The organism is Pseudomonas sp. SA195 (genome assembly GCF_054131565.1).
In genome coordinates this window covers 2921751-2977624 of the sequence record NZ_CP096392.1, presented here as the reverse complement: position 1 = coordinate 2977624, position 55874 = coordinate 2921751, and the positions used below count along the sequence as shown (strand labels likewise).

Genomic DNA, 55874 nt, shown 5'->3' with positions numbered 1-55874 from the left:
GCGTCGCGAATGGCGAAGGAGGTGTGGGTCCAGGCGGCCGGGTTGATCAGAATGCCGGCGTACTGGCCGCGAGCGGCGTGGATACGCTCGATCAGCGCGCCTTCGTGGGTGGTCTGGAAGAAGTCGATGGCCAGGCCGTTGGCTTCACCGGTACGGCGGCACAGCTCGGCGATATCGGTCAGGGTTTCGTGGCCATAGGTGGCCGGCTCGCGGGTGCCCAACAGGTTCAGGTTAGGGCCGTTGAGTACGAGGATCGTCTGGGGCATCTGTTGTTATGCTCAAAATGTACCATCTGGTTAATACACACCTTACCAAAGACGCTTGGAGTGTGAGATGCATACATTTTGAAGCTGGGCGGTAATCGAACGCTTCGATCAAATTTTGTCGACCTGCCAACCCGCGGCCAGGTGGTGCGCTTTTCGCAAATAGGCCCCTATCTGTTCTGCCGGGGCGAGTGATGTCACCGCCTGCAAATCGCGGTAGCGATGCTCGATGACGTGTTTCAGCCAGCCAATACGCGCCAGGGTCGATGGGGTGCAGGTCTGACCGTGAAGGTCGTCCTTCAAATCTAGCCAATGCGAACGCCAGGCCTCCTTCAGGTACAGCGCTTCGAGACCGGCTCCTAGGGCGCTGCGCCATTCACGGATGATCGCATCGAGCCAGTGCAGCACCTCGCTGCTGGCACCGCGACGACGGAGCGCTTCACGCAGTCCCCGGTAGGCCGCGACGGCGATGCGCTTTTCCTGCTCGAAATCGGCCAGGGCGAGGGTTTCGCTCCGGTGCTCCAATGTCATGAGGTGCGCAAAAAACTGGCGGGTTTCGAAACGCTCGATGGCATGAAATTCGGGCGTTGCGGTTCCGTTGCTGTTGAAATCACGCAGTGGATCGAAGCGGTACATATAGCCAAGGTCGAACAGCCGTACCCGTCCGTCATCGAGGGTATTGCCGGGGGACAGGTCCCATTCGAACAGGCCCGCCAGCAGCAAGGCGACCAAGGTGTCGAACAGCTGCGTGAGCTGACGCTCGCCCCAGCATTCGATTGGCGTTCCGTCGACCCACGGCGACAGCAACACACCTTGGCGATAGCTGGCGTATCGGGTCTGCACGACCGCCTGAATGGGGTCGGTGTCTGGGCGGTCGCGCTGCACTTCACGCAGTTCTGAACGCCGCTGCAGCTCGTTGAGGAAGCTGGTCTGCCCATCCACGTTTTCGACCCTGCACCGGCTGCGAGCGCGTTTGAGTGCCCATTGCCGGCCATCGGCATTGAGTCGGTAGACGACCCCCGTGAGCCCTGCCTCGTGGCGCTCCTGCACGCAGGGTTCGTCACCGCGGATAGCGAGCAGTTGTTCAAGCGGCAAGGGGCAGTCGGCCGGGGTCCCGATCTGTAGCTCGGCGCCGCTGGCAATGAAGGCCCGCTGGTGGGCGTGGCGTTGCTGTTCGGATGTCATGACCATGCGGATCAGCGTCCCTGGACCACGATGACCTTGTCCTCGCCGTGCTCACGCGCAAACGCGTAGGGCGCTTCGGACAGTTGCCGGTGGCTTCCGGCGCCGATTGCCGGGTGTCGCGCGCGGAACTGACCAAGACGCTGCCAATGGCTGATCAGGGAGCTGATTTCGGGACGCGCGTGGTCAGCCCAGTTCATGTCCGAACGGGTGCCCTGGAACGGGTCCGAGCCGGTCGGGCCGAACGGCCGTGCGCTTTCGTCACCATAGAACAGCTGCACGGCGCCGGGGCTTAGCAGTAGGGCATTGGCGAGGCCGCGCTGGCGCTGCAGGTCGCCATCGTGCCGGGCGCTGAACAGGCGAGTGTCGTGCGACGAGGCGTAGCTCATCAGGTTGTGGCCGGGGTGGTCTGCAAGGAGGCCGGCGTATTGCCGATACCCCGGTTCGGCCAGGCGCAGGCAGTCGCTGGCGAGGTCGGCAATTTCGTCCTGGAAGGCGAAGTTGATCAGCGCGTCGAAGCCGTTGGCCTGATAGTCGCTGGGTTGCGGGCCGTGTCCGAAGACTTCGCCGACCATCCAGAACGGCTGGCCCGCCATCGGGTCGTGCGGGTTGGCGGCGGCCCAGTCGCGGCGGGCCTGGTCGGCCTGCTGACGCAGGTAGGCCCAGCTCGAAGGTTCGACATGCTTGACCGTATCGGCACGAAACCCATCGACGCCGAATTCGCGCACCCAGCGCGTCAGCCACTCGGCCAGGTAGTCGCGCACCCGATAGCCGTCTCGCTCGATGGCGCCCGTCGGCTGTTTGTGCGTGAGGAAGCCTGGCAGACCAACCGTTTCGTCGCGTTCGGTGCGAAAGTCTGGAAGGAAGGCCAGCGAGCCCTTTAGTGGATCGACCAGGGCGCTGGGTGGTGTCGGGTAGTTGGCGATGCCGGCGCGAACCCAATCCTTGCCCCACCAGTGCGACCAGGCCGGGTGCTCGTAGTCGACCAGGTTGTGGTACGCGTGCAGGTTCTCGTGTGGCTCGGGTCGCCAGTTGCTCCAACGTGCGGGCAGGTACTGCGCCATGCCGTCTCGCAGGCCACCAAAGCCGAAGGTTTGCATGTCGGCCAGGGTGGAATAACCGGCATGGTTGAGCACAACGTCGAACAGCACACGGATGCCGCGTGCGTGCGCCTGGCGGATCAGCTCGTGCAGGTCGCCCTCCTCGCCCATGTTGGCGTCCAGTTCGGTGTAATCCAGCACGTAATAGCCGTGGTAGGCGTAATGGCGGAAGTCGCCCCTGTCGCCGCCGCCGACCCAACCGTGGATCTGTTCGTATGGCGCACTGATCCAGAGTGCGTCGATGCCCAGTTCGGCAAGGTAGTCGAGCTTGCCGGTCAGCCCCTTGAGGTCACCGCCGTGGAAGGTGCCGATCTCCTCCTCGCCATCGGGCGCGCGGCCGTAGCTGTGATCGTTGCCCGGCTCGCCATTGGCGAAGCGGTCGGTGAGCACGAAATAGACAGTCGCGTTGCGCCAGTCATGCGGGTGGCTGATAGGCGCATCCACCGCCTCGATCAGCAGCAAGCCATCACTGTCCGCGGCAGGCGCGAGCCTGACCTGGCCGTCGCGTACCGGTGCGCTGTCGCCGCCGTAAGCGTCACGCAGCAGTTGGCCCTCGGCGAATACACCGTTGACCTCTACCGTCATCGGCTCGCCGTTCCATGGCTTGCAGCTCGGCTGCGCCGGCGTTTTAGCCTCCTTTCGGACCGGCAGCAGGCGCAGGTGCGGGTCGTCACCGGTCTGCACCAAGAGGCGATAGTGCCCGGGCTGCGTCACGACGAAATCAAACCGGCTGCGGGCGTCCAGGTCATGCCGCTGGTAGGGCTTGAGCGGCTGCGCATCGCCTGAGTCGTCCCCCAGGCGCAGGTGCCCCTTGGGCAGTTCCAGTTCGGCCGCGAAACGGCCGTCCGTCAATGTTTGCCATGCCGGTTGCAGCCGCTGACCATCGAGTCGTATCGGGACTTCCGGCGCTCCGTACGTGATGGGTGCGAGCCCACCGAAACAAAGGGCTAGGATTAAGGGACTAAGGGGCGTCAGGTGGCGCATGTCCGGCTCCGGCTTGGCGGGTTCATGGCTCATTCAAGCCTGTTTTGACCGGCAAGTGCAGGCGCAGACGGGCGGCGCGCGGCGGTGAACTACGCCCCGCTTCTACGCCCCTCATCCGCTGTGCGGGGAGGATGCCGCGTGGTGCGAACGGGGCGACTATGACGGAACTGCGGGACCGCCCTGGCGGCCGGCAGCAGATGTGGATCAACAATAAGAAGCCACGAGGGAATACCCAATGAACAAAACGCTGTTTGCAGCGGCCGTCGTCGGCCTCTCTGCAACCCTGAGCCTGCCCCTGTCTGTTCAGGCGGCCATCGAGGAAGGCAAGCTCGTCGTCTGGATCAATGGCGACAAGGGCTACAAAGGGCTGGCCAAGGTGGGCGAGCGCTTCACCGAGGAAACCGGCATTCCCGTGGAGGTGGCGCATCCCGACGGTGCCACGGACAAATTTCAGCAGGCCGCCGCTACCGGTAACGGCCCCGACATCTTCATCTGGGCTCACGACCGCCTCGGTGAGTGGGCGCAAAGTGGCCTGCTCACCCCGGTAACGCCCAGCAGCGAGGCGAAGGATGCCATTGCCGATTTCGCCTGGGACGCCGTCCGCTATGACGGCAAGCTGTGGGGCTATCCCATGGCGGTCGAGGCGCCCGCGCTGATCTACAACAAAGCCCTTGTGCCGACGCCGCCGAAGACCTTCGAGGAGGTTCTGGCGATGCATAAGGACCTCGCTGCGGACGGCAAGCGCGCCATTCTCTGGGACTACAACAACACCTACTTCACCTGGGCGCTGCTGGCCGCGAATGGCGGCTATGCGTTCAAGGACACCGAAACCGGTTATGACGTCAGCCAGACCGGTGTCAACAACGCTGGCGCCAAGCAGGGTGCGGCGATGCTCAAGCGGCTGGTAGACGAAGGCGTCATGCCCAAGGGCGCCGACTACAGCGCGGCCGAAGCGGCTTTCAACAAAGGCGAGTCGGCAATGTTCATCAGCGGCCCCTGGGCCTGGTCGAACATTCGCAAGAGCGGCATCGACTTCGGTGTCGCGCCGATTCCTGCCGTAGGCGAGGGCGCCAGCAAACCCTTCTCCGGCGTGATGGCCGCGACCCTGAACGCCGCCAGCCCCAACCAGGCGCTCGCCGTCGAGTTCCTGGAGAACTACCTGCTGCAACCCGAGGGCCTGAAGACGGTTAACGCGGACGTGCCGCTCGGTGCGGTCGTCAACGAGGCGTACATGGCTGAGTTGGCGGATGACCCGCTGATCAAGGCCACGTTCGACAGCGCCGAGCAGGGTCGCCCGATGCCGAATATTCCGCAGATGGGTGTGTTCTGGTCGGCCATGGAAGCGGCGCTGACCAACATCACCTCCGGTCGTCAAACCGTGGATGCCGCCCTGGATGACGCCGCCAAACGCATCGTCAAATAACTCGTCCCGCAACGAACCGCAGCCGTCGACGCCTGCGTCCGCGGCTGCGCGCCCTGAGGCTCAGATTCCGATGTCCGTCGTGAATGTTTCCGCCGAGGTGCCCGGCCGCGCCGTGCCCAGGCTTTCCCTACCACGCTTGCCTGCCATGATGCGCTGGGGCCTGTGGCTGCTCTGCAACGCCTTTGCGCTGTACCTGATCGTCGCGCTCTATGCGCAAGGCCAGACGGTATTCGCGCTGCTCGGGCTGGTGGTCGCGGGGATTGCCAGTTTCGTCTTCATCAGCCGCCGGGCCTATGCCCATCGCTACATTTTTCCCTCCGTGGCGGGGATGCTGATCTTCGTGATCTTTCCGCTGCTCTACACCGTGGGCATCGGCTTTACTAACTACAGCGGCACCAACTTGCTGAGCTTCGAGCAGGCGCAGCGTTATCACCTCGGCCAGACCTACGTAGCCGGCGAGCGCCACGCCTTCAGCCTGCACCAGAACGACGGCGGCGAGATGCGCCTGCGCGTGGATCGCGGCGAGCGGGGGCTGTGGGTGTCCGCACCGCTGGCCGGCGAGCCGGTGGAGGGCGAACCGCTGCCGATGAGCCCGGAAACGGAGGTCGCCGATTTGGGCGAGGCCTTGCCACTGCGCGACGTTATTCGCCAGCGCAAGGCACTCGAACAGTGGGTGATGCGTGCTGATGACGGCCAATTACTGCGCCTGTATGGCCTGCGCGAAGTCGCTGCGGTCGAACCGCTGTACCGCCTGCAGGACGACGGTTCGCTGATCAATAACCAGACCGGCGAACGCCTGACCGCGAACGACGAGATCGGCTTCTACATCGACGCGGACGGCCAGCCGGTCGCACCGGGTTACACCGTCTACGCTGGCTGGAGCAATTTCGCCAAGGTACTGACCGATCCGAAGATCCGCGGTCCGTTTCTGCAGATCTTTGTCTGGACGGTCTGCTTCGCCGGGTTGACGGTGGTTTTCACGCTGGCCGTCGGGCTGGTGCTTGCCAGTCTGCTGCAGTGGGAGATGGTGCGCGGCAAAGCCTTCTACCGGCTGATGCTGATCCTGCCGTACGCCGTGCCGGCGTTTATCTCGATCCTGGTGTTCAAGGGGCTGTTCAACCAGAGCTTCGGCGAGATAAACCTGATGCTCGACAGCCTGTTCGGTGTACGGCCCGACTGGTTCAGTGACCCGACGCTGGCACGCACCATGGTGCTCATCGTCAATACCTGGCTGGGTTACCCCTACATGCTGCTGCTGTGCATGGGCTTGCTGCAGGCGATCCCGCGTGATCTTTACGAAGCCTCGGCCATGGACGGCGCGACGCCGCTGGACAACCTGCTGCAGATCACGCTGCCGTTGCTGATCAAACCCCTGGCGCCGCTGCTGATCGCAAGCTTCGCCTTCAACTTCAATAACTTTGTACTGATCACGCTGCTGACCCGCGGTGGCCCGGACATCCTTGGCACCACCACGCCAGCGGGCACCACCGACCTGTTGGTAAGCTACACCTACCGCATCGCGTTCCAGGATTCGGGGCAGAACTTCGCCCTGGCCGCCGCCATCGCCACGCTGATTTTCATCGTCGTCGGTGCCATGGCCTGGCTGAACCTGAAACTCTCGAAAGTGAACGTGTGAGGACGCCTGCATGGCCATGGTCCAACCAAAATCCGTCAAGTACCGCATCTGGCTGACCCATGCCGGGCTGCTGACGTTCGTTGCGCTGATCCTGTTCCCGTTGCTGATGGTGGTCTCGATCTCGTTCCGCGAAGGCAATTTCGCCACCGGCAGCTTGCTGCCGGACAACCCCACGCTGGAGCACTGGTCGCTGGCGCTGGGCATTCCCTATGAGCAGGAAAACGGGACGGTCAGCAATCCGCCGTTCCCGGTCCTCACCTGGCTGTGGAATTCGATCAAGATCGCGCTCATCAGCTCGCTGCTGATCCTGATGCTTTCAACCACCAGCGCCTATGCCTTCGCGCGGCTGCGCTTCGGCGGGAAGGCGCCGATCCTAAAAGGCATGCTGATCTTTCAGATGTTTCCGCCGGTGCTCACACTGGTGGCGATCTATGCGCTGTTCGACCAGCTCGGCAAACATGTCGGCTGGCTGGGCATCAATACCCACGGCGCGGTCATCGTCGCCTCGCTGGGCGGCATGGCGCTGCACATCTGGACGATCAAGGGTTACTTCGAAAGCATCGACCGGTCGCTGGAGGAAGCCGCCATCGTCGATGGCGCAACCACGTGGCAGGCCTTCGTGCATATCCTCCTGCCGATGAGTGTGCCGATTCTCGCCGTAGTGTTCATCCTCGCGTTCATCGCCAGCATCACCGAGTACCCGATTGCCTCCGTCCTGCTGATGGATGTAGACAAGCTCACGCTGTCGGTCGGCGCGCAGCAATACCTGTACGACCAGAACTACCTCTGGGGCGACTTTGCCGCGGCGGCGGTGCTGTCCGGCTTGCCGATCACGCTGGTGTTTCTCTACTGCCAGCGTTGGATCGTCGGTGGGCTGACCGCAGGCGGCGTCAAGGGCTGAGGAGCCTCGAACGATCAAGGAAGAGGAGACAGGATCATGAACGCCATACGGCCCGCCCCCTTGCCGTTGATACCGGCCAGGTTGAAAGCCCCTTCGCTGCCGCGCGGTCTGCTGGCGCGCCCGCGGCTGGACGAGTGGTTTTTGCTCCTGGGCGAGGTACGCCTGGCGGTGTTGCAGGCGCCCAGTGGCTTCGGCAAGACCACCCTGGCCTGCCAGTGGGCGCAGGCGTTCGACGGGCGCGTCGCCTGGTTGCAGTTGCACCCGGCGGATAACGATCCGCAGCAGCTGGGCCGTTATCTGCTGCACGCGCTGGACGCGCGACTCGAGCACGGTTGCCCGCGCAGCCTTTTGCTCGCGGGGCAGGGCAGCCTGCCTTTCGAAACGCTGCTGACGCACCTACTGGCCGAGTTGCCGACCGAGCACGAACCGCTGCTGCTGGTGCTGGATGATTTCGAGGCGCTGCACGATGCATCGGTGATTGGCGCGTTGCGTTTCTTTCTTCGCCACATGCCCGGCTGGCTAACGCTGTTGGTATGCAGCCGCGGCCAGCCGGGCCTGGGTCTCGCAGACTTGCGCGTCAAGCACCAGTTGCTGGTGGTCGATGCTCAACAGATGGCGTTCGAGACGGATGAAGTGCAGGCGCTGCTCGACCTCGGCCTGCCGGTACCGATCAACCGTGAGCAGGTCGAACGCCTCAACCGGCGCATCGGTGGCTGGCCCTGTGCGCTGCAGCTGGCCTTGCAGGAAGTGCAGACCGGCCGCGGTATGGACCTGTTTCTCGAACACCTGCAATTGGGTCATCCCCATGTGCGCGACTACATGCGAGAACAGGTCGTCGCCGAGTTGGCGCCCGAAACGTTGGAGTTCCTTCAGGCGACCTGCCTGCTGGAGCGCTTCAACGCGCCGCTGGCCGATCGCCTGACCCAGGGTTGCAATGCCCGCGAGATGCTCGAGCAACTGGAGCGTGACGGGTTGTTCGTCCAGCCGCAGGACGGCCTGCACCAGTGGTATGCCTACCACCCATTGTTCGCGACGTTTTTGCAGGGCGAGCTGCGCATGCGTCAGCCGCAGCGGTTGTCCGAACTGCATCAGCGCGCCGCCGAGGCGCTGATGGCCGAGAACCTGCCGGAGGAGGCCGCACGCCATGCGGTGCTGGCGGGCTGCCCGAGCCGCGTCGGCGAGGTGCTCGAGCGGCACGGTCGGCAGTTCTACCGTCAAGGTCGCCTGGGGTTGCTGCAGCAATGCCTGGAAACACTCCCCGAGGCGGTCATCGCCGGTTCGCCGCTGCTGACCTTGCTGCAAGCCTGGGTTTCTCAGAATTCCTACCAGTACGATCAGGTCGAGCGTTGGTTCGAGGCCAGCGAGCGAACCCTCCAGCACAGCTGTTCAGACGAGGATTGGGCGCGCATCGTTGGCGAATTCAATGCCGTGCGTGCGCAAGTGGCGATGAACCGGGGCGACGAGCAGCAAGCCATCGCCCTGGCCCGCGAGGCGCTGGCGCGCGAGCCGTTGATCATGCGGACCTCGAAGGTCGCGGCACTGTCCGGGATGGCCGAGGCGCATTTCGTCCAGGGCCTGTTGCCGCAGGCGCAGAAGCAATACGAGGAAGCTGAACGGCGCGCGCGCGAGATACGCGCCTCGCACCTGGTGGTCTGGAACCTCGGCCAGCTGTCCGAGATCGCCATCGCGCAAGGCTATCTGCAGAAGGCTTACTCGCTGCAGGAACGTGCGATCCAGTATGTCGAGCAGGCTGAGCTGCGGGCCACGCCAATCATGGAATTCATCTACCGCGTGCGCGGGCAGGTGCTGCTCGAATGGCATCATCTGGACGCTGCCGAACAGTGCGCGCTGCAGGGTATCCAGATTCTCGAGGACGTCGGCGAGCGCTGGCGCCTGCAGTGCTACGCGCTACTCGCTGGCATCGCCCACGCCCGCGGCCAGCAGAGCGCCTGTGCCGACTACATTGGCAAGCTTCAGAGCATGCTCGCTGATGACCGCTACCACGTCGACTGGCTCGCCAACGCCCATGCCGCCATGCTCAGCTACTGGGATTCGACGCAGGACAAAGCGGCCATTCAGCAGTGGCTGCTCACTGCACCTGCGCTGGAGCGGGGCCGCAACCATTTCGCCCAGTACAACGCGCGTAACCATGCGCGGGCCTATCTGTCGCTGAAACAGCCGGACAAGGCGCTGCCAATCCTGCGTCAGCTGCAGGTCGATGCCGAGCAGCATGGCCTGGTGATGGACCTCAACCGCAACCACATTCTGCTGGCTCATCTGCACTGGCTGCGCGAAGAGCGTCAGCAGGCGCTCGATCACCTGCAATTGGCGCTCACCCTGGCCAGCAGCACGGGGGCGATCGGCAGTTTCCTGCGCGTCGGCAAACTGCTCATCGCCATGCTCAAGGCATTGCAGCACGAACGCAGGCTCGACGAGCTCGAGGCGCAGCGGGCCGACCGCCTGATCCAACTGGCGCAGCAGCAGCGCGATTTCAGCCGGGCGATCCGTATCACACTCGACGAAGCCGTGATCCAGGACATCATCAACCGCCCGGACGTGCCTGAACTGATCCGCCATTCACCCCTCACGCGGCGTGAGTGGCAGGTGCTGAGCCTGATCCACGCGGGGCAGTCCAACGAGCAGATCGCCGAGCACCTCAACGTGGCGCCGACCACCATCAAGACGCACATCCGCAGCCTTTATCAAAAGCTCAACATCACTCACCGCAACGAGGCCGTGCAATTGGCGCGTAGCCTGTTGAGCAAGATTCAGGGTGAATGAGCGGGCCCGAGCGATATCGCCGCTAGGGTCAAAACCTGAACCATCCGCCCACCGGAGTCCGCGATGACCTTGACCGAGAAACAAAAGATGCTGGCCGGCGAGCTGTACCGCCCGGGTGACCCCGAGCTGCAGGCCGACCAGGCCCATGCGAAGGCCTGGATGGTGCGCTACAACGCGGCGCTCGCGGAAACGCCTGCGGTTCGCCGGGGACTGCTGGCCGAGCTGTTCGGCAGCGTGGGGCAGGGCGCCGTGATCCGCCCGCCGTTTCACTGCGACTACGGCTACAACATTCATCTGGGCGACGAGGTGTTCCTCAACTTCAACTGCGTCATCCTCGACGTGGCCGAGGTTCGCATTGGGGCTGGCACTCAGATTGGGCCAGCCGTGCAGATATACGCCGCGGATCATCCACGCGATGCCGAGGGGCGGCGCAGCGGGCTGGAATTTGGTCGCCCGGTGCTGATCGGCGAGCACGTGTGGATTGGCGGCGGCGCGATCATCCTGCCGGGTGTGACCGTCGGCGATGGCGCCGTGATCGGGGCGGGTAGTGTGGTAACGCGAGACGTCGCGGCAGGCGCGACCGTGATGGGCAACCCGGCACGTAGCCGCTAGCTGGCGTGCGAGTCGTGCGTTAGAGAGGGAAGCGGCAGCCGGCGCAGGGCCGGCTGCCGGTGCTGCTTACTGCTGAGTCACGGTGGCGAGGTTGCCCGAGCCCATCTGCGAAACGATGGCCGAGTTGCCCATGCCGCTCTGGTCGAGCACGGCCCGGTTGGCGTCGCCGCCCTGGAGCACCTGTGCTAGCTGGCCTTCGCCGCTTTGCATCAGGCTGACTTCGTTGTTCGACCCATAGATCTGCTGGATGTCGGCAACGTTGAGATCGCCGTTCTGCACGACGTCGACCAGGTTGTTGTCGCCGTAGCTCGAACCGCTGAGCTCGTTGCCGTTGCCGGTCTGCTGGGCGGTGAGCAGGTTGTCGCTTCCATCCTGCAGGAAGTCGACGCTTTGCCTGGTGCCTTCCTGTGTTACGTAGGCTTCGTTGTACTGTCCGGCCTGCTCCAGCGTAGCGCTGTTCTGGCTACCTGCGAGTTGGTCGACAACGACGTAGTTGTTGTCGCCGGCTTGGTTGATGGAGGCGCTGTTGCTATCCCCTGCCTGGAACACGTCGGCGCTGTTGGAGGTGCCGTCCTGGTAAATCGAGGCGGTCTGCAGCGAGCCGCTCTGGTCGATATAGGCCTCGTTGGACAGGCCGTTCGACTCGATGGTGGCGGTGTGTTCGGAGCCTTCCTGGCTGATCGAAGCGACCTGCGAATCGCCCTGCTGGGTGATATTGGCGCTCGAATCGAAGGCGCCCACCTGGTAGATGGTCGCGTCGTTGAAGTTGCCCTGCTGGTCGACCAATGCGTCGTTGCGGGCGCCACCGTCCTGCCAGACCAGCGAGACGTTCTCGTCACCCGTTTGGCGCTGCTCGGATACGCTGGATTCGGTGTTCTCCTGGATGGATTCGGCGAAGTTGCCGTTGCCAGCCTGGTCGATGACCGTGCTGCTGAGGTCCGCCGCGGTCTGCTCGGTCAGCGCCAGGTTGTTATTGCCATCCTGGTACTGGGCTGCGCTGGCGCCGAACGAGTCGTTCTGCACGATGCTCGCGTCGTTTTCGTCGCCGTACTGTTCCTGGATTGCCTCGCTCTGCTGCGTGCCGGTCTGGACGAGATCGGCCAGGTTCCCGGTGCCCGCCTGGGTCTGGAGCGCGTCGGACAGGTTCGCGTTGGTCTGGGTGACCATACCGTCATTGTTGGCACCGATCTGCGACTGGTAGGACAGGTTGTCCTGGCCGCCGGTTTGGGTCACTTCGGCCACGTTGTCGGCGCCCGACTGGTTCTGTTCTGCGCTGTTGTCGTCGGCGTACGCCTGGGTAGCCATGATCGCGATGATGGCGGCTGCGAGGGGCTTGCACTTGAACATGTCGTCTCTCCATGGAAGGTGGGTGCGGTGTCGCTCCTGACTGGCTGCACCGGGTCGAGCAGGGCGGCAGCTACTTCGGGGATCAGTCTTGGAACGCAACCGATCCTATAACCGCTGCGTGACAGATAAGTGTCGGTGCGCTTGCGGGGTGACGTTTCCATGGCGTATCGCCTGCCGTTCATCGGCGGTCTCCGCTGAGTAGCGAGCACGATCGCTGCTACGCCTTACTGGATGAGCAGGTTCTGCGTGCAATCACTCCAGCGACCACACCGCCACGGCGTGCAGCCAGCCGTACTACGCCCCGGCCAAGTGGCTCGGCTACGCCCGCCAGATACGCCTCGGCTAAGTCGGGTCGGGAGGATGTTGCGACCGGCTGCCACGCCTAGAGTGGCGGCCTGTTGTTCCCACGAACCCAAGGGGTGGTCTATGAATCGCAACGACTGGTGGCGCGGTGGCGTCATCTACCAGGTCTATCCGCGCAGCTTTTACGACAGCAACGGCGACGGCGTTGGTGACCTGCGCGGCGTGGTCGAGAAGATCGACTACATCGCCAGCCTTAATGTCGATGCCATCTGGCTATCCCCGTTCTTCACCTCGCCGATGAAGGACTTCGGTTACGACGTGGCGGACTACCGCGGCGTCGACCCGCTGTTCGGCACGCTCGATGACTTCAAGCACCTGATCGAGACTGCTCACGCGCGTGGCATGCGCATCCTCATCGACCAGGTGCTCAACCATTCCTCCGACCAACACGCCTGGTTCAAGGAAAGCCGGTCGAGCCGCGACAACCCGAAGGCGGATTGGTATGTCTGGGCCGACCCAAAGGAGGACGGCACGGTGCCGAACAACTGGCTGTCGGTGTTCGGCGGCCCGGCGTGGACCTGGGACAGCCGGCGCAAGCAGTATTACCTGCACAATTTCCTCTCCAGCCAACCGGACCTGAATTTCCACTGCGAAGCCGTGCAGCAACAGCTACTCGACGACATGGAGTTCTGGTTGCAGCTCGGTGTAGACGGCTTTCGGCTGGATGCCGCGAATTTCTACTTCCATGACCAGGCGCTGCGTGACAACCCGCCCAACCATGACATTCGCGAAGGCAGCATCGGGGTGCGTGCCGACAACCCCTATGCGTTCCAGAAGCATCTCTACGACAAGACGCAACCGGAGAACCTGGGCTTCTTGCGGCGAATCCGGCAGTTGCTGGAGCGCTACCCCGGCAGCGCCACGGTGGCGGAAATCGGCTGCGATCACTCGTTGCGCACCATGGCCGCCTATACCGGAGGCAGCGAGGCGCTGCACATGGCTTATTCGTTCGACCTGCTCACCGAGCAATGCAGCCCGGCGTTCCTGCGCCACACCATCGATTGCGTCGAGCGTGAGCTGGCCGAGGGCTGGCCGTGCTGGTCGATTGGCAATCACGACGTCGTCCGGGTGATGAGTCGGTGGGCGCTGGGCAACCAGCCCGATCACGCCCGTGGTCGCATGTTCATGGCGATGCTGCTGAGCATGCGCGGCAGCGTGTGCCTTTATCAGGGCGAGGAGCTGGGGCTGGACGAGGCCGAGCTGCAATTCGAGCAATTGGTCGATCCCTACGGCATTCGCTTCTGGCCCGAATTCAAGGGCCGTGACGGCTGCCGCACGCCCATGCCGTGGCACGACGCGGACCCGCACGGCGGCTTCAGCCGCGAGCAGCCCTGGTTGCCGCTGGCGGACCGGCACCTCGCGCTGTCGGTCGCGGCCCAGGATCCGGTTCCAGATTCAATGCTGAACATCTATCGACGTTTTCTCGCATGGCGTCAGGATCAGCCCTTGCTGATCGAGGGCAGCATGCGCACCCTGTACCACGATGAAACCTTGCTCATGTACGAGCGGCGGCTGGGTGACGAGGCCTGGATCTGCTTGTTCAACATGGGCGACAGCGTGCGGCACTTTGATCTGTCGGCGCCGGTCGAAGGCCTCGATGTGCCCTCGTCCTCAGCCGTGTTCGAGGGGCAGGCCGTGCAGCTCCCGGCGCACGGCTTCGGCTTCGCCCGCCGACTTGGGTGAGCTGCCCGATTTTTTCGAGGCCAGCCTGGCCACCGCGCTCGCCGCGGTGGCCATTTGAAGGAGAACAACAAGAATGGCCAGCGTTACCCTGCGAAACATCTGCAAGAGCTACGACGGTGTACCCATCACCCGGGGCATCGATCTGGATATCGCCGACGGTGAGTTCGTCGTTTTCGTCGGCCCTTCAGGGTGCGGCAAGTCGACCTTGCTGCGGTTGATCGCCGGCCTGGAGGACATCACCGACGGCGAGCTGAAGATCGATGGCGAGCGCGTCAACGAGCGCCCGCCGATGGAGCGCTCGGTGGGGATGGTGTTTCAGTCCTACGCCCTGTACCCGCATATGAATGTCGCCGAGAACATGGCCTTTGGCCTGAAGTTGGCGAAGATCGACAAGGCGGAGATACGCCGGCGGGTCGACGCGGCGGCGAAGATCCTGCAACTCGACCAGATGCTCGAACGCAAGCCGAAGGACCTGTCTGGCGGCCAGCGCCAGCGTGTCGCCATCGGCCGCACCATGGTCCGCGAGCCGAAAGTGTTTCTGTTCGACGAGCCGCTATCCAATCTCGACGCCTTTCTCCGTGTGCAGATGCGCATCGAAATCTCGCGGCTGCACCAGCGTCTCAAGGCAACGATGATTTATGTTACGCACGACCAGGTCGAAGCCATGACCCTGGCCGACAAGATCGTCGTGCTCAACGCTGGCCGCATCGCTCAGGTCGGCCCACCGCTGGAGCTGTATCACTATCCGGACAACCAATTCGTGGCGGGCTTCATCGGGTCGCCGCAGATGAACTTCCTGACGGTGACGGTGGCAACGGCCAGTGCCGAATCGGTCGAAGTGAACCTGCCAGGTGGTAGCCGCCTGCAGGTGCCTGTCGATGGCGCGGGGCTGGATGCGTGCGAGACGCTTACGCTGGGCATTCGCCCGGAACACTTCGTCGATCCGGAGCAGGCGGATTTTATCTTCAACGGTGAAGTGGCCGTTGCCGAGCGGCTGGGCGATCACAACCTCTTGCACCTGAACCTCGAAGGCGTCGATGGCATGGTCGCCGTCGCGAGCGATGGCAACCGGCGCGTCGCCGAAGGCCAGGCGTATGCAACTGGCCTTCAGGCGAACAAGTGCCATCTGTTCCGGGCTGATGGCCAAGCCTGCGCCAGGCACTACCGGGAGCCAGCGCTATTCGGCTGACCGCCAGAGCGACGTGCCGGTTAGTGGCTGAGCTTCAGGCCAAGCATTCCGATGCACACAAGCAGCACGCTGCCCAGGCGCAACAGGCTCGCCGATTCGCCGAACAGGACGATGCCGGCAATCACCGTGCCTACCGCGCCGACCCCCGTCCAGATGGCGTAGGCGGTGCCGAGCGGCAGTTCCTTCATCGCCATGCCAAGCAGGCCCAGGCTTGCCAGCATGGCAGTGATCGTGAGCGCGGACGCGAGTGGGCGAGTGAACCCATCGGTGTACTTCAGACCGACGGCCCAGCCTATTTCAAACAGGCCGGCAAGTAGGAGGATGAGCCACGACATTCTTGTCTCCAGGGACGACGGGTGGGGTCGTCCCCGTGATTGGGTGCAAGCCTGGGGTCGTCCCCAGCGCCGCTATTTTGCATGCGCGGCAGCTGGGAGCAAACCCGGGCGTTGCGCGGATCAGCCGGTGTGGCTTTCGTCTTTCATGCGGCGGTAGATCGTTGCCAACAGCGCGCCGGAAAGGTTGTGCCAGACGCTGAACAATGCGCTGGGTACCGCCGCTAGCGGTGAGAAATGCGCGCTGGCCAGGGCGGCGCCCAGCCCCGAGTTCTGCATACCGACCTCGATCGACAGGGTCTTGCGTTGCGCCAGCGGCAGGCCGAACAGCCGCCCCGCCAGGTAACCAATGCCGAGCCCGAGACCGTTATGCAGGATCACCACCGCCATGATCAGCAAGCCGGATTCGGCGATTTTCGCCTGGCTGGCCGCCACCACGGCAGCGACGATGATCACGATGCTGACCACTGACACCAGCGGCAGCACGTCGACAACATGGTGTACCCGGTTGCCCAGCAGGCGACGCACGATCAAGCCGAGGCCGATCGGCAGCAACACGATCTGCACTATTGAAGTAAACAGCGCTGCAAAATTCACCGGCAGCCACTCCGAAGCCAGCAGCCAGATCAGCGCGGGCGTTGCCAGCGGGGCGAGCAGGGTAGTCACCGCCGTGATCGCGACGGACAGCGCGACATCGCCGCGCGAGAACCAGGCAATGACGTTGGACGCCGTGCCGCCAGGGCAGCAGCCGACCAGGATCACGCCGACGGCGATCTCCGCAGGCAGGCCGAGCACCTGGCACAGTAGCCAGGCAAGCGCAGGCATGATCAGGAACTGCGCACCCACGCCCAGCGCCACCCACAGCGGCCGGCGTGCTACTTCGGCAAAATCCGCCGCTTTCAGCGTCAGGCCCATGCCGAACATGATCAGCCCCAGCAACGGAACGATCCAGGCGGTGGCAGGCAGGAACCAGGCGGGTTGGTAGAAGGCCAGAACGGCAAACAGCAGGACCCAGAGGGCGAAGGTGTTGCCGACGAAGCGGCTGAAGGCGGCGAGGGCACGCATCGGATTTACCTTGTCATTATGAAAGGGCGCGGCGGCCGGCCCTAGGTTGACCCGGCCGCCATCGCATCAGTGAAGACCATTGTGCCGGGCCGGGCTTCGCTAAGTGCCGTCCGGCGCCTCAGAGCCCCTGCGGGACGTCCTCGCCGCCGAGCGCCTCGAACAAGGCCGGCAGGAAGTCCTTGAAGGTCAACATCATCAGCACGAAGCTGGCGTCCTGCTGGCTAAGGTCGTCTTCGCCGCCGTCTTGCTCGGCCTGCTCTTGCAGCAATTCTTCGAAGCGCAGGCGCTTGATCACCATTTTGTCGTCCAGCACGAACGACAGTTTGTCCTGCCAGCCCAGCGACAACTGGGTGACCTGTTTGCCGACCTCCAGATGCTGCTGGATCTCGTCGCTGGTCAGATCTTGGCGCTTGCAGCGCACCACGCCGCCATCTTCGTGGGTGTCGCGCAATTCGCATTCATCGAGCACGAAGAAGTCGTCCGCGGCTTTCTGCGTCTTGACCCAGTCGGTCATGGTTGCGGTTGGCGCGATCTTCACCGTCAGCGGACGCACCGGCAGCGAGCCGATCACTTCGCGCAAGGTGGACAGCAGGTCTTCGGCGCGCTTGGGGCTGGCCGAGTTCACGAGGATCAGGCCCTGCTCAGGCGCAATGGCGGCAAAGGTGCCCGACTTGCGAATGAAGGCGCGCGGCAGGAAGGACTGGATGATGTCGTCCTTGATCTGGTCTCGCTCCTTCTTATAGACCTTGCGCATCTGCTCGTTTTCGATCTCCTCGACCTTTTCCTTGACCGCGTCTTTCACCACGCTGCCGGGCAGGATGCGCTCTTCCTTGCGCGTGGAAATGAGCAGGAAGCCCTGGCTCGAATGAACCAGTGGCGCATCTTCGCCCTTGCCGAACGGTGCGACGAAGCCGTAGGTACTGAGCTCCTGGCTGGCGCAAGGACGGGCGGGCTTGGCGGCCAATGCAGCTTCAAGTGTCTCGACATCGAAGGGGACGTTCTGGGTGAGACGGTAGACGAGCAGGTTGCGAAACCACATGGCGATCTGAAACTCCGGTAGAAGCAAAGCGCGCATTATTCCTGCCGCGCCAACGCAGGCCAACCCTGGCCGTCCGCATTGCCGATCGAAACCACGTTTTTGCCAATAAACCGAGGGCTTTCCTAAGTCTTTGTAAGTTCTTCAATTTTTTTTTCAAAAGGGGGTTGCCAAGGTGGGGAACCCTCTCTAGAATGCGCCCCACTTCGAGAGCAAACGGGTGATTAGCTCAGCTGGGAGAGCATCTGCCTTACAAGCAGAGGGTCGGCGGTTCGATCCCGTCATCACCCACCACTCGAGGTTAAGCGCAGCGGTAGTTCAGTCGGTTAGAATACCGGCCTGTCACGCCGGGGGTCGCGGGTTCGAGTCCCGTCCGCTGCGCCATATTGGCTAGCAAGGAATACTGAACGCCTTGCCAGCACGAAAAAGCGACCTAAAGGTCGCTTTTTTTTCGCCTCCAGAAAAGTCGCTCTGTTCTGCCTGTTTCGTGCGGGCGTCCTCTCTTTGCATTCTATTTACATGTTGGCCGGGTAGGTCCGGTAGCCTACGGGCGAGGGTGGCTGCTAAGCTCCGGCAACTGTTTTGCTACACAACCCAAGTGCGTAATTAAGGATACAGAATGAGACATCATCGTTTGGCGTCTGCGATTGCCCTGGTCGGCCTGGTTCTGGCGGGCTGTGATTCGGAGACCAGCGCCAAGCTGGAAACCCCGGCGCAAAAGGCCTCCTATGGCATCGGCCTGAACATGGGCAAAAGCCTGGCGCAGGAAGGCATGGAGGACCTCGATTCAGCGGCCGTCGCTCAGGGCATCGACGATGCCATTGGCAAGAAAGAGCAGAAGCTGACCGACGAAGAGCTGATGGAAGCTTTCTCCTATCTGCAGACTCGCGCCGAAGAGCGCCTGACCGAGATGAACAAGAAGGCTGTCGAGGACGGCAAGAAGTTTCTCGAGGAAAATGCCAAGCGTGACGGTGTGAAGACCACCGAGTCCGGCCTGCAGTATGAAGTTATCAAGGAAGCCGATGGCGCTCAGCCGGGCCCGGACGATGTCGTTACCGTCCACTACGAAGGCAGCTTGACCGATGGCACCGTCTTCGACAGCTCGATCAAGCGTGGCACCCCGATCGACCTGCCGGTGGGCGGCGTGATCCCGGGCTGGGTCGAAGGCCTGCAACTGATGCACGTTGGCGAGAAGTACAAGCTCTACATCCCGAGCGAACTGGCCTACGGCGAGCAGAGCCCGAGCCCGTTGATCCCGGCCAATTCTGTCCTGGTCTTCGATCTTGAACTGCTGGGCATCAAGGGCGACGAGAACGAAGCCGCTCCGGCTGCTGAAGCCGAGCCTGAGGCTGCCGCTGAAGAAGCCGAGCAGCAGTAATAGATAAAAGCGGTCCGAACGCCCTGCCAATGCAGGGCGTTTTCGTTTCTGCTGGCGTATGGTTCCGCCTTCGTTGACTTCCGGAGGTGAGGGCTGACGCGACCGGGGAGCGGGCGGGGCAACTGCACGCAGCGTCGGCGCTGCATGAATCGCATCGAGTGGTTGTGTAGCGTCAGCTTGCTGCCGAATTGGGGGTGCGTAGGCCTTCGGTGCTTACGGGGCGCTTGAGCGATTGGTCGCAAAAAGCAGAGCCTACAAGGGCTTGTATAAACTCGGGGCTCCGCGACCTGGGCTCGATTGCGCAGCAGAACACGCTTTAGCGCGGCCGCGAAGGGGTGAGAAGCGAATCACCTGGGACAAAGTCCTGGGGCCACAAAAAAGCCCCAGGTTTTCACCTGAGGCTTTCAAATTTGGCTCCGCGACCTAGACTCGACTGCGCAGCAGAACGCGCTTCAGCGCGGCCCCGAAGGGGTGAGCGAAGCGAATAACCTGGGACAGAGTCCCTGGTGAGAGTCTCGGGGCCACAAAAAAGCCCCAGGTTTTCACCTGAGGCTTTCAATTGGCTCCGCGACCTGGACTCGACTGCGCAGCAGAACGCGCTTTAGCGCGGCCCCGAAGGGGTGAGCGAAGCGAATAACCTGGGACAGAGTCCCTGGTAGAGTCTTGGGGCCACAAAAAAGCCCCGGACTAACCGAGGCTTTCAAATTTGGCTCCGCGACCTGGACTCGAACCAGGGACCCAATGATTAACAGTCATTTGCTCTACCGACTGAGCTATCGCGGAACAGCGGTGCGTATCCTACTGTTTGATAAGGAGAAGTCAACCCCTTACCCGATCAGAGCACCTGCACGATAGCGTCAGTGACGTGGTCCAGGTTGCGGGTGTTCAGCGCGGCGGCGCAGATGCGGCCAGTGCTGATCGCGTAGACGCCGAACTCGACGCGCAGGCGTTCGACCTGTGCCGCGGTCAGGCCTGAGTAGGAGAACATCCCACGCTGCTGGGCGACGAAGCTGAAGTCCTGCTTGGCGCCTTTCTCAGCGAGTTGGCGAACCATCGCCAGGCGCATGTCGCGGATGCGGGTGCGCATCTCGGCCAGTTCGGTTTCCCACATGGCGCGCAACTCCTGGCTGTTGAGTACAGCCGAGACGACCGTTGCGCCGTGGGTCGGCGGGTTGGAGTAGTTGGTGCGGATGACGCGCTTGACCTGCGAGAGAACGCGTGCCGATTCATCTCGGCTCTGGGTGACGATCGACAGGGCGCCGACGCGCTCGCCGTACAGCGAGAATGACTTGGAGAAGGAGCTGGAAACGAAGAAGCTCATGCCCGACTCGGCGAACAGGCGCACGGCGGCGGCGTCTTCCTTGATGCTGTCACCGAAGCCCTGGTAGGCGATGTCGATGAACGGGACGTGATCGTTCGCGCGCAGGACTTCGAGAATCTGTTTCCAGTCCTCGGGTTGCAGGTCAACGCCGGTCGGGTTGTGGCAGCAGGCGTGCAGTACGACGATGGAGCGGGGCGGCAGGTTCTTCAGGTCCTCGAGCATGCCGGCGCGGTCGATGCCGTGGCTGGCGGCGTCGTAGTAACGATAGTTTTGCACCGGGAAATCGGCGGATTCGAACAGCGCGCGGTGGTTTTCCCAGCTCGGATCGGTGATGGCGACCACGGCGTCGGGAAGCATGCGCTTGAGGAAGTCGGCGCCGACCTTCAGGGCGCCAGTACCGCCGAGCGCCTGGCTGGTGACTACCCGGCCATCGGCGACCAGTGCCGAGTCGGCACCGAACAGCAGGCCCTGCACGGCCATGTCATAGCTGGCGATGCCGTCGATCGGCAGGTAGCCGCGTGGGGCATTCAACTCGAGCCGTGCCATCTCGGCTGCAGCAACGGCGCGCAGCAGCGGAATTCGACCTTCTTCGTTGTAGTAGACGCCCACGCCCAGATTGACCTTGTTCTGCCGCGTGTCGGCATTGAAGGCTTCGTTGAGGCCAAGGATTGGATCGCGCGGCGCCAGTTCGACAGCGGAGAACAAACTCATGATGGGGAGGCTCGAAAGAGAAGGGAGTGACAGGTGCAACACCCCTCGCTTCGCGCGCGGGGCGGTGCGCAAACGGGGCAAGAGTATAGCGGGCCCAGCCCCTCGTCGCGATATGCTAGGCCGGTTTTTCTGCCTGTAATGGGCCTGTTCGGGGACCGATCGTCCAGAAGCTGCGCGGCGCTCTTGAGATCGAGAAGGTCGGGCCGCATCAAGGGTCTGCGCGCGTCGGTCCGTTGCCCTGGTCAAGTCTGACGGGCTGGTCCGGCTGACGCACGCCGCCGTCGGGCGCATCGCAATCAAGAGAGGTCGATATGTCGCAGTTCGAATTGGTCACGCGTTTCAAGCCTGCCGGCGACCAGCCCGAGGCCATTCGCCAGATGATTGAAGGCATCGAGGCCGGGCTGTCGCACCAGACGCTGCTCGGCGTGACCGGTTCGGGCAAGACCTTCAGCATCGCCAACGTCATCGCCCACGTGCAGCGCCCGACCCTGGTGCTGGCACCGAACAAGACGCTGGCCGCGCAGCTCTACGGCGAATTCAAAGCGTTCTTTCCGAACAATGCGGTGGAGTATTTCGTTTCCTATTACGACTACTACCAGCCGGAAGCCTACGTGCCGTCGTCCGACACCTTCATCGAGAAGGATGCTTCGATCAACGACCACATCGAGCAGATGCGCCTGTCGGCGACCAAGGCGCTGCTGGAGCGATCGGACGCCATCATCGTGACCACGGTTTCCTGTATCTACGGTCTCGGCGACCCGCAGTCTTACCTCAAGATGGTGCTACACCTCGACCGCGGCGACCGGATCGGCCAGCGCGAGCTGTTGCGCCGGCTGACGGGGCTGCAGTACACCCGCAACGACATGGATTTTGCCCGTGCGACCTTCCGCGTGCGTGGCGATGTGATCGACGTGTTCCCGGCCGAATCGGACCTCGAGGCGGTGCGCATCGAATTGTTCGACGACGAGGTCGAGAGCCTGTCGGCCTTCGATCCGCTGACCGGCGAGGTGATTCGCAAGCTGCCGCGCTTCACCTTTTACCCCAAGAGCCATTACGTGACCCCGCGCGAGACGCTGCTCGACGCTATCGAGAACATCAAGGTCGAGCTCAAGGACCGTCTCGATTATCTGCGCAGCAACAACAAGCTGGTCGAGGCCCAGCGCCTGGAACAACGCACCCGGTTCGATCTCGAGATGATCATGGAGCTCGGCTACTGCAACGGCATCGAGAACTACTCGCGCTACCTCTCGGGCCGTGCATCCGGCGAGGCGCCGCCGACCCTCTATGACTATTTGCCGGCCAACGCGCTGCTGGTTATCGACGAATCGCACGTCAGCGTTCCGCAGGTGGGCGCGATGTACAAAGGCGACCGGTCGCGCAAGGAGACGCTGGTCGAGTACGGCTTCCGCCTGCCGTCCGCACTGGACAACCGCCCCATGCGGTTCGACGAATGGGAGGCCGTCAGCCCCCAGACCATTTTCGTCTCGGCGACACCCGGCCCCTACGAGGCCGAGCATGCCGGGCGGGTGATCGAGCAGGTGGTGCGCCCGACCGGCCTGGTGGACCCGCTGCTCGAGGTTCGTCCGGCGCTGACGCAGGTCGACGACCTGCTGTCGGAAATCAACAAGTGCGTGGCCAAGGAGGAGCGTGTGCTGGTGACCACGCTGACCAAGCGCATGGCCGAGGATCTGACCGACTACCTGGGTGATCACAACGTGCGCGTGCGCTACCTGCACTCGGACATCGACACGGTGGAGCGCGTCGAGATCATTCGCGACCTCCGCCTGGGCGTGTTCGACGTGCTGGTGGGCATCAACTTGCTGCGCGAGGGATTGGACATGCCGGAGGTGTCCCTGGTGGCGATTCTCGATGCCGACAAGGAGGGCTTCCTGCGCTCGGAACGCTCGCTCATCCAGACCATCGGCCGCGCGGCGCGCAACCTCAACGGGCGAGCGATTCTCTATGCCGACAACATGACCGGCTCCATGGAGCGGGCCATCGGCGAGACCGAACGCCGCCGTACCAAGCAGATCGCGTTCAACGAGGCCAATGGCATCGTTCCACAGGGGGTGTTCAAGGACGTCAAGGATATCCTCGAAGGCGCCACGGTCCCCGGCTCGCGCAGCAAGAAGCGCCGCGGCGAAGCCAAGGCAGCGGAAGAGGCGGCGCGCTACGAAAACGAGCTCCGCTCGCCGAGCGAAATCACCAAGCGCATTCGCCAACTCGAGGAAAAAATGCTCGCCTACGCACGCGACCTCGAGTTCGAGGCCGCCGCCCAGACACGGGACGAAATCCAGAAACTGCGTGAGCGACTGCTGCAGGTGTAGCGGCCGGAAGGGGTGGCTTGCACACCTTTGTCGGAGCAGGCTCTGCCTGCGACCCATGTGACCGGGGTGGAGGTCTCGGTCGCAGGTAGAACCTGCTCCTACATGGAGCGGTGCGTGCGGGCGTCTGGTGTTGGCCTGCTTGCTGCTGTAGGAGCAGGCTCTGCCTGCGACCAACGTAACGCAAGACTGACAGGCGCGCGGTTGCGGGTAGCTGTATTTATAGGCGGAGCCAGGAAGGCAAAAAGGAGCAATGGATATGCAAAATGCCCGGCCGGGCGCCAGCAGCCTGCGGCGTGGACGATTTTCGGAGCCAGGGCGGATCTACCTCGTCACGGCGGTGACCCAGGCGCGTGAACCACGCTTCGCGGATTGGCGTCTCGGTCGCCTGGTGGTTGAGCAAATGCGCGCAGCGGACGCCACTTGCGGACTCCGTTCGCTCGCCTTCGTCGTGATGCCCGATCATTTTCATTGGCTGTTCGAACTCAGTGACCAACCACTCCACGCGGCTGTAATGCGCATGAAGTCACTCAGCGCCAAGGCCGTCAACGCGGCGTTGGGCCGGAGCGGGCAGGTCTGGCAGCGAGGCTTTCACGATCGGGCTATCCGCCGAGAAGACGATATTCGCGCCGTTGCGCGTTATGTCATTGCCAACCCATTGCGCGCGGGCTTGGTCCAGCGGGTGGGTGAATACCCGCTATGGGATGCGGTCTGGCTCTGATGCGCTCGTCGTTTCGGTTGATCCTGTAGGAGCAGGCTCTGCCTGCGGCCAGGGTGCCGAGCTGTGGCTTGGTCGCAGGTAGAACCTGCTCCTACATGGAGCCGGGCGCAGTGACTAGCTGGAGGCTGCACGAATCTGTAGGAGCAGGCTCTGCCTGCGATGAGTGTTCCGGGCCGCGGCTTGTCGCAGGTAGAACCTGCTCCTACATGAAGCGAGGCGTGCGGGCGCCTGGCAGGTGCGCGGCGCTCAGTGTCCCCCCGCGCCGGCCTGGACGTCCTGCGGCAGGGGGCGGGTGAGCAGTACGGCGACCATGCTCACGGCGAGGGCGATGCCGACGAAGTGAAAGGCGTCGTTATAGGCCATGATTATCGCCTGCTGATGGGTGATCTCACTGAGCCGGCCCAGCGCGGCCTGTTCGCTGCCCAGTTGCGCTGTCAAGGTGGCGAGCCGCTCGGCGACCGCTGGGTTACCCGGCACAACCGATTCGCGCAGATAGTCGAAATACACTTTGCCTCGGCTGTCGAGCAGGGTCGCGAGTAACGCGATACCGATGGCGCCGCCAAGGTTGCGCAGAATGTTGAACAGGCTGGAGGCGGAGCCGGCGTCCTGTGGCTGCACGTAGGCCGTGGCGATCAACGAGATGGTAACCATGATCATCGGCTGGCCCAGTGCGCGGACGATCTGGAGGGGGTGGAACTGCTCACCGGCGAAGTCCGGATTGAGCGCGCCCGAGGCGAAGCTGGAAAGTCCGAACAACAGAAATCCCGCCGCGCAGAGCAGCTTCGGCGCGATCACCTTCATCAACTTGGGCACCAGCGGGATCAAGAATAGCTGCGGGATGCCCATCCACATGATTACCTGGCCGATCTGCAGCGCGTTGTAGTTCTGAATCTGCGCCAGGTAGAGCGGCAGCAGGTAGATCGAGCCATAGAGGCCCAGCCCCATACCCAGGCTGGCGATGCTGGTGAGGCCAAAGTTGCGTTCGCGCAGGATGCCGAGGTTGATCAGTGGGTTAGGTCGCGAAAACTGCAAGATCACGAACAGGATCAAGCTGACGAGTGCCACCGACCCGAGCTGGACGATCAGCGAGGACTCAAGCCAATCCTCGCGATGCCCCTCCTCGAGAAATACCTGCAGACAGCCGAGCCCGAGGGCCAGGGTGACGATCCCTGCATAGTCGGTGCGCTTGAGCAGCTCCCAGTGCGGCGGCTTTCGCTCCAGGCCATAGAGCAGGCCGGCGATCATCAGCAGGCCGGGTGGAATGTTGATGTAGAAGATGTATTCCCAGCCCCAGTTTTCGGTCAGCCAGCCGCCGAGGGTCGGGCCAATCGAGGGCGCGAAGGTCGCCGTGATAGCGAACAGCGCCATGCCTTTGGCGCGATGATGCTCCGGGAGTTTGATCAGCGTCAGGGTGAAGGCCAGGGGGATCAGCGCGCCGCCCGTGAAGCCCTGCAGAGCGCGGAAAACGATCATGCTCTCCAGGTTCCAGGCGAAGGAGCAGAGTAATGACGAGGCGAGAAATCCGACCGATACCCAGACCGCTAATCGCCGCGCGGACAGCAGCTGAACGAGCCAGGCGGTCAGCGGAATCATGATGATCTCGGCGACCAGGTAGGACGTTGAAATCCAGGAGCCTTCCTCCAGCGTCGCGGATAGCGCGCCTTGGATGTCTTTCAGGGAGGAATTGGTGATCTGAATATCCAGCACCGCCATGAACGCGCCCAGCATGGCGCTCATGACGGCAATCCAGTCGCGTCGGCTGGGTTCACCGACCGGCCGGACGAGTGCGTCAGCGGTCACGGAGATCGACCTCGACGTCCACCGACATCCCCGGACGAATGCGGCCCGCAAGCGGCGAGTCGGACGCGAAGGTCAGCTTGATTGGAATGCGCTGCACCACCTTGGTGAAGTTGCCGGTGGCGTTGTCCGGCGGCAGTAGGCTGAACTGAGCACCCGAGGCAGGGAAGAGGCTCTCGATACGGCCCTCGATCGGCGTGTCTGGATAGCTGTCGAACGTCAGTTCGGCGCGCTGGCCAACCCGCATGCGACCGATCTGGGTTTCCTTGAAGTTGGCCTGCACCCAGATCGCCTCGTCCGGCACAACGGACATCAGGTAGGCGCCCACGGCGACATACTGGCCGGTACGGGCCGAGCGCTGGCCAACGACGCCACTGATCGGCGAGCGGATCTCCGTACGACCCAGATTCAATCGAGCTTGCTCGACCTCGGCGCGGGCGGCGTCGATCTGCGCTTCGAGACGCTTGACGTCTGCCTCCAGGGCATCGACCTGCTGGCGCTGCGCAGAGAGGTCGGCCTCGGCCTTCTGCCGCTGCGACCGGGCGACACGAGCGTCCGCTGAGAGCGTAGTAACACGCTCTTCGGACACGAACCCGGGTTTGCGCAGCGCTTCGACACGCGACAGGTCCAATTGGCTACGCGCGAGGTTCGCCTGGGCGGCGCTGACGGCTGCCTGGCTGGCAGCGATCAGGCTTGACTGCTGTGCTAGCCGGCTGCGCGCCTGGGCGAGCTCGGCTTCGCGGATCGCCAGGTTGGCGTGGGCCTGTTGCTCGGCGAGGCGGAAGTCGCCCGGCTCTAGGGTGACCAACAGGTCGCCTGGCGATACGTGCTGATTATCCTGAATGTGCACCTGCTCGATACGGGCTGCGAGCTGGCTGGACACGCGAGTGATCTCGCCTTGCACGTAGGCGTTGTCGGTATGCTCGACGTAACGCCCTGTGAAGTACCACTGCGCGAGAAAAGCCGCGGCAACCAGCAGCACCAATGCGATGAAAATGGAAAGTCGGCGTTGCAGCGTGGCAGGCATGGCGTCGCTCACAGGCATCAATCGAGCCGGACAATCTAGCAGCGTTCCCTTCGAGTAATAAGTCGTTACACTTGCGAAACTTTGTTGCGCACAGGGAACAATGTATGGGCCTGGACGACGCGTTGATCTTCACTCGGGTAGTGGAATGTCACAGTTTCACCGGCGCGGCGACGAGCCTTAGTATGCAGAAGTCGACCGTCAGTCGACGCATCGTTCAGCTGGAAGAGCGGCTCGGTGTGCGCCTGCTCAACCGAACCACACGGCGGCTGCGTATGACCGAGGTCGGCCAGGCCTACTACGAGCGGTGCCGGCAGATCATGCTCGATTTCGCCGAGGCCGAGCAGGCCGTGATGCAGTTGCAACAAGCGCCGGCTGGCCTGTTGCGCATAGCCGCACCGATCGAGTTCGGGCAGTGGGTGCTGGGTCGGGTCATCGGCGAGTTCGTACGCCTGCATCCGGATATCGTCGTGGAGGTAGAGTTGGCTTCGCGTGCTGTCGACCCGCTGGAGGAGGGCGTCGACATCGCGATCGTCGTCGGTCAGCCGGAAGATTCGTCGCTGGTCGCTCGCAAGCTGTTCGAAGCCCGTCGCCGCCTGTGCGCCAGCCCCGCCTATCTGGCCAGACATGGGACCCCCGGCTGTGCGCTCGATCTTTCCGAACACCGCGCTATCGGCCTGTCGCACGACTCGGTGCGCCACTGGCCGCTCACTGAACTGCACGTTGCAAGCCGCCGGGTGCTGACCTGCAACAACATCACGCTGGCGCGCGAGGCTGCGCTTGCTGGTGCCGGCATCGCCGCCTTGCCCTGCATGATTACCGACGCTGAAGTCCGCAGCGGCCGCCTGGTCGAGCTGTTGCCGGACGTAGAATTGCCGACCGGCGAACTCTATGCGGTTTATCCGTCACGGCGCTTCCAGGCGATGAAGGTCAAGGCCTTCCTCGACTTCCTGGTGGCTGCGCTGCCCGTAGAAGGCGGGCAGTTGGTGGAGCCGGTCGATGCACGCCTGTTAACATCGCCACTTTATCCGCGCTGAGCCGGCTAAGCCGGTCACCAGCCCCTTTGCAGTCTTCCCTGTACCTTGAATTCCGAGTACACCATGACCACCGTTCGCACCCGCATCGCCCCGTCTCCCACCGGTGATCCACACGTCGGCACCGCCTACATCGCGCTGTTCAACCTATGCTTCGCTCGCCAGCACGGCGGCCAGTTCATCCTGCGCATCGAGGACACCGACCAATTGCGGTCTACGCGCGAGTCCGAACAACAGATCTACGATGCACTTCGTTGGCTGGGGATCGAGTGGGACGAAGGCCCGGACGTAGGCGGTCCGCATGGCCCTTACCGTCAAAGTGAGCGCGGTGAGATCTACAAGAAATACGCCGACGAGCTGGTCGCCAATGGGCACGCCTTCCCGTGCTTCTGCAGCGCTGAGCGGCTCGACCAGGTGCGGGCCGAGCAGATGGCCAACAAGGAAACGCCGCGCTACGACGGCCACTGCATGCACATCCCCGCCGAGACCGCGCAACAGCGCATCGTTGCCGGTGAATCGCACGTAATCCGCATGAAGGTGCCGAGCGAAGGCGTCTGTCAGGTCGAAGACATGCTGCGGGGTACTGTCGAGATCGGCTGGGACCGCATGGACATGCAGGTACTGATGAAGGCCGATGGGCTGCCGACCTATTTCCTGGCTAATGTCGTCGACGACCATCTGATGGGCATCACCCACGTGCTGCGTGGCGAGGAGTGGCTGCCATCAGCGCCTAAGTTGATCAAACTCTACGAATATTTCGGCTGGGAGCAGCCCAAGCTCTGCTACATGCCGCTGCTGCGCAATCCGGACAAGAGCAAACTGTCCAAGCGCAAGAATCCGACGTCCGTGACCTTCTACGAGCGCATGGGATACCTGCCGGAGGCGATGCTCAATTACCTCGGGCGCATGGGCTGGTCGATGCCTGACGAGCGCGAGAAATTCACGCTGGCGGAGATGATCGAGCATTTCGACATTAACCGCGTCTCGCTGGGCGGGCCGATTTTTGACGTCGAGAAGCTGTCCTGGCTCAACGGGCAATGGTTGCGCGAGCTTCCGGTTGAGCAGTTTGCGGCTGAGGTGCAGAAGTGGGCGTTTAATCCTGAGTACATGATGAAGATTGCGCCGCACGTACAGCAGCGGGTCGAGACCTTCAGCCAGATCGCGCCGTTGGCCGGCTTCTTCTTCGCTGGCGCCCTGAACCTGGACCCTGCTCTGTTTGAGCACAAGAAGCTCGACGCTACTCAGGTGCGTCAGGTTCTGCAGCTGACCCTATGGAAGCTCGAAGCCCTGCGCCAATGGGAGAAGGAGCGAATCACCGATGGTATCCAGGCCGTTGCGACTCATCTTGAGTTAAAACTGCGTGACGTGATGCCGTTGATGTTCGCCTCGATCACCGGCCACGCGAGCTCCGTCTCGGTGCTTGACGCAATGGAAATCCTCGGCCCGGACCTGACACGCTTCCGCCTGCGCCAGGCGCTCGAACTGCTCGGCGGTGCGTCGAAGAAAGAAACGAAGGATTGGGAAAAGCTGTTCGCCGCGATGGGCTGATGACCTGCCACCACTCGTCGGCGATAAGTATTTGTTCCTGCTGCTGAAAATCTTCGCTCAGGGACGAAAATTTCGTTGACACTGCGCAGGGCCGCACCTAATATGCGCCCCGTCCTCGAGACGGGGCTATAGCTCAGCTGGGAGAGCGCTTGCATGGCATGCAAGAGGTCGACGGTTCGATCCCGTCTAGCTCCACCAATCTCGATTGCCACACCGGTTAACGCCGGTTGCCTTTGAAGGGCTTGCGTCCCCTTCGTCTAGTGGCCTAGGACACCGCCCTTTCACGGCGGTAACAGGGGTTCGAGTCCCCTAGGGGACGCCATTATTCAGATTGCGCTGCTCAGGCATCGCAAGTCGGGAGACGTTAAATCCGGGGCTATAGCTCAGCTGGGAGAGCGCTTGCATGGCATGCAAGAGGTCGACGGTTCGATCCCGTCTAGCTCCACCATCCACGATGGACCGCAGCGGTTTTGCGATCTGTTTCGCGAAGGTTTCGTCCCCTTCGTCTAGTGGCCTAGGACACCGCCCTTTCACGGCGGTAACAGGGGTTCGAGTCCCCTAGGGGACGCCATTTTATTGCCCGGTTTGGGCACCAAAGGGTCATTTCTCACGGAATGGCCCTTTTTGTTTTGCGCGTCGTTCAGCTATCAAGCTTTCGTCATGGTGCAGTTGCACGCTGCTGAATGTTCCGTCATAGACCTATTGCGCAACCGTGGCAGGTAGGATGGGTCGGCAAGCGCAATCACAGCCAAACATGAGGGGTGTCCATGATCTGGGATCAGGTCGAGGGGTACGTCATCGACATCGAGGTCGATGCGTCACATATCGATGAGCTGGGGCATGCGAACAATGCGGTCTACGTGACCTGGCTGGAAAGCTGCGCCTGGCGCCATTCGCAGAGCCTGGGGCTTGGTCTTGATGACTATCGGCGCCTCGACCGGGCGATGGCGGTGCTGCGGCACGAGATCGACTATCTGGCGGCGGCGTATGAGGGGGATCGTCTGCAATTGGCGACCTGGATCGTCGAATCGGACCAGCGCCTCAAGATGAAGCGAAACTTCCAGTTGGTTCGGCCGGCGGACAATACGACGCTGCTGCGCGCGCAGACTACGTTCGTGTGCATCCAGTTATCCAATGGCAAGCCCAAACGGATGCCGGTGGAGTTTGTGGAAGGGTACGGTCAGGCCCTGATTGAACCCTATCCGCTGGAACTCTGACTGACACCCGGAGCCGCCATCCGACGTTGAATGGGCGGCTCCGGCCCGAGTCAACGCTGTTCAGGCTTGCTGACGTCCGCGTCGCGGCGCTCCTTGGCGTCCTCTCGCCAATCGTCCTGTACTTCATTCTTCATCTTCTCGTCCATGGTCTTGCCGCTGGTATTGACGTTGGCAGTGTTGTCGCGCTGGTGGTTTTCGTTCATGGCGCTGCCCTGGGTGTGCGCAGCGCCATGGGTGTCGTGCTTCATGTCGTCCTGGTTGGCCAGCGCGCCGCCGGCGAACAAGAGCGAGGTGAATGCGAGTGCGAGGGTTGAATGTGTCATCGGGACCTCCCGTAGCATTGAAAAAACTTCGATTCTCCTGACGTCCGACCTGATGGCTTGGTCAGTGTTCGGTTTCTGGTCAGGTCGGAACCGTCCACAGAGCGGCTTCATTGTCCGCAGCCGCTCTGGCTGGGTGCGGAAAGGGGAGTGGTGGCTAAGGCCGTTCGTCGGACAGCCCTTTAAGCCAGTCGATGCGCAACCAGGCATTGCATGGCCTGGCTGAGGGGCTTCGGCGATAATGCGCGCGGCTTGGCTCCAGCTGGCCTTAGGTTGAACACGAGGCGATCACCGTTAACGCAACCCGAAAAATCATCCATGTCGACTGCGATTGCTTCTATGCCGCGATCGAAATGCGAGACGACCCCAGCCTCGCCAATCGTCCGATCGCAGTAGGTGGGCTGGCAGATCGTCGCGGCGTGATCGCGACCTGTAACTACGAGGCGCGTGCGTACGGTGTCCGATCGGCCATGGCGTCCGGCCATGCGCTCAAGCTGTGCCCCGACCTCCTGATCCTTCACCCACGGATGGACGCCTACAAGGAAGCATCCCGTGAGATCCACGGGATATTTCGCACCTACACGGACCTAATCGAGCCGCTGTCGCTCGATGAAGCCTACCTGGATGTGACCCGCACCGAGCATTTCGCCGGCAGCGCCACGCGCATTGCGCAGGACATTCGGCGGCGCGTCTGGCAGCAGCTGCGAATCACGGTATCGGCGGGTGTCGCGCCCAATAAATTCCTCGCCAAGATTGCCAGTGACTGGAACAAGCCCGATGGGCTCTTCGTGATCACGCCGGATCAGGTTGACGATTTCGTACTGGCGTTACCGGTGACCAAGCTGCACGGGGTCGGGCGCGTGACTGCCGAGAAGCTCAAGCGTATGGGCATCCAGACCTGTGCCGACCTGCGGACATGGAAACGACTGGAGCTGGTCCGCGAATTTGGCTCGTTTGGCGAGCGGCTGTGGGGGCTGGCTCATGGCGTCGATGAGCGCGAGGTACAGGTCGAAAGCCGCCGGCAATCGGTGAGTGTCGAAAACACCTACGATCGGGACTTGCCTGATCTTGCCGCTTGCCTGGAACAGTTGCCCGAGCTGTTGGAGCAGTTGACCAAGCGGATGGCGCGGCTCGATGACGGTTACCGGCCGAGCAAGCCCTTCGTGAAGCTCAAGTTTCATGATTTCACCCAGACTACCCTTGAGCAGGCCGGCGCTGGCTTAGAACTGGACGACTACGCCGATCTCCTCGCCGGAGCCTTCGCACGGGGGAAGCGCCCGGTGCGGTTGATTGGGGTCGGCGTGAGGTTGGTCGATCTTCGGGGTGGTTTCGAGCAACTGCGCCTGTTCTAGCGGTTGCCGAACACCAAGGCCGCGCTATGAGCGGCCTTGGCGGTTTTGCGGATAAAAGAGGGGAATTCCCGGCCTGCCTGTACCGAGGTCCCCGAAACTGGCTTCAGAGCTATTGCATCTGGCGTGCCAGTTTCCAACGTTGCAGAACGAATGCCTTTCCGACTGCGCTGTAGCCCGCGATTTCCGTGGTCCCAATGCGGCTAGGTGAGGTCGGCGTCTGCGAGCCGTCGTCGCTGGTGGATTCTACGGGAGGACGTAAACGATACGGGCGGTGCCTGTCGCCAGTGCATGGGGCCCGCTCGTTGCTCAGGTTTGGCGCAGATCAGTTCTGCTCGGGCCAAGCACGGATCGCGGCGCCATCGACAGGCCAAAGGCGCAGCTGGTCGATGTTGGATACGTCCCAGCGTTCGACCTGCGAGAGCCGTTCTAGGAAGTGCCGCTCCTGCCGCATGAGGTGCTCGGCACAGGCCTTACGGGTACTGCCGATGCTGTCGAAGTGCAATTGCTGGCCTTCGAGCTGATAACCAGCAAACCAGTGGTTGCAGCCTGCGTTGCCGTAGGCGCGGTCATCGCTGAAGGTAATGGAGATGGGGTTGCGCCCAACCACTGGTTCTTCGCCAACCCATTCGACGATGTACGTCACCTCACGCTCGAGTGACAACGGCTCGACGGCGCACCCGGCCAGCGCAGCGCCGGCCACGGCAATAAGCAGGGACGTCCTCATGGCTGGGTACCTCCGCAGGCAGGACACAGGTGGCGCCCTGCATCGTTGCGCCAGCCCAGTTCGGTGATTCGCGCCTCGGCGGCGGGCGCGCGTGCCGGCTCGCCTTTCGCTGCATCGACTGCAAACTCGAAGTCGAGCTGCTTGCCGCAGCCGTCGCAGCTGACTTTCCAATTGAGGATTTCAAGTTCGCGGAACACCGGCCCGCTGGCGACTGCCGTCCACTGTCCAGGCGGGTTGATGAGGTGACGAACTTTCTCGACCGTGAGCCGTTGAAACAGATCGCGGCTGCCCTTGAGGGTCACGATCAGGGTGTCACCGATGCGGACATTGCCGCCGTTGCCGGTGACCTGGTAGCGCCCGGGAGCGAGCGCGCGGCATTCGGTCAGCGTATGGGCGGGATTCAGGAGGTTGTAGCGGAAATCGTGTTCGGCCATGACTCGCGGATAGGGCAGTTTGCAGGGCGGCCATGCTAGCACGGCGGGCCGCCTCGGGCGGGCCGTCTCGATGCCTGAAGCATTCGCTATCGGTGTGCGGATGCTTCAGGTTCGGTGGAGGCAGCCGGTCAGTTGCCCTCGGCGAAGGTTTTTTCGAGGAAGCGCTGCATGTCGCTCCAGGATTGCTCGTCGGCTGCCTTGTCATAGGCGACGTCGACGCCTTTTTCCTGGAAGCGGTCGGCGTCGGGGTTGGTGAAGCCATGCTTGGCGCCGGGCAGGTTGACGAGCTGGAAATCCGCCCCGGCCTTGACCATCTCGGCACTGAGCGCCGCTACGTCGTCGCTGCTGACCATGCTGTCGGCGCTGCCGTGCTCGACCAGCACGCGGGCCTTGACGCTGCCTGGCACGGCGCGGGTCTGGGTCGCGAGCGCACCATGAAAACTCACCACGCCGTCCAGCGGGACGCCCTGGCGCGCCATGTCCAGCACGACCTTGCCGCCAAAGCAGTAGCCGACGGCGGCGAGCTTGTCAGCGTCGGTCTGTTGCTGCTGCTTGAGTAGGTCCATGCCGGCATTGAAGCGCGCCTTGGCGGCATCGGCATCTTTCAGCGCAGCTTGCATGAAGCTCATGGCGTCCTTCGGGTGCTCGGTATTCTTGCCTTCGCCATACATATCGACAGCCAGCGCGCTGTAGCCCAGCTCGGCGAGATCGCGTGCGCGGCGCTTTGCGTAATCGTTGAGGCCCCACCATTCGTGAACCACCACGACCCCGGGGCGCTTGCCTTCGACGGCATCGTCATAGGCGTAGTAGCCCACCAGCTTGGTGCCGTCGGCGGCGGTGTAGGGGATTTCCTGGGTTTGGATTTCAGCGTGGGCCAGCGCGCTCGCGGCCATCAGTGCGCCAAGCAGGCAAATGCGCATGGTAGGACTCCTTGTTCTCGAGGTTTGTCGGTCAGGCAGACTGGATAGCCGTAGTTCGACTCGAGCGCAAGGGCGTGGTTCAGAGAGGGGGGTGAAGGGCGGATTGAAACGTCCCGACCACCACCGTAGTTCGCCGGTGGTCGTCGGGACGGGGTGGGTCACCAGCCGGGCACGCCGTGCATATCCGGCAAACGGTGAGCGATCCCCTTGTGGCAATCGATGCAAGTGGCTTCGCCTTTCGCCAGCGCCGTCGAGTGGAATTGTGCGGCCCGCGGCGATTGCTTGGTGAAGTCCATGTAATCGAAGTTGTGGCAGTTGCGGCACTCCAGCGAGTCGTTCGCCTTCAGCCGGCGCCACTCTCGCTCGGCCATCTCGCGGCGCATACCGAGGAATTTCTCGCGAGTATTGATGGTGCCGAAGATCTTGCCCCAGACCTCCTTGGAGGCTTGCATCTTGCGCGCGATCTTATCTGTCCATTCGTGCGGCACGTGGCAGTCGGGGCACGTCGCACGCACACCGGAGCGATTGGTGTAGTGGATGGTGTCCTTGATCTCCATGTACACGTTGTTTTCCATCTCGTGGCAGGAAATACAGAAGGTCTCGGTGTTGGTCGCCTCCAGCGCGGTGTTGAAGCCGCCCCAGAAGACGATCCCGGCGATGAACCCGCCCAGCGTCAGTACGCCCAGGCTGTAATGCACGCTAGGGCGGCGTAAGACCGTCCAGTACCGCTTGAGAAACGACAGTATCGACTTCATCCGGCGCCCCTTACTCTTCGGCCTGTTCGGTTTCGCGATACAGCAGCTCGTCGATGTTCTCGAAGTCGTTCTGCACCAGCGGTTTGACGTCGTGTTGCACCACATGACACTGCGTGCAGAAGTAACGCCGGGGCGCGACGGTCCCAAGCGTCTGGCTGTCGCGATCGGTGAAATGGGTGATGCTGATCATCGGGGCCTGGGTGCGCGCGCTGTTGGCGCGACTGTGGCAGGCCAGGCAGCGGTTGCCGTTGGCGTCGACCTGGTAGCCGCGAATGGTATGCGGGATGGTGGGCGGCTGCTCCGGATAGTTGCGCTCGCGGCGCAGGTCTTTGTTCTCCTCGTCCTTTAGCGGCGGGGGCGTGAACTCCTGCGTAATGGTCCCGCCCGGGCGGCGGCCGTCCGGAGCGGGGGCGTCGAGCGGGTAGTTTGGCTCTGCGGCCACGGCGAGGCCGATCACCGCGAGGAGCGTCAAAGGCAGTAGGCGGACTTTCATGGTGACTCTCCTCAGGCGATGCTGACCACTTCGATTTTCACGGCACACTTCTTGTAATCGGTCTGCTTCGAGATCGGGTCGGTGGCGTCGAGGGTGACCTTGTTGATCAGTTTGTTGGCATCGAAGAAGGGCACGAAGATCAGCCCCTTTGGCGGTTTGTTGCGCCCGCGCGTTTCGATACGGGCCTGCATTTCACCGCGCCGGCTGATGACCTTCACCACGCTGCCGCGGCGGGCCTTCAGGTCACGGGCGTCGTCTGGGTGCATGTACACCAGGGCGTCTGGCACCGCACGATGCAGCTCGTCGACCCGCTGAGTCATGCTGCCGGTGTGCCAATGCTCGAGGACACGACCAGTGCTTAGCCAGAACGGGTATTCCTCGTCGGGAATCTCGGCCGGGACTTCGTAGGGCAGGGCAAAAATGATCGCCTTGTTATCGGGGTAACCGTAGAACTGAACACCGGCCCCTTTCTCTACATAGGTGTCGTAGCCCTCGCGGTAACGCCAGCGGGTTTCCTTGCCGTCGACCACCGGCCAGCGCAGGCCGCGCTCCTTATGGTAGAGATCGAATGGCCCGAGGTCGTGACCATGACCACGCCCAAACTCGGCGTACTCTTCGAATAATCCCTTCTGCACGTAGAAGCCGAAGTGCTCGGCTTCGTGGTTGCGGTAGCCCTCTTCGATATCGGAGCTGGGGAAGCGGTCGACCTGGCCATTCTTGAACAGCACGTCAAACAGCGTCTTGCCCTTGAGGTCCGGCGCTTTGGCAAGCAAATCGGCTGGCCACACCTCGTCGGTCGTGAAACGCTTGGAAAACTCCATCAGCTGCCAAAGGTCGGAGCGTGCTTCGCCGGGCGCGCTGACGAGCTGATGCCAGAAGTGCGTGCGGCGCTCGGCATTGCCATAGGCGCCTTCCTTTTCCACCCACATCGCCGCAGGCAGGATGAGGTCCGCGGCCTGGGCCGAGACGGTCGGGTAGACGTCCGAGACGACGACGAATGTTTCGGGGTTGCGCCAGCCCGGCAGCACTTCCTGCATGATGTTGGGGCCAGCCTGCATGTTGTTGGTGGCCTGGGTCCAGTACACCTTGAGGCCACCGTCCTTGAGCTCCCGGCTCTGCTGGACGGCATGGAAGCCGGGTTTTTCCTGGATGGTGCCTTCAGGCAATTTCCAGATTTTTTCGGTGACGGCGCGATGCTTTGGGTTGGTGACCACCATGTCCGCAGGCAAGCGGTGCGAGAACGTGCCGACCTCGCGCGCGGTGCCGCAGGCCGATGGCTGTCCGGTGAGCGAGAAGGGGCTGTTGCCCGGCTCGCTGATCTTCCCGGTAAGCAGGTGAATGTTGTAGATCATGTTGTTCGCCCAGACCCCACGGGTGTGCTGGTTGAATCCCATGGTCCAGAACGACATCACCTTTACTTTCGGATCCGCGTATAGCTCGGCCAGCGCTTTGAGGCGTTCAGCAGGAACGCCGGATTCATGCGCGGCGTGCTCGAGGGTGTAGGGCTTGAGGAATTCGGCATAGTCCTCGAAGTTGATGTCGGTCCAGCTACCGGCGACGGCGGCGTTTTCGGCCTTGAGTTCCCGCGGGTCGGTCGGGCGCAGCCCGTAGCCGATGTTGGTCGCACCCTTGGCGAAGCGGGTGTGGTTCTTGATGAATTCCTCATTGACCGCGCCGCTCTTGATGATGTGGTTGGCGATGTAGTTGAGGATCACCAGGTCCGTCTGCGGATTGAACACCATCGGGATGTCGGCGAGGTCGAAGCTGCGATGTTCGAAGGTTGACATCACCGCGACCTTCACATGTGGCGCGCTCAGGCGCCGGTCGGTCACGCGCGTCCAGAGCACCGGGTGCATTTCCGCCATGTTCGAGCCCCAGAGCACAAATGCGTCGGCCGCCTCGATGTCGTCATAGCAACCCATCGGCTCGTCCATGCCAAAGGTACGCATGAAGCCGACCGCGGCCGAAGCCATGCAGTGGCGCGCATTCGGGTCGAGGTTGTTGGAGCGGAAGCCCGCCTTCATCAGCTTGTTCGCGGCGTAGCCTTCCCAGACGGTCCACTGGCCCGAGCCGAACATGCCCACCGCGCTCGGACCACTTTCCTTCAGTGCCGTCTTGTACTTCTCTTCCATCACATCGAAGGCTTGCTCCCAGCTCACTGGCTGGAACTCGCCCTGCTTGTCGTATTTGCCATCTTTCATGCGCAGCAATGGCTGGGTCAGCCGGTCGGTGCCGTACATGATCTTCGACAGAAAGTAGCCCTTGACGCAGTTAATGCCGCGATTGACCTCGGCCTTCACGTCGCCGTGAGTCGCGACGACGCGGTCACCGGAGGTGGCGACCATGACGCCGCAGCCGGTACCGCAGAAGCGGCAGGGTGCCTTGTGCCACTTGAGTTGGGCGGCCTCGGGATCGGTAACCAGGTTGGACGCGCTGGTGGCGATCGGCAGGCCTGCTACTGAGGCAGCGATGGCCGCCGCGTTGGCTTTGGCGAATTGACGACGGGTGAGGCTCATTCAGACTCTCCTTCGTGTGTGAGGAGTTCGTGATAGATCAGGGCGGCGTTCAGCACGCCGGGTATCTGTTGGATTCGGTCGATGGTTTCGAGGATGCGGCGTTCATGTTCAGCTTCGATGACGACCACGATCTTTCCGGCCGGGCTCGTTTGGTGCAGTTCGATATCGGGGAGCAGGCTCAGGTTGCCCTTCACCGCGTCGATCAGTTCTGGGCGGCAATGGACGAGCAGGCTCGCGATATGCAAAACGTTATTCATAGGCGGCAGCGTGCTTTAGTGAACGGGGGAGAGCGGTCGATTCGTCAGCTAGGAGGGCCGGGGGGACCGAAGACGACCAGCTGGCTGATCCAGACGATGAAGCCGTAACCGGCAACGGTCACGACGCTCAAGAGAGGAAATAGAAACACCAGTAGAAAGATGAAAAGCTTGGTTTCCTGGGCTTTTCCAGCGGGGGCTGGGTCGGACTGAGTGGCCACTGCGTTCACCTTTGTCACTGCGACTGTCATGGCAGGAGTCTAGGTAAAGGGAATCGGCCTTTCAAAGCCATTCGTCCACAAAGCATAAGGTTATTGCTGTTAATTCCACTTTTCTTGATCCAGCGCAAGCGAACCCGCCTACACCAAGCGTTTCGGATGAGCGGCAGGCGCGCCAGCCCGGTCCACGGCTGTGTTTTGCGCGTGATAGGCTTCGAACCCCTTCGCTTCATGCTCGCTGCTCGACTGCCAACATGCCCCTTGAATCCGCATCCGCCGCGCACCTCAAACGCGGCACATCCGGCTATCGCCGGGCCACGCTGGCGCTGTTTTGTGCTGGCTTTGCCACCTTCGCCATGCTGTATTGCGTGCAACCGCTGCTGCCGCTTCTGGCTGAACACTTCAGGGTGTCGGCAGCGACCAGCAGCCTTGCGCTCTCGCTGACTACGTTATCGCTGGCGGTGTGCCTGTTGCTCTCGGGTGCGCTGGCCGAGAGCTGGGGGCGTAAGCCGGTGATGGTGGGTGCACTCGCCACGGCCTGCCTGCTGGGCCTGGCCTGTGTCTGGGTCGATTCCTGGCATGCGTTGCTGATACTGCGGGCATCGCTGGGCTTGGCGCTCAGCGGACTGCCGGCGTTGGCAATGGCCTACGTCGGTGAGGAGTTCGACCCCGAGTCCCTGCCTGCGGCCATGGGGCTGTATATCGGCGGTACCGCGTTGGGCGGGCTGCTAGGGCGCCTGTTATCGGGCCTGCTGAGCGATCTCGGCGGATGGCAACTGGCGCTTGGCGGCATCGCAGCGCTTGGGTTGGCAGCGCTCGGCTTGTTCATCTGGTTGCTGCCCCCGTCACGCCATTTCACCGCGCAGGCGCTTTCGCTTCCCGGCTTGCTCGACAACTTCGCCCGGCATATGCGCAATCCGGTGCTGAGAAACCTGTTCATGCAAGGCTTCCTGCTGATGGGTGGTTTCGTGGCGCTGTTCAACTACATCGGCTTCCGTCTGGCCGCAGAGCCGTTCGGTTTGTCGTCCACGGTGATCGGCTTGTTGTTCGTCGTCTACCTGGCTGGGATCTTCAGTGCCGGCTGGGCGGGGCGTTTGGTACCGCGCTTCGGTGCTCGTGCGGTGCTGCAAGGCGGGGTGGCATTGATGCTCGTTGGCGTCGCGATGTGTTCGACATCCTGGCTGGTGGCGATCATTCCCGGCCTGGCACTGTTCACGCTAGGGTTCTTCGCCGCGCATGCGGTCGCCAGCGGGCAGGTCGGCAAGCATGCGGCGGGCGCCAAGGCCCAGGCGTCGGCGCTCTATCTGTGTGCTTACTATCTAGGGTCGAGCGTGATTGGCTACGCCGGCGGGTACGTTTGGGAGCACAGCGGCTGGCTGCCGTTGACCGGGGTCCTGGCGGTGCTCTTTGTGGTGGCCGGTTGGCGTGCGCGGGGACTTTAGCCGGGTCGATATCACTCCAATCGCTGCTCGCCACTGAACACAAGTGTCGCCCGGCAGCGCCGGCAGAAATAGCGCCGGCCCCTGCTGACCAAAGCATGGCGCTGGGCTGTGAAGGAGAAATCCTGACCCTCGCAGCGGCACCGGTAGATGAAACGATTAACCGGGCGACGAGCAATTTCGTAGGTATGGCAGCGATCCGGCGTCAGCTCGTACACACCGCGCATGATCAGCTGCCATTCCTCGCCGTGCGGGCGGATGCGCCCGCCGAACATCTGGTGCGCGACCAGATGGGCAACCTCATGGGCGACCGTCTGCCTGAGGAAATGCTCGCGGTTCTGCTGATAAAGCACCGAGTTGAAGCGCAGCAGGTTCTGGTCGAGGTGCGCGACTCCAGCCTTTTGGCCTCTTAGCTTGAGGCTCACCTGCGGACGCTCGAAGCGTCGGTTGAAGAACGCCTCGGCCTGCAGGTAGCAGGCCTCGACGCGTGCATGAAGCTGGTCGGGCATCTTGGCCTCCGAAGAAGGCCCGGGATTATGCCCAAATGGCTGCCGTGGGCAACCGTTCAGAGACCGCCGGGCTCCTCTTGGGGCCGCTCTTCAGTGGTATAGCCCTGGTTTTCCACGGTGTTGCGCTCGTAGGTAGGCTCCAGCCGCAGATGCCAGAACAGGATCATGCTGACCATTACCGTGACAAGCACCAAAAGCGCGACACCCCAGATTGAACTGGCGTAGAGAAAGCTTTGCGAGTTGCGCTGGCGCATGAACGCCGGCAAGCCGGTGAACAGCAAGTACGTCGAATAGACAGCCGCTATCAACAACACAATCGCTGCGAACCATCGATTTGGATACAAGCCGGTAACGCCGGCCAGCAGGAACGGTGTGATTACATAGGCAACGAAGCCGATGCACTGGTTGACGCTCGGCCGTACCTCAAACGCTTTCGCCATCCACCGAACGAACAGGCCCATTACCAGCGTGCCGATGAGAATCGTCAGGTACAGCAGCAGGCAAAGCTGGAAGGCGCTGCCGGTATCGAGCCGCACGCGCTCGTCTTCGACCAGGCTCCAGCCGACAACGGTCACGCCGATGAACAGGCACACCGCAGGGATCAGCGCTAACACCAGAAGGTGCATCAGGTAGTGCAGGCTGTTGGCGTCTTCCTTCTGGCGAATCGATTCCCACGCACGGTCCGGGCGGGTAAACAAGCTGATGAATTCTGGGGTCATGGAGCCTCCTGATGCCTGGGCTTGAGCGTCGCTGTTGCGGTTTAGACGCTCAAGGCCGGCAGGGATTCCAAAACCATGACGAGTCTTCCAGGGCGAGGGGGGCAGGCGAAGCGATGCGGCCAACCGGGCACATGCCCAGGTCAGCCGCATGGGTTGGCTTTACCGAACGTAGATCGGGCCGATGCCCATGCCCCACATGACCACCGACAGGGCAATGATGGCGACCAGCACCACGAGCCCGACTGCGAGCACTGAGCTTGAAAACAGGAAACCTTCGTCGGATGGGATGTTCATGAACGTCGGTAAGCCGACATAGAGCAGGTAGGCGGTATAGCAGATGGCCGCAGTGCCGACGATCATGCCCAGCCAGATATGCGGATAGAGCGCAGCCAGGCCGCCCACGAACAGTGGCGTCGCGGTGTAGGCCGCAAACACGATGCATTGCACTAGGGTCGGGTTCGCATCATAGGTACGCGACATCCAGTGGATGAACCCGCCCATAACCGCCACACCCGCAAGCATTGCCAGGTAAGAAAGCGCCGTCAGTAGCAAGGCGCTGCTCTCGGTGAGCTTTACCGCTTCGCCGCCATTAATGCTCCAACCCACCTGGGTGGTCCCGATGAACGCCGAGATGGCCGGGATGGCAGCCAGCACCGCTACTTCACCGAGATGAAGCTTGCCGACTTCGCGCTCCTCGCCGGTAATTTCCTGCCACTCCTGACCGGGGTGGGCGAACAGTCCCCAAACATGATTGATCATGCCAGCGTCTCCTCTGTTTTGGAGGGCCGCTCCGCCTGGCGTTCCGTCAGTTGGACGGGCGTGCGACCTTAAGTCGCAGTATAGGAATGCAGCGTGACGCCGTATCGAGCTGGTTAGAGCGTTTGGAAGCTATGCCGCTAGCGGTAATGCCGTTGCAGTATTTCCATTGCCAGGTTGATGGACTGAATGCGCGTCGTGCTGCCGCCGCGGTCCGGGTGGTGAATACTTACCAGCTGCCGGTAGCGTCGCTTGATGGCCGCCATGTCCAGCCGCGGCTCGCTGTCCAGTTCGAACAGCTCCAGCGCGGCGCGCTTCTGTTCCGGGTCCCAGTCGCCGCTGCGGTCGATATGGTCCCCCCGCATGCGCGACCAGAAGCTGGCCAACAGACGTTCGACCTCCGCCTCGTCTGTATCGCGCAGGTTGGTCATGTCCAGGTAGTAATCGCGAAGCGGATCCTGGGCAGCGATACCGCTGGTCCCTGGTACGTAGATCTGTAGCTGAACGCAGAGAGGGGAAATCTGCAGGTGATGGCTGCACTCGCCCCAAAGCTGATCGCGTAAGCGGTACAGCGCGTTGAAGACAAGAAAATGCGTGCGAAACAGCACCAGCTTGTCGATCAGCGGCAGGTGCGGAATATGCGTGCTGTGCCGGGCCTTGAGCTGCTGGATCAACTCGTATTCGCTGCAACCGTCGGGCTGTTCACGCAGCAGCAGAAGGATCTGTTCGGCTAGGTCCTGCTCGAGTTCGAGGTCGTCGTTCATGCGGCAAGCCTAGCACAGCGCCAGTATCGGAACGCTGGATGGATGGGGTAGGGCAGGGACCATTTTTGCGCGTAAAATGCGCGCCTTTCGCATCTCACCCGGACACCTGAAATGGGCAATCTCTCGGTCAATCAGAACAAATTGCAGAAGCGTCTGCGCCGTCTCGCCGGCGAGGCGGTCACCGATTTCAACATGATCGAGGATGGCGACAAGGTGATGGTCTGCCTGTCTGGTGGCAAGGACAGCTACACCATGCTCGACGTGCTGCTCTATCTGCAGAAGGTTGCGCCAATCAAATTCGAGATCGTCGCCGTCAACATGGACCAGAAACAGCCTGGTTTTCCGGAGCACGTGCTGCCCGAATACCTGGCCTCCATCGGGGTCGAATATCACATCGTTGAAAAGGACACGTACTCGGTCGTCAAGCAGAAAATCCCTGAAGGGAAGACCACTTGCTCGCTGTGTTCCCGCCTGCGACGGGGCACGCTGTACACCTTCGCCGACGAGATCGGCGCGACCAAGATGGCGCTCGGTCATCACCGCGACGACATCCTGGAAACCTTCTTCCTTAATATGTTCTACGGCGGCACGCTCAAGGCGATGCCGCCCAAGCTGCTTTCCGATGATGGCCGCAACGTGGTGATCCGACCGCTGGCGTACTGCAGCGAAGCGGATATCGAGGCCTACTCCCAGATGAAGGCTTTCCCGATCATCCCGTGCAATCTGTGTGGCTCGCAGGAGAATCTGCAGCGCCAGGTCGTCAAGGAGATGCTGCAGGAGTGGGAGCGCAAGTCGCCGGGCCGTGTGGAGATCATGTTCCGCGCACTGCAAAACGTCGTGCCATCGCAACTGGCCGACCGTAACCTGTTCGATTTCAGGAGCCTGCGCATCGATGACGCGGCGACACCGCGCTTCCTTGATGTGATGAGCCTGTAAGCGCCGGCCGCGGCCAGGCGCCTCGACGCCCCGCTTGCCAGGCCGCGAAGTGCTGAAGTAAGGTTCAGCAATCGTTTTGGAGTTTTCCCATGCCGCTCGACCTCAATGTGCTGTTCTCGCTCAATGCCGGTGCCGCTAGCGCCGCGCGGGCTGTTGTGCAGCCATTGCTGGCTTCGGCGTATTACTTCTTTGGGTATTGGTTTAGCCATAGGCGCGCCTGATACCCCACAGGCGGCCTGATAACCAGGGTCGCCACCAGAGACGTTTGAAAAAACCCCCGGTCGGCAACCCGACCGGGGGTTTTGTTTTTTTCGGCCCAACGTTGGCCACAGCGCGAGGAACCACAGATGAACAGCTACCGCAACGCTTACCGCAACGACCGCTACGACTGGCGATTTAGCGGCCTGACTGCTGCCTCCATACCTCCAGAACGAACAATCCGATAGCGCCGCCGCGGCATGGGCCGCGCCGGCAGGGAACTGCCAGATCATGACTGCATCCGCCACTGCTCAACTCATTTCCACCCCCGTTTCCACCCTCGCGCCCGCTGCCCGTCGTAGCGCCCAGCCGTTGCCCAGCCCCGCCTTGTTGCGCCAGCGATTGCCGCTTTCGGACGCGCTTGCTCAACGTATCGCCGCAGACCGTGACGCCATTCGCGCGGTGCTTGATGGCCGCGACTCGAGGTTGCTGGTTGTCGTCGGCCCCTGTTCGCTGCACGACCCCAAGGCTGCGCTGGAATACGCTGATCGTCTCGCCGGGCTGGCTCCGCAGGTTGCGGACCAGCTACTGCTGGTCATGCGGGCCTATGTCGAAAAGCCACGGACGACTGTGGGCTGGAAAGGCCTGGCATACGACCCGCACCTGAACGGCAGTGATGACATAGCAGAAGGGCTCAGCGTAGCGCGGCGTCTGATGCTGGCCATTATCGAGCGAGGCCTGCCGGTCGCGACTGAATTGCTGCAGCCCTTGGTCGCAGGTTATCTAGACGACCTGTTGGCCTGGGCTGCAATCGGTGCGCGCACCAGCGAGTCGCAGATTCATCGTGAGCTGGTAAGTGGCCTGGGCATGCCGGTCGGCTTCAAGAATGGTACGGATGGCAGCCTGGGTATCGCCTGTGACGCCATGCGCTCCGCCGCCCATCCGCACAGCCATTTCGGTATCGATGACTTGGGTCACCCGGCCGTGGTGAGCACCTGCGGTAATCCCGATACCCATCTGGTCTTGCGGGGAGGGCATGCCGGGCCCAACCATGACGCCGCCAGCGTTGCCGAAGCGCGGTCGGCGCTGCAGCGGCAGGGTATCGAGCCGCGCATCCTGGTCGATTGCAGCCATGCCAACAGCGGCAAGGACCCGCTGCGACAGCCCGAGGTGCTCAAGGCAGTGCTCGAGCAGCGCCTGACGGGAGACGACAGCCTGCGAGGCGTGATGTTGGAAAGTCATCTGTTCGACGGCTGCCAGGCCCTCGGCACTGCGCTTCGCTACGGCGTCTCCATCACCGATGGTTGCCTGGGTTGGGCGTTGACCGAGCGGACGCTGCTCGATGCGGCCGACCGGCTGCGTGGCTAGGCCTGTTCAATGGGCGGTGGGCTTGCGGGCTCGATCCGAGGCGGGCAACCTGTGCCGCGATCTGAATTGAGCCTTGGATACCGCATGCGTGATTACAAATGGCTGCACGAGTACTGCCTCAATCGATTCGGCTCTGCCGCCGCGCTGGAGGCTCGATTGCCGCAGCCGAGCACTGCGGATGAGCTGCGTGCCGTCTCGGATGATCGCTACCTCTCACTGATCAGCCTGCGAATATTCCGGGCTGGTTTGAAGCACAGCCTGGTCGACGCGAAATGGCCTGCCTTCGAGGAGGTGTTCTTTCGCTTCGATCCGGAAAAATTGGTGCTGATGGGCGGCGAGCACATCGAGCGGCTAATGCAGGATGCGCGCATTATCCGGCATCTAGGCAAGCTCAAGAGCGTGCCACGCAACGCGCAGTTCGTCCTAGACGTCGCCGCGAGCCATGGCAGTTTCGGTAATTTCCTGGCTGGTTGGCCAATCAACGATATCGTCGGCCTGTGGCGCTACCTGGCCAAGCATGGTTGCCAGCTTGGCGGGCTGTCCGCCCCTCGTCTGCTGCGCATGGCAGGCAAGGACACATTCATTCCCAGCAATGACGTCGTCGCGGCACTGAAGGCTCAGCAGGTGGTGGATCGTGTACCCAGCAGCCAGCGCGACCAGGCGCTGGTCCAAGAGGTCTTCAACCGCTGGCATGGCGAAAGCGGCCGCCCGCTCTGCCAGCTTTCGGCAATGCTGGCGTTTACGGTCAATCATTAACCGGGCAGTGCAGAGCTGGCGTGGTTGCTGCATTGGTCGAGGAGCCGCCAGTTTTCCGTCAGCCGCAGGAGCATTCGGATGAAGATGATTACCTTACTCGCTGCCTTCTTGGTCCTTGGAGGCTGCATGAAGGTTAGCGATATGGCCGAGGGCACGCGCGACCAGCTCCGCGATGCCGGCATTCTCGATCACAGCCATACACAGCGCTCGGCGTCCTGGCGGTTACAGGCCGACTCCTCCATCTATATCGCCCAAGGCCACTTCGTGCCCCCGGGGAACGGCTATCCACGGCCGAACGTCGTGGCGGAGGAAGCGTTCAAGGGCTTCGTCGAGTACTTTCCCATGGTTCGCCGTGCGCCAGACCCGGTCGGTCTGGATGAGGCGTTGAACCAGGCAGTGGCCTCAGGTGCCCATTACTTGCTGTACACGCGATTTGCCACGGCCGACGATCGAATCGGCAGTTTCGATGAGTTGAACGATCAGCGTGCGCTCGACCGGCTCGGTGTCGATACCAGCGTGATTCAACTGATGCTCATCGAGACGGGCAGCCGCTATCTGGTCGATACGGCACGGATACGCAGCCGTGGCGGGCTGCTCAATATCTATGATGCGACGCCACAGGTCTTGCTGGGCCCGCCTCTAAGGGACTATGCCCGCAGCCTGATTGGCCTCAGCCGATAGGAACAAACATGAACGATGCGGGCAAGGCTGCGGATCTGCTGGGGCAGATCCCAAAACAAGAGAAGAAGGAGCTGCCACCGGTGCATCTGTGGAATCCACCGTTCTGCGGGGATCTGGACATGCGCATCGCGCGAGACGGCAGCTGGTATTACATGGGCACGCCAATTGGCCGGCCCGCCATGGTGCGATTGTTCTCAACCGTGATTCGCCGCGATGGCGATCGCTACTTTCTCGTCACGCCGGTGGAAAAAGTCGGCATACAAGTCGATGACGCCCCTTTCGTAGCGGTGCGATTGGCGGTTGAGGGAGAGGGCGAAACGCAGCGCTTGCGCTTTACCACCAACGTCGACGACGAGGTGGAAGTGGGCGCCGAGCATGCGTTACGTGTCGTCATCGATCCGCAGACACAGGAGCCCGCGCCCTACGTCCATGTGCGTGCAAATCTCAAGGCTCTGGTTCATCGCAACGTGTTTTACGAGCTCGTGGAGCTGGCGATACCCGGGGTAGTCGACGGTGAGAACTGGCTAGGCGTGTGGAGCGGTGGGGTGTTCTTTCCAATCGGCCGGGCTGAATAGCGGCGGTTGTACGCGGCCTTCGCCGGTACATGAAAAAGGCTCCCGAGGGAGCCTTTTTTGCTTGCTTACATGTTGGGGTAGTTAGGCCCACCCGTGCCTTCCGGTGCGACCCAGGTGATGTTCTGGGACGGGTCCTTGATGTCGCACGTCTTGCAGTGGACGCAGTTCTGCGCGTTGATTTGGAAACGCTTGCTGCCGTCGTCGTTGTCTACCACCTCATAGACGCCAGCGGGGCAGTAACGCTGGGCGGGCTCGTCATACAGCGGCAGGTTCTTCTCGATCGGGATCGACGGGTCGGTGAGCTTGAGGTGAACGGGCTGTTCTTCCTCGTGGTTCGTGTTGGACAGGAAGACGGAGCTGAGTTTGTCGAAGCTGAGCTTGCCATCCGGCTTCGGATAGTCGATTCGCTTCGACTGCGCGGCGAGCTTCATGCACGCATAGTCCGGTTTGGTGTCGTGCAGGGTGAACGGGATCTTGCCGCCAAAGATGTTCTGGTCGACGAAGTTGAACGCGCCGCCCTTGACCGCTCCCCACTTATGGATCGCCGCGCCAAAGTTACGACTCTTGTAGAGCTCCTCGTACAGCCAGCTCGCCTTGAAGCCTTCCTCGTAGCCCGTCAGCTCGTCGCCACCCTCGCGTCCGGCGAACAGCGCGTCGGCCGCAGCTTCGGCCGCCAACATGCCGGACTTCATCGCGGTGTGGCTGCCCTTGATCTTGGCAAAGTTCAGGGTACCGGCGTCGCAGCCGATCAGGGCGCCGCCGTTGAAGACCATTTTCGGCAACGAGTTGATGCCGCCCTTGGCTATGGCCCGCGCGCCGTAAGACACACGCTTGCCACCTTCGAGGTACTGCTTGATGACTGGATGATGCTTGTAGCGCTGGAATTCGTCGAACGGCGAGAGGAACGGGTTGCTGTAGGACAAATCGACGATCAGACCGACCACCACCTGATTGTTCTCCAGGTGATAGAGGAACGAACCGCCGGTGTTGTCATCATCCAGCGGCCAGCCAGCGGTATGAACCACCAGGCCCGGCTCGTGCTTGGCGGGGTCGATGTCCCACAGTTCCTTGATACCGATCCCGTAGTGCTGCGGATCGACGTTGGCGTTCAGCTGGTAGCGGCTGATCAGTTGCTTGCCGATATGCCCACGGCAACCTTCGGCGAACAGCGTGTACTTGGCACGCAGCTCCATGCCGGGCGTATACATGCCTTCCTTCGGATTGCCCTCGCGGTCCACGCCCAGGTCACCGGTTATGATGCCGCGCACCACGCCTTGCTCGTCGATCAGCGCTTCCTGCGCAGCGAAGCCGGGATAGATTTCGACACCGAGGTTTTCGGCCTGCTGAGCCAACCAGCGGCACAAGTTACCCAGCGAAATGATGTAGTTGCCCTCGTTGTGCATGGTTTTGGGTACCAATGCGTTGGGCAGTTTGCGTGAGGTTTCGGCGCTCTTGAGCAGGTAGATGTCGTCGCGCGTGACGGGGGTATTCAGCGGGGCCTCAAGCTCCTTCCAGTTCGGAAAGAGCTCATTGAGCGCACGGGGCTCGAATACCGCACCGGACAGAATATGGGCGCCGACTTCGGAACCTTTCTCGACGACACAGACACTGATCTCCTTGCCAGCGTCTGCAGCCCTTTGCTTCAGTCGGCAGGCAGCGGACAGGCCCGCGGGGCCGGCGCCGACGATGACTACGTCGAATTCCATGTATTCGCGTTCCATTGGCTATCTCCTACTCAAGGCTTTGATTTTTTGTGTGATCGTAAGGGCTGGATCGTTTTCCCTGACCAGGCCGAGCTGCCGCATTATATAGATGTGCCGAAACGGGTCCAATACAAACGTTTGTTTGAATTTTCTGCAAGGCTGTTAGAATCGCGAATCTGCCGGTTATAGCGGGGTATATGCGTTGTTGACCCCAGCCGTGACCAGCGGTCAAGATACGGGCAGTTTTGCGCGCGCCGAACGGGTTCCGCGGTTGCATTGACGCCCGGTTCTTCGAGCAGTGGCTCGATTCGCCTCGGCGACATTCCTATTCACCGGAGAGTAGAGGAATCCATGAAGATTCTTGTAGCTGTCAAACGAGTGGTCGATTACAACGTCAAGGTTCGTGTCAAGGCGGACAACTCCGGCGTCGACCTCGCCAACGTCAAGATGTCGATGAACCCCTTCTGTGAGATCGCCGTGGAAGAGGCCGTTCGCCTGAAAGAGAAGGGCGTCGCCAGCGAGATCGTTGTGGTGTCCATCGGCCCGACTGCCGCACAGGAGCAGCTGCGTACGGCTTTGGCGCTGGGCGCCGATCGCGGTGTGCTTGTTGAATCGACGGAAGACCTGAGCTCCCTGGCTGTGGCCAAGCTGCTCAAGGCAGTGGTCAACAAGGAGCAGCCTCAACTGGTCATCCTCGGCAAGCAGGCCATCGACAGCGACAACAACCAGACCGGCCAGATGCTTGGCGCCCTCACTGGTTTTGCCCAGGGCACTTTTGCCTCGAAGGTCGAGGTGGAAGGCGACAAGGTCAAGGTCGAGCGCGAGATCGACGGCGGCGCGCAGACCGTAGCCCTGAACCTACCGGCCATCGTGACGACCGACCTGCGTCTGAACGAGCCGCGCTACGCATCGCTGCCGAACATCATGAAAGCCAAGAAGAAGCCTCTGGAGGTTCTCACGCCGGACGCGCTGGGCGTGACCGTCACCTCGACCGTCAAGACGCTGAAGGTCGAGGCACCCGCTGCGCGTAGCGCCGGTATCAAAGTCAAGTCCGTGGCTGAACTGGTCGAGAAACTGAAGAACGAGGCGAAGGTAATCTAAATGACTATCCTGGTTATCGCTGAACACAACAATGCCGTCCTGGCCGCTGCGACCCTGAATACCGTTGCTGCCGCCAAAGCGATCGGTGGCGATATTCATGTGCTGGTGGCAGGCGCTGGTTGCGCCGCTATCGGCGAAGCTGCCGCGAAGATCGACGGTGTCTCGAAGGTGCTGGTTGCCGACGATGCCGCCTACGCCAACCAACTGCCGGAAAACGTCGCTCCGCTGATTGCTGGTCTCGCCAGCAGTTACAGCCACGTCCTGGCTGCGGCCACCACCAATGGCAAGAATTTCATGCCGCGCGTGGCTGCCCAGCTCGATGTCGACCAGATCTCCGAGATCATCGCCGTCGAAAGCGCCGACACCTTCAAACGGCCTATCTACGCGGGCAACGCCATTGCTACCGTGCAGTCCAGCGCCCCGATCAAGGTCATTACCGTGCGCAGCACCGGTTTCGACCCGGTCAATGCCGAGGGCGGCTCGGCAAGCGTCGAGCAGGTTTCCGGTTCCGGTGATGCAGGTGTGTCCGCCTTCGTCGGTGAAGAGTTGGCCAAGTCCGACCGTCCCGAGCTGACCGCAGCCAAGATCGTCGTTTCTGGCGGTCGCGGCATGCAGAACGGCGAAAACTTCAAGCATCTGTACTCCCTGGCGGACAAGCTGGGCGCTGCCGTGGGTGCCTCGCGCGCCGCAGTCGATGCCGGCTTCGTGCCCAACGACATGCAGGTCGGCCAGACCGGCAAGATCGTCGCACCGCAGCTGTACATCGCGGTCGGCATCTCCGGTGCCATCCAGCACCTGGCGGGGATGAAGGACTCCAAGGTGATCGTCGCGATCAACAAGGACGAAGAGGCACCGATCTTCCAGGTTGCCGACTACGGCCTGGTCGGTGATCTGTTCGAGATCCTGCCGGCGCTCGAAGAGCTCGTCTGACGCGCGTCGCTGACTAAAAAACCCGCTCCTGTAGCGGGTTTTTTCATGGGCGCCTCGGGCTCGTGGCCGATGGTAAGATGCGCAGCCAGGCCTGTCCGAATCCCCGACACGAGGTAATCCATGCGCTGTGCCGTTCGGCTGAAAACTGCCCTGATCACCTTGCTGCTCGCCGCGCCCCTCGCCGCCACGGCGGCAGGCGGCAAATGCGACCGGCTGATCGCAACGGGCGGAGCGGACAACCCACCTTTCCTCTGGCGTGATCCGCAGAATCCCAAGCGTTTGGTGGGAGCCAATGCGGACCTCTTGAAGCGCATCGCTGACTCGCTCGAACTCAAGCTGGATTTACTCTACACCGGTGATTCTGCCAAGGCATCGGATGAGGTTAGAAGTGGTCGCGTCGACCTGCTTGCCGACGCCACCCTGAGCGTCTCGGAATTGAAGCGAATGGATTTCGTGCATCCCTCAATCACCGGGTTGCAGGTCGCCGCCTGGGTGCGAAACGAACCGGGTTTCTTCTACGCCAGCCGCGAGGATCTGGCCGGGCATGCGGGCACTCGGGTGTCGGGCAAGCATTGGGGCAGCGTATTCGAGGGTTATGCGTCGAAATCGCTGAAGCTTGAGACTGCCCCCAGCCTTGCCGAAGCGATGCAGCGTCTACTCGTCGGCAAAACGGATTACGTACTGCACGAGCGCTATAGCGCAGTGGCGCTGGCCGGCCCGCTGGGGCTGCTGGACGATGTGCAGCGCTTGCAGCCGCCAGTACTGAGCCATGGTATGCATTTAGCGGTGTCCCATGACTCGGCCTGTAACTCGCCATGGCTGCGTGGTCAGCTGGCGGTGAAGATGACCGAACTTCGCGCCGCCGGCGTTCCCGAGCAGCTACTGGCCGATAACCTCGAGCGCTGGAAGCAACAGCAGCTAGCGCCAACAAGCAATTCCCAACGCTAGGATCGAACCCGTTGAAAATTCAATCCTTATGCCTGAGCGTGCTCGTGCTGCTGCAAGGCTGCGCCAGTGACCCCGCACCGACCGAGCAGCTTCGCCTGACGGAGCAGGCCATCGTCCAGGCGCGTGCCGTCGGCGCCAGCGAGCAGACACCTGAATTACAGCAGGCCGAGGCCAAGCTGGCTATGGCCGTCGCTGCAATGAAGGACCGTAACTACCGCCACGCCCGCTTGCAGGCCGAGCAGGCCGAGCTGGATGCACGTTTCGCCGAGGCCAAGGTGCTTCATGACAAGAGCGAATTGCAGCTCGCCGAGCTGAACCGGCGTATTGCGCGATTGCGCGAACAGTTGGGAGATCTCCGGTGAATTCAATCCGCCTCGCTCCGCTCTTTCTCCTTGCCGCCGGCCTCTACGGTTGCACGTCGCCCGCTCTGGATCAGCAGCTGCGCGATGCCACCCAAGCCTACGAAAAGGTAAGCCAGGACCCCCAGGTGATGCACGATGCGCCCAAGGACGTATCGCGCGCCGGCGACTCGCTCGAGCGCGCCATGCGCTTCGCCAGCTACCTCGGCAATGCTGAGGATGCCGAGCACTACGCCTTCCTCAGCCTGCGCTACAGCGATATTGCCCGCTATCACAGCGCCTTGCTGCGTAACCAGGCGCGCGCGACGCAATTGGCGATGGAGCAGGAACGCCTGCGCCAGACCTTGCAGGAGGCCAGGCTGCTGGATGTCCATCAGCAGGACCGCTGGCTGGACGAGCAAATGATCAGCCTGGCAGCCGCCGAGACCGACCGAGGGCTGGTGATGACGCTTGGCGACGTTCTGTTCAAGCCGGCCAGCGCCGAGCTTGGCAATTCAGCCAATCGCACCCTGCTCAAGCTCGCGCATTTTCTCCAGCTCAATCCGGGGCGACGTATCCGTGTCGAGGGGTATACCGATAACCGGGGCGACGCGACGGAAAATCTCGAACTGTCACGCGCCCGCGCCCAGGCGGTGGCCGACTTTCTGGTCGACCTTGGCATCGAGTCCAGGCGCATGGATGTGGTCGGCTACGGCGAGCAATTTCGGGTAACCGAAAACGCGTCCGCGCGTGGTCGGGCGCAGAACAGGCGGGTCGAGATCCTGTTTTCGGATGAAGGGGGCCAGCTCGCGCCTGCGCGTTGAAGGTGTCACGGTTAAGCAAACGTAACGGACTGTTTCGGCGAGTTAGTCGATAACTGTATTGGTCGGCTGATAGTGGGCTGTACTACTGTTATGGTCCAGTTCGCGGAGACGGGCCAAATGACCAATCTGTTGCTCTACCAGCGCATCGCGCATCAGCTGGCCGAAGACATTCGGCGAGGTGTCTACCGGCCCGGAGAGCGGGTGCCGTCGGTCCGCAAGATGAGCATGCAGCTCAGTGTCAGCCATGCCACCGTACTGCAGGCCTACGCGAACCTGGAAGACCAGGGCATGATCCGCGCGCGGCCGCAATCGGGGTTCTATGTGCACCACACACCGGCGCTGACTGCGCCGACGCCAGACATCGCCCAGGTCGAGCGGCCCACACTCGTCACCCGCAGCAGCATCATCAACCAAGTACTCAGTGAATCGCGACGTGATGGGCTCATACCCCTGGGCGCGGCGGTGCCACACGTCGACTACCTGCCGGTACGTGCGTTGCACCAGCAGCTTGCCAAGGTCACACGGTTCCAGAGCCAACGGGCGTTCAGTTACATGTTCAGCCCGGGTTACGAGCCGCTGCGCCGGCAAGTGGCGATCCGCATGCGCGATGCCGGCGTGGTGGTCGGCCCGGATGAAGCGGTGATCACCCACGGTTGCGTCGACGCGCTGCAGATGTCGCTGCGCGTGTTGACCAAACCGGGCGACCTGATCGCTGCTGAATCACCCAGCTACTACGGCCTGCTGCAACTGGCCGACCTGCTGGGGCTTAAAGTCATCGAGATTCCCTGTGATCCAGACACCGGGCTGAGCCTTGAGGCGTTGCAGCTGGCGGCGAGCCAGTGGCCGATCAAGGCGCTGGTCCTGACCGCGCGGCTGAGTAACCCCCTGGGCGGTAGCATGCCGGACGCTCGCCAAAAACAATTGCTCAAGCTCGCCGCGAATTTCGACATTCAGATTGTCGAAGACGATATCTATGGCGAGCTCATGTTCGACGCCGGTTCGATCAAGGCGCTCAAGTCCAACGACAGCGATGGCCGGGTGATCTACTGCTCAAGCTTTTCCAAGACCCTGTCACCGGGCGTGCGGATTGGCTGGATTTTGCCGGGCCGGTATCGCGAGGACGTGCATCGTTTGCAGACCTTCAGCACCCATTCGGCCTGCAGCGTGACCCAGATGGCTGTTGCCGCCTATCTGGAGAACGGCGGCTACGACCGGCACCTGCGTTACATCCGGCACGAGTACCGCAGCAACCTCAGCGCATTTCAGTTGGCGGTGCAGCGTTACTTTCCGGAAGGTACGCAGATGACGCGGCCCACCGGCGGCTTCATCCTCTGGGTGAGCCTACCGGCCCGGGTGAATACCAAGGAGCTGCACGTACAGGCGCTCAAGCGGGGAATCAGCATTGCCCCGGGGCTGATCTTCAGCAATACCGAGCAGTTCAACCACTGCATTCGGCTCAATTGCGCGCTGCCCTGGACCGCAGAGGTCGAGCGGGCACTGAGTACTTTGGGGACATTGGCGGAGGAGCTCTGCCGGCAAGTGAATTAGTGGGAGGTGCAGTCGTGGCGGTCAAGGCGTTTTGGTGGATGATGGCGTTGCTGTTTCTCGGTGCCTGTGACGGCGACAACACGCCAGAAGCGCCGGGCGCCCCCTCGACGCCCCCGGCTCGAACCGGTGCTGCATTGGGTGAGCCCATCGCGCCGACGCCGGATCACGCCCCTCGTCTCGATGACGCACCGGACGAGGTTCCGCCGCCGATCCGCATTGAGTTGCCGGACATCGCCAACGAAGACACCGGCAGCGAACCACCTGCCAACGAGGGGGGCGAGGCGCCACCACCCATCAAAGTAGCGCCTGCCGCCCCCAGGTCGCCCGAGGCGAAGCCTGAGCGGCGACAGGCGGCGGTCGAGCCGCTGAAACAACCTGAGTTGGACCTTAGCCTGCCGGAAGACTGGACTGAGGAACTCGATGCCAGCCAGGACGAAGCCTCGCTAGACCTGCTGCCACCGTTGTTCGAAACCGCTCCGTCCAGCCGTGCCCTGCAGATGAGCGGCCGCCTGCTGCAGGACGACAACGGTGACGACGACTTCGGTGGCGCCGAGATCAATTTCGAGCTCAGGCGCTGATCGTCCGGATGTCAGCTCGGGCTGGTGTCGGTGGGCTGGGCTTTGCCGAGAACGCTGCTCTCGAACAGCGCGTGGAGTTCGCTGGCGCGTAGCGGGCGGCTCATGTGGAAGCCTTGCATTTCCCGGCAACCATCTGCCAGAAGCAGGTCCAGTTGCTCTGAGGTCTCGACGCCTTCGGCCGTCACACGAATGCGCAGCCCGCGGCCCAGGTCGATCAATGCCTTGACGATCGAATGATCCTCGGC

The 55874-nt window shown here is 62.3% G+C and carries 53 protein-coding genes and 7 tRNA genes (2 of these 60 cut by a window edge); 34 read left to right on the top strand and 26 right to left on the bottom strand.

The features are described from left to right. The 3 genes from aroQ to M1D78_RS13765 form a co-directional block, all read right to left on the bottom strand. Nucleotides 1-266 carry the 5' portion of a type II 3-dehydroquinate dehydratase gene (gene aroQ, locus M1D78_RS13775; protein WP_437420558.1) on the bottom strand. Its footprint begins 181 nt before the window's first position, so 266 of the gene's 447 nt are visible here — the first part of the coding sequence; it begins with the start codon at nucleotides 264-266; its stop codon lies beyond the left edge, outside the window. 108 nt (nucleotides 267-374) lie between these two features. Further along, nucleotides 375-1448 carry a hypothetical protein gene (locus M1D78_RS13770; RefSeq protein ID WP_437421319.1) on the bottom strand — a complete coding sequence of 358 codons (1074 nt, stop codon included), beginning with the start codon at nucleotides 1446-1448 and terminating at the stop codon, nucleotides 375-377. 11 nt (nucleotides 1449-1459) lie between these two features. Then, nucleotides 1460-3529: an alpha-amylase gene (locus M1D78_RS13765; RefSeq protein WP_437421318.1), complete on the bottom strand. Its 2070-nt coding sequence runs from the start codon at nucleotides 3527-3529 to the stop codon at nucleotides 1460-1462. Between the two features lie 235 nt (nucleotides 3530-3764). Here M1D78_RS13765 and malE point away from each other — a divergent pair, with 235 nt between their 5' ends. The 5 genes from malE to M1D78_RS13740 all read left to right on the top strand — a co-directional run bounded on the left by malE (nucleotide 3765) and on the right by M1D78_RS13740 (nucleotide 10882). Then, on the top strand, nucleotides 3765-4952 hold the full coding sequence (gene malE, locus M1D78_RS13760; protein ID WP_437420557.1) for a maltose/maltodextrin ABC transporter substrate-binding protein MalE: 1188 nt from the start codon (nucleotides 3765-3767) through the stop codon (nucleotides 4950-4952). A 70-nt stretch (nucleotides 4953-5022) separates the two neighbouring features. Continuing rightward, nucleotides 5023-6588: a maltose ABC transporter permease MalF gene (gene malF / locus M1D78_RS13755; protein WP_437420556.1), complete on the top strand. Its 1566-nt coding sequence runs from the start codon at nucleotides 5023-5025 to the stop codon at nucleotides 6586-6588. 10 nt (nucleotides 6589-6598) lie between these two features. Continuing rightward, complete coding sequence (malG, locus tag M1D78_RS13750; protein ID WP_437420555.1) at nucleotides 6599-7489, top strand: maltose ABC transporter permease MalG; 891 nt, start codon at nucleotides 6599-6601, stop codon at nucleotides 7487-7489. 36 nt (nucleotides 7490-7525) lie between these two features. After that, nucleotides 7526-10270: an HTH-type transcriptional regulator MalT gene (malT, locus tag M1D78_RS13745; RefSeq protein WP_437420554.1), complete on the top strand. Its 2745-nt coding sequence runs from the start codon at nucleotides 7526-7528 to the stop codon at nucleotides 10268-10270. A 63-nt stretch (nucleotides 10271-10333) separates the two neighbouring features. Further along, a complete protein-coding gene (locus M1D78_RS13740) occupies nucleotides 10334-10882 on the top strand; it encodes a sugar O-acetyltransferase (RefSeq protein WP_437420553.1) in 549 nt (182 codons plus the stop codon). 66 nt (nucleotides 10883-10948) lie between these two features. On the opposite strand, the gene M1D78_RS13735 is transcribed toward M1D78_RS13740, so the two are convergent. Then, entirely contained in the window at nucleotides 10949-12229 is a 1281-nt protein-coding gene (locus M1D78_RS13735) for a hypothetical protein (protein ID WP_437420552.1), read from the bottom strand. A 426-nt stretch (nucleotides 12230-12655) separates the two neighbouring features. Here M1D78_RS13735 and M1D78_RS13730 point away from each other — a divergent pair, with 426 nt between their 5' ends. Both M1D78_RS13730 and malK read left to right on the top strand, forming a co-directional pair. Continuing rightward, a complete protein-coding gene (locus M1D78_RS13730) occupies nucleotides 12656-14275 on the top strand; it encodes an alpha-glucosidase (protein WP_437420551.1) in 1620 nt (539 codons plus the stop codon). A gap of 73 nt (nucleotides 14276-14348) precedes the next feature. Continuing rightward, nucleotides 14349-15464, top strand: coding sequence for a maltose/maltodextrin ABC transporter ATP-binding protein MalK (gene malK, locus M1D78_RS13725; RefSeq protein ID WP_437420550.1), 1116 nt, complete (start codon nucleotides 14349-14351; stop codon nucleotides 15462-15464). 20 nt (nucleotides 15465-15484) lie between these two features. Here malK and sugE read toward each other — a convergent pair whose 3' ends face one another. The 3 genes from sugE to rdgC form a co-directional block, all read right to left on the bottom strand. Further along, nucleotides 15485-15799 carry a quaternary ammonium compound efflux SMR transporter SugE gene (sugE, locus tag M1D78_RS13720; protein ID WP_437420549.1) on the bottom strand — a complete coding sequence of 105 codons (315 nt, stop codon included), beginning with the start codon at nucleotides 15797-15799 and terminating at the stop codon, nucleotides 15485-15487. A 120-nt stretch (nucleotides 15800-15919) separates the two neighbouring features. Then, on the bottom strand, nucleotides 15920-16861 hold the full coding sequence (locus M1D78_RS13715) for a bile acid:sodium symporter family protein (RefSeq protein WP_437420548.1): 942 nt from the start codon (nucleotides 16859-16861) through the stop codon (nucleotides 15920-15922). Nucleotides 16862-16979: 118 nt separating this feature from the next. Beyond that, nucleotides 16980-17900, bottom strand: a complete 921-nt coding sequence (rdgC, locus tag M1D78_RS13710) for a recombination-associated protein RdgC (protein WP_437421317.1) — start codon at nucleotides 17898-17900, stop codon at nucleotides 16980-16982. 215 nt (nucleotides 17901-18115) lie between these two features. Between rdgC and M1D78_RS13705 the strand changes: the two genes are divergently transcribed. From M1D78_RS13705 to M1D78_RS13695, 3 genes are all read left to right on the top strand, one after another. Further along, nucleotides 18116-18191 (top strand) — tRNA-Val (locus M1D78_RS13705). Between the two features lie 13 nt (nucleotides 18192-18204). After that, a tRNA-Asp gene (locus tag M1D78_RS13700) sits at nucleotides 18205-18281 on the top strand. Nucleotides 18282-18516: 235 nt separating this feature from the next. Next, entirely contained in the window at nucleotides 18517-19275 is a 759-nt protein-coding gene (locus M1D78_RS13695; RefSeq protein WP_437420547.1) for an FKBP-type peptidyl-prolyl cis-trans isomerase, read from the top strand. Between the two features lie 707 nt (nucleotides 19276-19982). Here M1D78_RS13695 and M1D78_RS13690 read toward each other — a convergent pair. Together M1D78_RS13690 and M1D78_RS13685 are read right to left on the bottom strand one after the other, a co-directional pair. After that, nucleotides 19983-20058, bottom strand: a tRNA-Asn gene (locus M1D78_RS13690). Between the two features lie 52 nt (nucleotides 20059-20110). Then, the gene (locus M1D78_RS13685) at nucleotides 20111-21307 is read right to left on the bottom strand and encodes an amino acid aminotransferase (RefSeq protein WP_437420546.1); all 1197 of its coding nucleotides are present in this window, start codon (nucleotides 21305-21307) and stop codon (nucleotides 20111-20113) included. A 311-nt stretch (nucleotides 21308-21618) separates the two neighbouring features. Here M1D78_RS13685 and uvrB point away from each other — a divergent pair, with 311 nt between their 5' ends. Together uvrB and M1D78_RS13675 are read left to right on the top strand one after the other, a co-directional pair. Further along, nucleotides 21619-23634, top strand: coding sequence for an excinuclease ABC subunit UvrB (gene uvrB / locus M1D78_RS13680; protein ID WP_437420545.1), 2016 nt, complete (start codon nucleotides 21619-21621; stop codon nucleotides 23632-23634). A gap of 256 nt (nucleotides 23635-23890) precedes the next feature. Next, entirely contained in the window at nucleotides 23891-24352 is a 462-nt protein-coding gene (locus M1D78_RS13675) for an REP-associated tyrosine transposase (protein ID WP_437420544.1), read from the top strand. 246 nt (nucleotides 24353-24598) lie between these two features. On the opposite strand, the gene M1D78_RS13670 is transcribed toward M1D78_RS13675, so the two are convergent. After that, nucleotides 24599-26089: an MDR family MFS transporter gene (locus M1D78_RS13670; protein WP_457933595.1), complete on the bottom strand. Its 1491-nt coding sequence runs from the start codon at nucleotides 26087-26089 to the stop codon at nucleotides 24599-24601. A gap of 52 nt (nucleotides 26090-26141) precedes the next feature. After that, complete coding sequence (locus M1D78_RS13665; protein WP_437420542.1) at nucleotides 26142-27176, bottom strand: HlyD family secretion protein; 1035 nt, start codon at nucleotides 27174-27176, stop codon at nucleotides 26142-26144. Between the two features lie 104 nt (nucleotides 27177-27280). Between M1D78_RS13665 and M1D78_RS13660 the strand changes: the two genes are divergently transcribed. From M1D78_RS13660 to M1D78_RS13630, 7 genes are all read left to right on the top strand, one after another. Beyond that, nucleotides 27281-28210, top strand: a complete 930-nt coding sequence (locus M1D78_RS13660; protein ID WP_437420541.1) for a LysR family transcriptional regulator — start codon at nucleotides 27281-27283, stop codon at nucleotides 28208-28210. A 63-nt stretch (nucleotides 28211-28273) separates the two neighbouring features. Beyond that, entirely contained in the window at nucleotides 28274-29755 is a 1482-nt protein-coding gene (gene gltX / locus M1D78_RS13655) for a glutamate--tRNA ligase (protein ID WP_437420540.1), read from the top strand. Between the two features lie 122 nt (nucleotides 29756-29877). Beyond that, a tRNA-Ala gene (locus M1D78_RS13650) sits at nucleotides 29878-29953 on the top strand. A gap of 48 nt (nucleotides 29954-30001) precedes the next feature. Beyond that, a tRNA-Glu gene (locus M1D78_RS13645) sits at nucleotides 30002-30077 on the top strand. Nucleotides 30078-30127: 50 nt separating this feature from the next. Beyond that, a tRNA-Ala gene (locus M1D78_RS13640) sits at nucleotides 30128-30203 on the top strand. Between the two features lie 47 nt (nucleotides 30204-30250). After that, nucleotides 30251-30326, top strand: a tRNA-Glu gene (locus M1D78_RS13635). 196 nt (nucleotides 30327-30522) lie between these two features. Continuing rightward, nucleotides 30523-30972 carry an acyl-CoA thioesterase gene (locus tag M1D78_RS13630; protein ID WP_437420539.1) on the top strand — a complete coding sequence of 150 codons (450 nt, stop codon included), beginning with the start codon at nucleotides 30523-30525 and terminating at the stop codon, nucleotides 30970-30972. A 50-nt stretch (nucleotides 30973-31022) separates the two neighbouring features. Here M1D78_RS13630 and M1D78_RS13625 read toward each other — a convergent pair whose 3' ends face one another. Continuing rightward, nucleotides 31023-31295, bottom strand: coding sequence for a hypothetical protein (locus M1D78_RS13625; protein WP_437420538.1), 273 nt, complete (start codon nucleotides 31293-31295; stop codon nucleotides 31023-31025). Nucleotides 31296-31645: 350 nt separating this feature from the next. On the opposite strand from M1D78_RS13625, the gene dinB reads away from it, so the two are divergent. Then, nucleotides 31646-32644: a DNA polymerase IV gene (dinB, locus tag M1D78_RS13620; RefSeq protein WP_457932903.1), complete on the top strand. Its 999-nt coding sequence runs from the start codon at nucleotides 31646-31648 to the stop codon at nucleotides 32642-32644. Nucleotides 32645-32966: 322 nt separating this feature from the next. Here the strand turns inward: dinB and M1D78_RS13615 are convergent, their stop codons facing one another. From M1D78_RS13615 to M1D78_RS13580, 8 genes are all read right to left on the bottom strand, one after another. Beyond that, complete coding sequence (locus M1D78_RS13615) at nucleotides 32967-33368, bottom strand: META domain-containing protein (protein ID WP_437420537.1); 402 nt, start codon at nucleotides 33366-33368, stop codon at nucleotides 32967-32969. Beyond that, a complete protein-coding gene (locus M1D78_RS13610; RefSeq protein WP_437421315.1) occupies nucleotides 33365-33802 on the bottom strand; it encodes a hypothetical protein in 438 nt (145 codons plus the stop codon). The genes M1D78_RS13615 and M1D78_RS13610 overlap by 4 nt, the downstream gene beginning before the upstream one ends. A gap of 128 nt (nucleotides 33803-33930) precedes the next feature. After that, complete coding sequence (locus tag M1D78_RS13605) at nucleotides 33931-34722, bottom strand: dienelactone hydrolase family protein (RefSeq protein ID WP_437420536.1); 792 nt, start codon at nucleotides 34720-34722, stop codon at nucleotides 33931-33933. Between the two features lie 158 nt (nucleotides 34723-34880). Then, nucleotides 34881-35477, bottom strand: a complete 597-nt coding sequence (locus M1D78_RS13600) for a cytochrome c3 family protein (protein ID WP_437420535.1) — start codon at nucleotides 35475-35477, stop codon at nucleotides 34881-34883. A gap of 10 nt (nucleotides 35478-35487) precedes the next feature. Continuing rightward, nucleotides 35488-35970, bottom strand: a complete 483-nt coding sequence (locus M1D78_RS13595) for a nitrate reductase cytochrome c-type subunit (protein WP_437420534.1) — start codon at nucleotides 35968-35970, stop codon at nucleotides 35488-35490. 11 nt (nucleotides 35971-35981) lie between these two features. Next, nucleotides 35982-38486 carry a nitrate reductase catalytic subunit NapA gene (napA, locus tag M1D78_RS13590; protein ID WP_437420533.1) on the bottom strand — a complete coding sequence of 835 codons (2505 nt, stop codon included), beginning with the start codon at nucleotides 38484-38486 and terminating at the stop codon, nucleotides 35982-35984. Beyond that, nucleotides 38483-38743: a chaperone NapD gene (locus tag M1D78_RS13585; protein ID WP_437420532.1), complete on the bottom strand. Its 261-nt coding sequence runs from the start codon at nucleotides 38741-38743 to the stop codon at nucleotides 38483-38485. Before M1D78_RS13585 ends, napA begins: the two co-directional genes overlap by 4 nt. A gap of 44 nt (nucleotides 38744-38787) precedes the next feature. Further along, entirely contained in the window at nucleotides 38788-38991 is a 204-nt protein-coding gene (locus tag M1D78_RS13580; protein ID WP_437420531.1) for a nitrate reductase, read from the bottom strand. Between the two features lie 221 nt (nucleotides 38992-39212). Here M1D78_RS13580 and M1D78_RS13575 point away from each other — a divergent pair, with 221 nt between their 5' ends. Beyond that, nucleotides 39213-40400, top strand: coding sequence for an MFS transporter (locus M1D78_RS13575; protein WP_437420530.1), 1188 nt, complete (start codon nucleotides 39213-39215; stop codon nucleotides 40398-40400). Between the two features lie 11 nt (nucleotides 40401-40411). Here M1D78_RS13575 and M1D78_RS13570 read toward each other — a convergent pair whose 3' ends face one another. The 4 genes from M1D78_RS13570 to M1D78_RS13555 form a co-directional block, all read right to left on the bottom strand. Continuing rightward, nucleotides 40412-40906: a SprT family zinc-dependent metalloprotease gene (locus tag M1D78_RS13570; protein ID WP_437420529.1), complete on the bottom strand. Its 495-nt coding sequence runs from the start codon at nucleotides 40904-40906 to the stop codon at nucleotides 40412-40414. Between the two features lie 56 nt (nucleotides 40907-40962). Beyond that, on the bottom strand, nucleotides 40963-41625 hold the full coding sequence (locus M1D78_RS13565; protein WP_437420528.1) for a Yip1 family protein: 663 nt from the start codon (nucleotides 41623-41625) through the stop codon (nucleotides 40963-40965). A gap of 159 nt (nucleotides 41626-41784) precedes the next feature. Next, nucleotides 41785-42384 (bottom strand): Yip1 family protein, encoded by a 600-nt coding sequence (locus tag M1D78_RS13560; protein ID WP_437420527.1) that lies wholly within the window; start codon nucleotides 42382-42384, stop codon nucleotides 41785-41787. Nucleotides 42385-42521: 137 nt separating this feature from the next. Then, the gene (locus M1D78_RS13555) at nucleotides 42522-43145 is read right to left on the bottom strand and encodes a DNA-J related domain-containing protein (RefSeq protein WP_437420526.1); all 624 of its coding nucleotides are present in this window, start codon (nucleotides 43143-43145) and stop codon (nucleotides 42522-42524) included. 111 nt (nucleotides 43146-43256) lie between these two features. Between M1D78_RS13555 and ttcA the strand changes: the two genes are divergently transcribed. From ttcA to M1D78_RS13525, 6 genes are all read left to right on the top strand, one after another. Then, the gene (gene ttcA, locus M1D78_RS13550) at nucleotides 43257-44081 is read left to right on the top strand and encodes a tRNA 2-thiocytidine(32) synthetase TtcA (protein WP_437420525.1); all 825 of its coding nucleotides are present in this window, start codon (nucleotides 43257-43259) and stop codon (nucleotides 44079-44081) included. An 89-nt stretch (nucleotides 44082-44170) separates the two neighbouring features. Then, entirely contained in the window at nucleotides 44171-44302 is a 132-nt protein-coding gene (locus M1D78_RS13545; protein WP_437420524.1) for a hypothetical protein, read from the top strand. 268 nt (nucleotides 44303-44570) lie between these two features. Beyond that, nucleotides 44571-45647, top strand: coding sequence for a 3-deoxy-7-phosphoheptulonate synthase (locus tag M1D78_RS13540; RefSeq protein ID WP_437420523.1), 1077 nt, complete (start codon nucleotides 44571-44573; stop codon nucleotides 45645-45647). 84 nt (nucleotides 45648-45731) lie between these two features. After that, nucleotides 45732-46403 carry a DNA-3-methyladenine glycosylase I gene (locus M1D78_RS13535; RefSeq protein WP_437420522.1) on the top strand — a complete coding sequence of 224 codons (672 nt, stop codon included), beginning with the start codon at nucleotides 45732-45734 and terminating at the stop codon, nucleotides 46401-46403. A 78-nt stretch (nucleotides 46404-46481) separates the two neighbouring features. Beyond that, nucleotides 46482-47084 (top strand): DUF4823 domain-containing protein, encoded by a 603-nt coding sequence (locus tag M1D78_RS13530; RefSeq protein ID WP_437420521.1) that lies wholly within the window; start codon nucleotides 46482-46484, stop codon nucleotides 47082-47084. 8 nt (nucleotides 47085-47092) lie between these two features. Beyond that, entirely contained in the window at nucleotides 47093-47659 is a 567-nt protein-coding gene (locus M1D78_RS13525; RefSeq protein ID WP_437420520.1) for a DUF1285 domain-containing protein, read from the top strand. A 65-nt stretch (nucleotides 47660-47724) separates the two neighbouring features. Here the strand turns inward: M1D78_RS13525 and M1D78_RS13520 are convergent, their stop codons facing one another. Beyond that, on the bottom strand, nucleotides 47725-49380 hold the full coding sequence (locus M1D78_RS13520; protein ID WP_437420519.1) for an electron transfer flavoprotein-ubiquinone oxidoreductase: 1656 nt from the start codon (nucleotides 49378-49380) through the stop codon (nucleotides 47725-47727). 333 nt (nucleotides 49381-49713) lie between these two features. Between M1D78_RS13520 and M1D78_RS13515 the strand changes: the two genes are divergently transcribed. From M1D78_RS13515 to M1D78_RS13485, 7 genes are all read left to right on the top strand, one after another. Further along, nucleotides 49714-50463 (top strand): electron transfer flavoprotein subunit beta/FixA family protein, encoded by a 750-nt coding sequence (locus M1D78_RS13515; RefSeq protein WP_437420518.1) that lies wholly within the window; start codon nucleotides 49714-49716, stop codon nucleotides 50461-50463. After that, nucleotides 50464-51393 carry an electron transfer flavoprotein subunit alpha/FixB family protein gene (locus M1D78_RS13510; RefSeq protein WP_437420517.1) on the top strand — a complete coding sequence of 310 codons (930 nt, stop codon included), beginning with the start codon at nucleotides 50464-50466 and terminating at the stop codon, nucleotides 51391-51393. A gap of 120 nt (nucleotides 51394-51513) precedes the next feature. After that, nucleotides 51514-52341 (top strand): substrate-binding periplasmic protein, encoded by an 828-nt coding sequence (locus M1D78_RS13505; protein WP_437420516.1) that lies wholly within the window; start codon nucleotides 51514-51516, stop codon nucleotides 52339-52341. A gap of 11 nt (nucleotides 52342-52352) precedes the next feature. After that, a complete protein-coding gene (locus tag M1D78_RS13500) occupies nucleotides 52353-52703 on the top strand; it encodes a DUF4398 domain-containing protein (protein WP_437420515.1) in 351 nt (116 codons plus the stop codon). Then, a complete protein-coding gene (locus M1D78_RS13495) occupies nucleotides 52700-53503 on the top strand; it encodes an OmpA family protein (protein WP_437420514.1) in 804 nt (267 codons plus the stop codon). Before M1D78_RS13500 ends, M1D78_RS13495 begins: the two co-directional genes overlap by 4 nt. A 117-nt stretch (nucleotides 53504-53620) precedes the next feature. Continuing rightward, complete coding sequence (locus M1D78_RS13490; RefSeq protein ID WP_437420513.1) at nucleotides 53621-55051, top strand: aminotransferase-like domain-containing protein; 1431 nt, start codon at nucleotides 53621-53623, stop codon at nucleotides 55049-55051. Beyond that, nucleotides 55051-55629 carry a hypothetical protein gene (locus M1D78_RS13485; RefSeq protein ID WP_437420512.1) on the top strand — a complete coding sequence of 193 codons (579 nt, stop codon included), beginning with the start codon at nucleotides 55051-55053 and terminating at the stop codon, nucleotides 55627-55629. The genes M1D78_RS13490 and M1D78_RS13485 overlap by 1 nt, the downstream gene beginning before the upstream one ends. Before the next feature lie 11 nt (nucleotides 55630-55640). Here M1D78_RS13485 and M1D78_RS13480 read toward each other — a convergent pair whose 3' ends face one another. After that, on the bottom strand, nucleotides 55641-55874 hold the final stretch of the coding sequence (locus M1D78_RS13480) for a bifunctional diguanylate cyclase/phosphodiesterase (RefSeq protein WP_437420511.1). 2361 nt of this gene lie beyond the right edge of the window; 234 of the gene's 2595 nt are visible here — the last part of the coding sequence; the start codon falls outside the window, past its right edge — the gene reads right to left on this strand; it ends in the stop codon at nucleotides 55641-55643.

Coding starts and splice junctions, on each gene's coding strand:
- M1D78_RS13605 (WP_437420536.1), bottom strand. CDS start 34,722: ATGCGCATTTGCCTGCTTGGCGCACTGATGGCCGCGAGCGCGCTGGCC.
- M1D78_RS13600 (WP_437420535.1), bottom strand. CDS start 35,477: ATGAAGTCGATACTGTCGTTTCTCAAGCGGTACTGGACGGTCTTACGC.
- M1D78_RS13505 (WP_437420516.1), top strand. CDS start 51,514: ATGCGCTGTGCCGTTCGGCTGAAAACTGCCCTGATCACCTTGCTGCTC.
- rdgC (WP_437421317.1), bottom strand. CDS start 17,900: ATGTGGTTTCGCAACCTGCTCGTCTACCGTCTCACCCAGAACGTCCCC.
- napA (WP_437420533.1), bottom strand. CDS start 38,486: ATGAGCCTCACCCGTCGTCAATTCGCCAAAGCCAACGCGGCGGCCATC.
- M1D78_RS13515 (WP_437420518.1), top strand. CDS start 49,714: ATGAAGATTCTTGTAGCTGTCAAACGAGTGGTCGATTACAACGTCAAG.
- sugE (WP_437420549.1), bottom strand. CDS start 15,799: ATGTCGTGGCTCATCCTCCTACTTGCCGGCCTGTTTGAAATAGGCTGG.
- M1D78_RS13555 (WP_437420526.1), bottom strand. CDS start 43,145: ATGAACGACGACCTCGAACTCGAGCAGGACCTAGCCGAACAGATCCTT.
- M1D78_RS13675 (WP_437420544.1), top strand. CDS start 23,891: ATGCAAAATGCCCGGCCGGGCGCCAGCAGCCTGCGGCGTGGACGATTT.
- M1D78_RS13695 (WP_437420547.1), top strand. CDS start 18,517: ATGAGACATCATCGTTTGGCGTCTGCGATTGCCCTGGTCGGCCTGGTT.
- M1D78_RS13685 (WP_437420546.1), bottom strand. CDS start 21,307: ATGAGTTTGTTCTCCGCTGTCGAACTGGCGCCGCGCGATCCAATCCTT.
- malF (WP_437420556.1), top strand. CDS start 5,023: ATGTCCGTCGTGAATGTTTCCGCCGAGGTGCCCGGCCGCGCCGTGCCC.
- M1D78_RS13540 (WP_437420523.1), top strand. CDS start 44,571: ATGACTGCATCCGCCACTGCTCAACTCATTTCCACCCCCGTTTCCACC.
- M1D78_RS13560 (WP_437420527.1), bottom strand. CDS start 42,384: ATGATCAATCATGTTTGGGGACTGTTCGCCCACCCCGGTCAGGAGTGG.
- M1D78_RS13525 (WP_437420520.1), top strand. CDS start 47,093: ATGAACGATGCGGGCAAGGCTGCGGATCTGCTGGGGCAGATCCCAAAA.
- M1D78_RS13595 (WP_437420534.1), bottom strand. CDS start 35,970: ATGAAAGTCCGCCTACTGCCTTTGACGCTCCTCGCGGTGATCGGCCTC.
- M1D78_RS13730 (WP_437420551.1), top strand. CDS start 12,656: ATGAATCGCAACGACTGGTGGCGCGGTGGCGTCATCTACCAGGTCTAT.
- malK (WP_437420550.1), top strand. CDS start 14,349: ATGGCCAGCGTTACCCTGCGAAACATCTGCAAGAGCTACGACGGTGTA.
- M1D78_RS13520 (WP_437420519.1), bottom strand. CDS start 49,380: ATGGAACGCGAATACATGGAATTCGACGTAGTCATCGTCGGCGCCGGC.
- M1D78_RS13715 (WP_437420548.1), bottom strand. CDS start 16,861: ATGCGTGCCCTCGCCGCCTTCAGCCGCTTCGTCGGCAACACCTTCGCC.
- M1D78_RS13740 (WP_437420553.1), top strand. CDS start 10,334: ATGACCTTGACCGAGAAACAAAAGATGCTGGCCGGCGAGCTGTACCGC.
- M1D78_RS13630 (WP_437420539.1), top strand. CDS start 30,523: ATGATCTGGGATCAGGTCGAGGGGTACGTCATCGACATCGAGGTCGAT.
- M1D78_RS13670 (WP_457933595.1), bottom strand. CDS start 26,089: ATGAGCGCCATGCTGGGCGCGTTCATGGCGGTGCTGGATATTCAGATC.
- M1D78_RS13570 (WP_437420529.1), bottom strand. CDS start 40,906: ATGCCCGACCAGCTTCATGCACGCGTCGAGGCCTGCTACCTGCAGGCC.
- M1D78_RS13615 (WP_437420537.1), bottom strand. CDS start 33,368: ATGAGGACGTCCCTGCTTATTGCCGTGGCCGGCGCTGCGCTGGCCGGG.
- M1D78_RS13545 (WP_437420524.1), top strand. CDS start 44,171: ATGCCGCTCGACCTCAATGTGCTGTTCTCGCTCAATGCCGGTGCCGCT.
- uvrB (WP_437420545.1), top strand. CDS start 21,619: ATGTCGCAGTTCGAATTGGTCACGCGTTTCAAGCCTGCCGGCGACCAG.
- M1D78_RS13535 (WP_437420522.1), top strand. CDS start 45,732: ATGCGTGATTACAAATGGCTGCACGAGTACTGCCTCAATCGATTCGGC.
- M1D78_RS13765 (WP_437421318.1), bottom strand. CDS start 3,529: ATGCGCCACCTGACGCCCCTTAGTCCCTTAATCCTAGCCCTTTGTTTC.
- M1D78_RS13660 (WP_437420541.1), top strand. CDS start 27,281: ATGGGCCTGGACGACGCGTTGATCTTCACTCGGGTAGTGGAATGTCAC.
- malT (WP_437420554.1), top strand. CDS start 7,526: ATGAACGCCATACGGCCCGCCCCCTTGCCGTTGATACCGGCCAGGTTG.
- M1D78_RS13735 (WP_437420552.1), bottom strand. CDS start 12,229: ATGTTCAAGTGCAAGCCCCTCGCAGCCGCCATCATCGCGATCATGGCT.
- gltX (WP_437420540.1), top strand. CDS start 28,274: ATGACCACCGTTCGCACCCGCATCGCCCCGTCTCCCACCGGTGATCCA.
- M1D78_RS13625 (WP_437420538.1), bottom strand. CDS start 31,295: ATGACACATTCAACCCTCGCACTCGCATTCACCTCGCTCTTGTTCGCC.
- M1D78_RS13530 (WP_437420521.1), top strand. CDS start 46,482: ATGAAGATGATTACCTTACTCGCTGCCTTCTTGGTCCTTGGAGGCTGC.
- M1D78_RS13770 (WP_437421319.1), bottom strand. CDS start 1,448: ATGACATCCGAACAGCAACGCCACGCCCACCAGCGGGCCTTCATTGCC.
- M1D78_RS13610 (WP_437421315.1), bottom strand. CDS start 33,802: ATGGCCGAACACGATTTCCGCTACAACCTCCTGAATCCCGCCCATACG.
- dinB (WP_457932903.1), top strand. CDS start 31,646: ATGCGAGACGACCCCAGCCTCGCCAATCGTCCGATCGCAGTAGGTGGG.
- M1D78_RS13580 (WP_437420531.1), bottom strand. CDS start 38,991: ATGACAGTCGCAGTGACAAAGGTGAACGCAGTGGCCACTCAGTCCGAC.
- M1D78_RS13565 (WP_437420528.1), bottom strand. CDS start 41,625: ATGACCCCAGAATTCATCAGCTTGTTTACCCGCCCGGACCGTGCGTGG.
- ttcA (WP_437420525.1), top strand. CDS start 43,257: ATGGGCAATCTCTCGGTCAATCAGAACAAATTGCAGAAGCGTCTGCGC.
- M1D78_RS13665 (WP_437420542.1), bottom strand. CDS start 27,176: ATGCCTGCCACGCTGCAACGCCGACTTTCCATTTTCATCGCATTGGTG.
- M1D78_RS13585 (WP_437420532.1), bottom strand. CDS start 38,743: ATGAATAACGTTTTGCATATCGCGAGCCTGCTCGTCCATTGCCGCCCA.
- malE (WP_437420557.1), top strand. CDS start 3,765: ATGAACAAAACGCTGTTTGCAGCGGCCGTCGTCGGCCTCTCTGCAACC.
- M1D78_RS13490 (WP_437420513.1), top strand. CDS start 53,621: ATGACCAATCTGTTGCTCTACCAGCGCATCGCGCATCAGCTGGCCGAA.
- malG (WP_437420555.1), top strand. CDS start 6,599: ATGGCCATGGTCCAACCAAAATCCGTCAAGTACCGCATCTGGCTGACC.
- M1D78_RS13575 (WP_437420530.1), top strand. CDS start 39,213: ATGCCCCTTGAATCCGCATCCGCCGCGCACCTCAAACGCGGCACATCC.
- M1D78_RS13510 (WP_437420517.1), top strand. CDS start 50,464: ATGACTATCCTGGTTATCGCTGAACACAACAATGCCGTCCTGGCCGCT.